The 57,671-nt window shown below is 62.5% G+C and carries 50 protein-coding genes (1 of these 50 running past the window's edge); 19 read left to right on the top strand and 31 right to left on the bottom strand.

Going from position 1 to position 57,671, the window contains the following annotated elements:
• From nagB to JX25_RS13770, 5 genes are all read right to left on the bottom strand, one after another.
• A protein-coding gene (nagB, locus tag JX25_RS13790; RefSeq protein ID WP_128255686.1) for a glucosamine-6-phosphate deaminase crosses the window boundary here: on the bottom strand, positions 1-127 show its beginning. It extends 641 nt beyond the left edge of the window; 127 of the gene's 768 nt are visible here — the first part of the coding sequence; the start codon lies at positions 125-127; its stop codon lies off the left edge, out of view.
• A gap of 176 nt (positions 128-303) precedes the next feature.
• Positions 304-1,041, bottom strand: a complete 738-nt coding sequence (locus tag JX25_RS13785; protein ID WP_206611612.1) for an SDR family NAD(P)-dependent oxidoreductase — start codon at positions 1,039-1,041, stop codon at positions 304-306.
• Positions 1,042-1,366: 325 nt separating this feature from the next.
• Positions 1,367-2,461 carry an iron-containing alcohol dehydrogenase gene (locus JX25_RS13780; protein ID WP_128255684.1) on the bottom strand — a complete coding sequence of 365 codons (1,095 nt, stop codon included), beginning with the start codon at positions 2,459-2,461 and terminating at the stop codon, positions 1,367-1,369.
• The gene (gene pdxA / locus JX25_RS13775) at positions 2,458-3,414 is read right to left on the bottom strand and encodes a 4-hydroxythreonine-4-phosphate dehydrogenase PdxA (protein WP_128255683.1); all 957 of its coding nucleotides are present in this window, start codon (positions 3,412-3,414) and stop codon (positions 2,458-2,460) included. The genes JX25_RS13780 and pdxA overlap by 4 nt, the downstream gene beginning before the upstream one ends.
• Positions 3,411-4,571: a sialidase family protein gene (locus JX25_RS13770; protein ID WP_128255682.1), complete on the bottom strand. Its 1,161-nt coding sequence runs from the start codon at positions 4,569-4,571 to the stop codon at positions 3,411-3,413. Before JX25_RS13770 ends, pdxA begins: the two co-directional genes overlap by 4 nt.
• A gap of 249 nt (positions 4,572-4,820) precedes the next feature.
• Between JX25_RS13770 and JX25_RS13765 the strand changes: the two genes are divergently transcribed.
• From JX25_RS13765 to JX25_RS13750, 4 genes are all read left to right on the top strand, one after another.
• The gene (locus JX25_RS13765; RefSeq protein WP_128255681.1) at positions 4,821-6,317 is read left to right on the top strand and encodes an ABC transporter substrate-binding protein; all 1,497 of its coding nucleotides are present in this window, start codon (positions 4,821-4,823) and stop codon (positions 6,315-6,317) included.
• 64 nt (positions 6,318-6,381) lie between these two features.
• Complete coding sequence (locus JX25_RS13760) at positions 6,382-7,263, top strand: dihydrodipicolinate synthase family protein (RefSeq protein ID WP_128255680.1); 882 nt, start codon at positions 6,382-6,384, stop codon at positions 7,261-7,263.
• A gap of 52 nt (positions 7,264-7,315) precedes the next feature.
• Positions 7,316-8,281, top strand: coding sequence for a four-carbon acid sugar kinase family protein (locus JX25_RS13755; RefSeq protein WP_128255679.1), 966 nt, complete (start codon positions 7,316-7,318; stop codon positions 8,279-8,281).
• Complete coding sequence (locus JX25_RS13750; RefSeq protein WP_128255678.1) at positions 8,278-8,985, top strand: FadR/GntR family transcriptional regulator; 708 nt, start codon at positions 8,278-8,280, stop codon at positions 8,983-8,985. Before JX25_RS13755 ends, JX25_RS13750 begins: the two co-directional genes overlap by 4 nt.
• A 34-nt stretch (positions 8,986-9,019) precedes the next feature.
• On the opposite strand, the gene JX25_RS13745 is transcribed toward JX25_RS13750, so the two are convergent.
• The 3 genes from JX25_RS13745 to JX25_RS13735 all read right to left on the bottom strand — a co-directional run bounded on the left by JX25_RS13745 (position 9,020) and on the right by JX25_RS13735 (position 12,914).
• On the bottom strand, positions 9,020-10,507 hold the full coding sequence (locus JX25_RS13745) for an AMP-binding protein (protein ID WP_128255677.1): 1,488 nt from the start codon (positions 10,505-10,507) through the stop codon (positions 9,020-9,022).
• A 23-nt stretch (positions 10,508-10,530) separates the two neighbouring features.
• Positions 10,531-11,355, bottom strand: a complete 825-nt coding sequence (locus tag JX25_RS13740; RefSeq protein ID WP_128255676.1) for a p-hydroxycinnamoyl CoA hydratase/lyase — start codon at positions 11,353-11,355, stop codon at positions 10,531-10,533.
• A 107-nt stretch (positions 11,356-11,462) separates the two neighbouring features.
• Positions 11,463-12,914 carry an aldehyde dehydrogenase gene (locus JX25_RS13735; RefSeq protein WP_128255675.1) on the bottom strand — a complete coding sequence of 484 codons (1,452 nt, stop codon included), beginning with the start codon at positions 12,912-12,914 and terminating at the stop codon, positions 11,463-11,465.
• 137 nt (positions 12,915-13,051) lie between these two features.
• Here JX25_RS13735 and JX25_RS13730 point away from each other — a divergent pair, with 137 nt between their 5' ends.
• Complete coding sequence (locus tag JX25_RS13730; RefSeq protein ID WP_338323046.1) at positions 13,052-13,483, top strand: MarR family winged helix-turn-helix transcriptional regulator; 432 nt, start codon at positions 13,052-13,054, stop codon at positions 13,481-13,483.
• 9 nt (positions 13,484-13,492) lie between these two features.
• Here JX25_RS13730 and JX25_RS13725 read toward each other — a convergent pair whose 3' ends face one another.
• Both JX25_RS13725 and JX25_RS13720 read right to left on the bottom strand, forming a co-directional pair.
• Positions 13,493-15,157, bottom strand: coding sequence for an alpha-amylase family glycosyl hydrolase (locus JX25_RS13725; protein ID WP_128255673.1), 1,665 nt, complete (start codon positions 15,155-15,157; stop codon positions 13,493-13,495).
• Positions 15,154-16,779 carry an alpha-glucosidase gene (locus JX25_RS13720; protein ID WP_128255672.1) on the bottom strand — a complete coding sequence of 542 codons (1,626 nt, stop codon included), beginning with the start codon at positions 16,777-16,779 and terminating at the stop codon, positions 15,154-15,156. Before JX25_RS13720 ends, JX25_RS13725 begins: the two co-directional genes overlap by 4 nt.
• Positions 16,780-16,936: 157 nt before the next feature.
• Between JX25_RS13720 and JX25_RS13715 the strand changes: the two genes are divergently transcribed.
• Together JX25_RS13715 and JX25_RS13710 are read left to right on the top strand one after the other, a co-directional pair.
• Positions 16,937-17,836, top strand: a complete 900-nt coding sequence (locus JX25_RS13715) for a DUF389 domain-containing protein (protein ID WP_164876164.1) — start codon at positions 16,937-16,939, stop codon at positions 17,834-17,836.
• A gap of 104 nt (positions 17,837-17,940) precedes the next feature.
• Positions 17,941-20,757, top strand: coding sequence for a GAF domain-containing protein (locus tag JX25_RS13710; RefSeq protein ID WP_128255670.1), 2,817 nt, complete (start codon positions 17,941-17,943; stop codon positions 20,755-20,757).
• Between the two features lie 7 nt (positions 20,758-20,764).
• Here the strand turns inward: JX25_RS13710 and JX25_RS13705 are convergent, their stop codons facing one another.
• From JX25_RS13705 to JX25_RS13635, 15 genes are all read right to left on the bottom strand, one after another.
• Positions 20,765-21,181, bottom strand: coding sequence for an ion channel (locus JX25_RS13705; RefSeq protein ID WP_128255669.1), 417 nt, complete (start codon positions 21,179-21,181; stop codon positions 20,765-20,767).
• A complete protein-coding gene (locus tag JX25_RS13700; RefSeq protein ID WP_128255668.1) occupies positions 21,181-21,570 on the bottom strand; it encodes a DUF202 domain-containing protein in 390 nt (129 codons plus the stop codon). The genes JX25_RS13705 and JX25_RS13700 overlap by 1 nt, the downstream gene beginning before the upstream one ends.
• A 39-nt stretch (positions 21,571-21,609) precedes the next feature.
• Positions 21,610-21,840, bottom strand: a complete 231-nt coding sequence (locus JX25_RS13695) for a WGR domain-containing protein (protein WP_128255667.1) — start codon at positions 21,838-21,840, stop codon at positions 21,610-21,612.
• A 59-nt stretch (positions 21,841-21,899) separates the two neighbouring features.
• Complete coding sequence (locus JX25_RS13690; protein WP_128255666.1) at positions 21,900-22,982, bottom strand: ABC transporter ATP-binding protein; 1,083 nt, start codon at positions 22,980-22,982, stop codon at positions 21,900-21,902.
• Between the two features lie 4 nt (positions 22,983-22,986).
• Positions 22,987-24,162 (bottom strand): carbohydrate ABC transporter permease, encoded by a 1,176-nt coding sequence (locus JX25_RS13685; RefSeq protein WP_128255665.1) that lies wholly within the window; start codon positions 24,160-24,162, stop codon positions 22,987-22,989.
• Between the two features lies 1 nt (position 24,163).
• A complete protein-coding gene (locus JX25_RS13680; RefSeq protein WP_128255664.1) occupies positions 24,164-25,150 on the bottom strand; it encodes a carbohydrate ABC transporter permease in 987 nt (328 codons plus the stop codon).
• The gene (locus tag JX25_RS13675) at positions 25,147-26,511 is read right to left on the bottom strand and encodes an ABC transporter substrate-binding protein (protein ID WP_128255765.1); all 1,365 of its coding nucleotides are present in this window, start codon (positions 26,509-26,511) and stop codon (positions 25,147-25,149) included. Before JX25_RS13675 ends, JX25_RS13680 begins: the two co-directional genes overlap by 4 nt.
• A gap of 114 nt (positions 26,512-26,625) precedes the next feature.
• Entirely contained in the window at positions 26,626-27,552 is a 927-nt protein-coding gene (locus JX25_RS13670) for an isoaspartyl peptidase/L-asparaginase family protein (protein WP_128255663.1), read from the bottom strand.
• A gap of 14 nt (positions 27,553-27,566) precedes the next feature.
• Entirely contained in the window at positions 27,567-28,385 is an 819-nt protein-coding gene (locus JX25_RS13665; protein WP_128255662.1) for a M55 family metallopeptidase, read from the bottom strand.
• Positions 28,382-29,263, bottom strand: coding sequence for an ABC transporter permease subunit (locus JX25_RS13660; RefSeq protein ID WP_128255661.1), 882 nt, complete (start codon positions 29,261-29,263; stop codon positions 28,382-28,384). Before JX25_RS13660 ends, JX25_RS13665 begins: the two co-directional genes overlap by 4 nt.
• Complete coding sequence (gene gsiC, locus JX25_RS13655; RefSeq protein WP_128255660.1) at positions 29,260-30,180, bottom strand: glutathione ABC transporter permease GsiC; 921 nt, start codon at positions 30,178-30,180, stop codon at positions 29,260-29,262. Before gsiC ends, JX25_RS13660 begins: the two co-directional genes overlap by 4 nt.
• 53 nt (positions 30,181-30,233) lie before the next feature.
• Positions 30,234-31,763 (bottom strand): glutathione ABC transporter substrate-binding protein, encoded by a 1,530-nt coding sequence (locus JX25_RS13650; RefSeq protein ID WP_128255659.1) that lies wholly within the window; start codon positions 31,761-31,763, stop codon positions 30,234-30,236.
• 26 nt (positions 31,764-31,789) lie between these two features.
• Entirely contained in the window at positions 31,790-33,643 is a 1,854-nt protein-coding gene (locus JX25_RS13645; RefSeq protein WP_128255658.1) for an ABC transporter ATP-binding protein, read from the bottom strand.
• On the bottom strand, positions 33,640-34,653 hold the full coding sequence (locus JX25_RS13640) for a DmpA family aminopeptidase (RefSeq protein WP_128255657.1): 1,014 nt from the start codon (positions 34,651-34,653) through the stop codon (positions 33,640-33,642). Before JX25_RS13640 ends, JX25_RS13645 begins: the two co-directional genes overlap by 4 nt.
• Positions 34,653-35,510: a D-amino-acid transaminase gene (locus tag JX25_RS13635; RefSeq protein ID WP_128255656.1), complete on the bottom strand. Its 858-nt coding sequence runs from the start codon at positions 35,508-35,510 to the stop codon at positions 34,653-34,655. The genes JX25_RS13640 and JX25_RS13635 overlap by 1 nt, the downstream gene beginning before the upstream one ends.
• Positions 35,511-35,654: 144 nt before the next feature.
• Here JX25_RS13635 and JX25_RS13630 point away from each other — a divergent pair, with 144 nt between their 5' ends.
• The 4 genes from JX25_RS13630 to JX25_RS13615 are packed head-to-tail and all read left to right on the top strand — an operon-like array spanning position 35,655 to position 38,562.
• Entirely contained in the window at positions 35,655-36,584 is a 930-nt protein-coding gene (locus JX25_RS13630; protein WP_128255655.1) for a LysR substrate-binding domain-containing protein, read from the top strand.
• A gap of 10 nt (positions 36,585-36,594) precedes the next feature.
• Positions 36,595-37,161, top strand: a complete 567-nt coding sequence (locus tag JX25_RS13625) for an ABC transporter ATP-binding protein (protein WP_128255654.1) — start codon at positions 36,595-36,597, stop codon at positions 37,159-37,161.
• Positions 37,158-37,937 carry an ABC transporter permease gene (locus JX25_RS13620; protein ID WP_128255653.1) on the top strand — a complete coding sequence of 260 codons (780 nt, stop codon included), beginning with the start codon at positions 37,158-37,160 and terminating at the stop codon, positions 37,935-37,937. Before JX25_RS13625 ends, JX25_RS13620 begins: the two co-directional genes overlap by 4 nt.
• A gap of 52 nt (positions 37,938-37,989) precedes the next feature.
• The gene (locus JX25_RS13615) at positions 37,990-38,562 is read left to right on the top strand and encodes a glutathione S-transferase family protein (protein ID WP_128255652.1); all 573 of its coding nucleotides are present in this window, start codon (positions 37,990-37,992) and stop codon (positions 38,560-38,562) included.
• Positions 38,563-38,857: 295 nt separating this feature from the next.
• On the opposite strand, the gene purU is transcribed toward JX25_RS13615, so the two are convergent.
• On the bottom strand, positions 38,858-39,742 hold the full coding sequence (gene purU / locus JX25_RS13610) for a formyltetrahydrofolate deformylase (RefSeq protein WP_128255651.1): 885 nt from the start codon (positions 39,740-39,742) through the stop codon (positions 38,858-38,860).
• Between the two features lie 83 nt (positions 39,743-39,825).
• Complete coding sequence (locus tag JX25_RS13605; protein WP_128255650.1) at positions 39,826-41,238, bottom strand: alanine/glycine:cation symporter family protein; 1,413 nt, start codon at positions 41,236-41,238, stop codon at positions 39,826-39,828.
• A gap of 192 nt (positions 41,239-41,430) precedes the next feature.
• Between JX25_RS13605 and JX25_RS13600 the strand changes: the two genes are divergently transcribed.
• The 4 genes from JX25_RS13600 to JX25_RS13585 all read left to right on the top strand — a co-directional run bounded on the left by JX25_RS13600 (position 41,431) and on the right by JX25_RS13585 (position 47,443).
• A complete protein-coding gene (locus JX25_RS13600; RefSeq protein WP_128255649.1) occupies positions 41,431-42,795 on the top strand; it encodes a PRC-barrel domain-containing protein in 1,365 nt (454 codons plus the stop codon).
• 192 nt (positions 42,796-42,987) lie between these two features.
• The gene (gene mhpT, locus JX25_RS13595; RefSeq protein WP_128255648.1) at positions 42,988-44,175 is read left to right on the top strand and encodes a 3-(3-hydroxy-phenyl)propionate transporter MhpT; all 1,188 of its coding nucleotides are present in this window, start codon (positions 42,988-42,990) and stop codon (positions 44,173-44,175) included.
• A 128-nt stretch (positions 44,176-44,303) separates the two neighbouring features.
• Positions 44,304-45,311, top strand: coding sequence for a TAXI family TRAP transporter solute-binding subunit (locus tag JX25_RS13590; protein ID WP_128255647.1), 1,008 nt, complete (start codon positions 44,304-44,306; stop codon positions 45,309-45,311).
• Positions 45,312-45,379: 68 nt separating this feature from the next.
• The gene (locus JX25_RS13585; RefSeq protein ID WP_128255646.1) at positions 45,380-47,443 is read left to right on the top strand and encodes a TRAP transporter permease; all 2,064 of its coding nucleotides are present in this window, start codon (positions 45,380-45,382) and stop codon (positions 47,441-47,443) included.
• 107 nt (positions 47,444-47,550) lie between these two features.
• On the opposite strand, the gene JX25_RS13580 is transcribed toward JX25_RS13585, so the two are convergent.
• From JX25_RS13580 to JX25_RS13570, 3 genes are read right to left on the bottom strand one after another with little or no spacing between them, the layout of a single operon-like run.
• Positions 47,551-49,083 carry a tripartite tricarboxylate transporter permease gene (locus JX25_RS13580; protein WP_128255645.1) on the bottom strand — a complete coding sequence of 511 codons (1,533 nt, stop codon included), beginning with the start codon at positions 49,081-49,083 and terminating at the stop codon, positions 47,551-47,553.
• A 10-nt stretch (positions 49,084-49,093) separates the two neighbouring features.
• The gene (locus tag JX25_RS13575) at positions 49,094-49,561 is read right to left on the bottom strand and encodes a tripartite tricarboxylate transporter TctB family protein (RefSeq protein ID WP_128255644.1); all 468 of its coding nucleotides are present in this window, start codon (positions 49,559-49,561) and stop codon (positions 49,094-49,096) included.
• A 58-nt stretch (positions 49,562-49,619) separates the two neighbouring features.
• Positions 49,620-50,579: a tripartite tricarboxylate transporter substrate binding protein gene (locus tag JX25_RS13570; RefSeq protein ID WP_128255643.1), complete on the bottom strand. Its 960-nt coding sequence runs from the start codon at positions 50,577-50,579 to the stop codon at positions 49,620-49,622.
• Between the two features lie 189 nt (positions 50,580-50,768).
• On the opposite strand from JX25_RS13570, the gene JX25_RS13565 reads away from it, so the two are divergent.
• The 4 genes from JX25_RS13565 to JX25_RS13550 all read left to right on the top strand — a co-directional run bounded on the left by JX25_RS13565 (position 50,769) and on the right by JX25_RS13550 (position 56,980).
• Positions 50,769-52,643 carry an OmpA family protein gene (locus tag JX25_RS13565; protein ID WP_241557982.1) on the top strand — a complete coding sequence of 625 codons (1,875 nt, stop codon included), beginning with the start codon at positions 50,769-50,771 and terminating at the stop codon, positions 52,641-52,643.
• Between the two features lie 169 nt (positions 52,644-52,812).
• Complete coding sequence (locus JX25_RS13560; protein ID WP_128255642.1) at positions 52,813-54,444, top strand: BCCT family transporter; 1,632 nt, start codon at positions 52,813-52,815, stop codon at positions 54,442-54,444.
• A 98-nt stretch (positions 54,445-54,542) separates the two neighbouring features.
• Positions 54,543-55,273 (top strand): IS5 family transposase gene (locus JX25_RS13555; RefSeq protein WP_128255641.1). Its coding sequence is split into 2 segments (ribosomal slippage): positions 54,543-54,834 and positions 54,834-55,273, totalling 732 coding nucleotides; the frame shifts between segments, so codons are not numbered across the junction.
• Positions 55,274-55,501: 228 nt separating this feature from the next.
• A complete protein-coding gene (locus tag JX25_RS13550; protein ID WP_128255640.1) occupies positions 55,502-56,980 on the top strand; it encodes a DUF2231 domain-containing protein in 1,479 nt (492 codons plus the stop codon).
• Between the two features lie 398 nt (positions 56,981-57,378).
• On the opposite strand, the gene JX25_RS15000 is transcribed toward JX25_RS13550, so the two are convergent.
• Positions 57,379-57,671 (bottom strand): LysR family transcriptional regulator (locus JX25_RS15000; RefSeq protein WP_206611607.1); only part of this gene is annotated, 293 nt, incomplete at its 5' end.

Below are 57,671 nucleotides of genomic sequence, written 5' to 3'. Positions count from 1 at the left end.
GGTCCTCCATCGTACCGCCTGTCGCAAGACCCAGAACCGTGCGGCGATCCCGCGCAAGCCGGGCCGCGATCAGTCCCGCAGCACATTCAGTCGCCGCCCCTGCATCCGGATGTATCAGGATCTTCATGCGGCGTTCCGCAACGGCATCAGGGGCTGCACTTGGAGCGGTCCCGCATTTCCACCCGTATTATCCGCGGACTGCCTGTTGCGTGTCGTGTCGGCATTGGAAAGACGGCGCAGAACTGGCATGATTGTCCTTTCAGGCTGAAGAGTGATTGGGGCCTCAGCGATCAGGCAGAAGCATCAGACATGCTGGCCGCCGTTGATGTGGATTTCCGCACCGTTAATATAGGATGATGCGTCAGTGCACAGGAAGTGGATCGTTCGCGCAACCTCCTCGGTGGTGCCGAGGCGTTGCAACGGCACCTCGCGCTGTACCAGCCCGTCCGTTCCCGGCGACAGGATGGACGTGGCGATCTCTCCCGGCGAAATCGCGTTGGACCGGATGCCGAGCGGGCCGAACTCATGCGCCAGTTCACGCGTCAGCGCTGCCAGACCCGCCTTGGAGGCCGCATAGGCGACACCCGCGAACGGATGCACCCGCGAACCGGCAATCGATGTCACGTTGACGATGGATGCTCGGGCCTTCGTCAGCTCGGGTAGCAGTTCGCGCACCAGAAGCGCGATGGACACAAGGTTGACGTTCAGCACCTGCGCCCAGGTCTCCGGTTCGGTGCCTGCCACGCCAAGACGGCCTCCATCCTCTGCCTTGGGCGAGATGCCGGCATTATTCACAAGCGCCGCAAGCTCTCCCTCCGCCAGTCGCGACCGGACATCTGCAGCAAGGGCCGGAATGGCGGCAAGGTCCGACAAGTCCGCCTGAATATGGCTTTCCCGCGCCCCGGGCCACCGGCATTCATCCGAGAAAGGCTGACGCGAAACTGTCAGAACCCGCCATCCTTCCTTTTGAAGCACCTTCACGGTGGCGTGGCCGATCCCGCGGCTTGCGCCGGTCAGAAGGCAATATTTCGTCACGTGCAATCTCCTGTCACGCACCGGCGTTTCCAGCCGGATTGCCAACAAGATATGACCACCCCAGCCTGCCGCAACGCAAATCTTCAAAAGCGGGGACGGATGGACCCTCGGGGATGGCGCGTCACAAGACGCCTCATGCGGGGACCTGCTGCTCGAAGAACCTGGGGAAGGTGGCAACGCGTGGCGGAAGCGCCTGATCGGGCGGATAATAAAGCGTCAGCGCTTTGCAGTCAGCGCGCTGCCCGCAGGGGCGGACTTGCTGAACCTACCTCCGCCAGCCACCCACGTAACCGTCAGCCAGGCAAAGCCGCGTACCCGCGTTGCACCCGTGTCAGAATGCTGCCCGATATATCTCCGTGATCTGCTCCACGTTCATGTCGCGGGGGTTGTTGTCCATCAGGCGGCGGATTGCATGCGCGTCCCTCGCGAAACCGGGCAGTTGATCCTCCGTCGCGCCATGGGCGGACAGACGCATCTCCAGCCCCAGGTCACAGCAAAAGCCATGTGCCGCGGGCAGCAGTGATCCTGAAAGACCAAGCGCCCGCGCCACTTCAGCGGTTTTTTCCGGCACGGCAGGTTCGTTGAAGGCAAGAACGTGCGGAAAGATGATGGCATTGGCCAAGCCATGCGGCAGATGCAGCAGCGTTCCAAGCGGATAGGCAAGTGCATGCCCCGCTGCCGTATTCACCGGCCCAAGGCAGATGCCGCCATAGAACGAGGCAAGCATCATTCCCTCCCTCGCCTCCGTGTCGGTCCCGTCGGCCACGGCACGGGCCAGATACCTTCCCACCAGATCGATTCCCATCCGCGCAAAGCCGTCAATGACCGGGTGCGCGTGGCGATTGGTGAACGCCTCCACGCAATGGGCCATAGCATCGACGCCTGTTGCTGCGGTAATGGCAGCGGGCACGCTGAAGGTCAGCTCTGGATCCAGCACCGCAAGGTCTGCAATCAGGTGCGGGCTTTCGACTGCGATCTTGGCCCCGGCACCCGGATCGGTGATCAGCGCGCGGATGCCGGCCTCGGACCCGGTGCCGGCAGTCGTGGCCACCTGCACCAGCGGTGTGCGCCGCTTTTGAACCTTGTTCGGCCCTGCCACATCGGCCAGCGTCTGGCTGCCATCCCACAAGGCGGCAACCAGTTTTGCCACATCCATCACGGACCCGCCCCCCAATCCGATCACCAGATCGGGTGCAGCCTGACGCGCGGCGGCAAGGGCTGTGGCAAAGCACGCCGTGTCCGGCTCTCCGGGGATGTCACTGAAGACAGTGACGGCACCTTTCAGGCCAAGCCGATCAACAAAGGCCGCGGTGTGAGGGGTCGCGAGAACGAAGGGCCGCGCCGCATCGAACAGGGCACCGGCTTTCGCCGCTGCGCCTGCCCCGATCTCCAGCCGCTTGGGAAGGTGGATCGTGATGTTCCTCATGCTGCAACCCTTTTGCCTGCCACCAGTTTGCGTGCATAGGCGATGGCTTCGTTCATGTTCCCGTGGTTCGCGATGCCCTTGCCCGCGATATCGAAGGCGGTACCATGGTCAACCGAGGTGCGGTCGATCGGCAATTCGACCGAGACATTGACGGCCGTGTCGAACGCCACCAGCTTGATCGGGATGTGACCCTGATCGTGATATTGAGCGACCACCAGATCGAAGGCACCGGAATAGGCGCGGTGAAACACGGTGTCTGCCGAGATCGGCCCATGGGCGTCGATACCTTCGGCGCGGGCAGCTTTGACGGCCGGGGCGATCTGGTCGTCGTCCTCGGTGCCGAACAGCCCGTTCTCTCCGCAATGGGGGTTGATGCCTGCCACTGCGATGCGCGGTGCAGCAATGCCGATGCGCTTCAGATGCGCGTGACCAGCGCGGATGGTGGCCAGAACCCGTTCGATCGTGGCGCGCCGGATCGCCTCGTTCAGCGAAACATGAGTAGAAACATGGATGACCTTCAGCCGGTCGGAGGCCAACAGCATATAGGCCGCCTGCGCCCCCGTCAGCGACCGCAACATGCCGGTGTGCCCGTCATAGTGGTGGCCGGCAAGGTTCAACGCCTCCTTGTTGATGGGGGCGGTGACGATGCAGCCGATCTTTCCTTCCTCTGCGTCACGGACCGCACGCTCGATGAAGCGAAAGGCAGCATCGCCTGCAACGGGCGAAAGCCGGCCCCAAGGCAAGGGCGCACCCTCCACCGGAAGATCGACGACGCGGCCATCGAAATCCACATCGCAACCGACGGCCTGCCGCGCCGCATTCAGCGTGGCGCGGTTGCCATAGATCAGCGTACGGTCACGGTCGGCGGGGGACATTTCCTGCAATGCCTTCACGCAAATCTCGGGGCCGACGCCAGCAGGGTCGCCCATCGTGATGCCGATGATATCGCTCATGCTTGCCTCGTTGTGCTGGCCGCCCAGCCCGGCGCAAGCCGGACATGTTTGATCGCGCGGCGATGATAGGTATAGGCGATGTGCAGCGTCCCGTCCGGCGCCTCCACCAGCCACGGATAGGACATTTCCTTGTTCCGCCCATCTGTGGAATCGTTCGAAAGGCAGGTGCCTGGACCGTCCTCGATCACGATGCGGGTCGGGAAGGTGCGCCCTTCATCTTCGGACAGGCACACTGCAACCGGCGCGCGCGGCACGCCCCAGACAGGCACGCAGCCTCCGGCCGGATCGGCGTCAGGGCGGCCATCCTCCTCCCCCAACTCGTCGTAAAGCGAAGCGCGGCGGTCGTCGCTGCTGGCGGCGGAGGAAAGGTTGCAGATCAGGGCGATGCGCCCATCCGCAAGCCGCGTCGCCGCGATGGAAGAATTGTTGTTGGGAAGGTCCGTCGGTTGTGGGGCCGTCCAGCCGGCATCCGCATATTCGCTTCGGGCGACATGATCCGCCTGACGCCGCCTGAAGAACGCGACATCACCCACGGGACTCATATGCACGTTGCCGGTGGATTGGGGCAGAACCTCCAACCGCCAGGTTCTTCCTTGGTCGGTGGAGATTGCGATGGCTGCGTCGTCATGGCTGCCCGTCCACTTCTGTCCCGGACGCTGGACGCAACGGAAGATCGGCAGTTCCCAGGCACCGTCGCGGATCTGCATGTTACCGCGCACGAAACACCCGCGCGGCAGGTCAAGAAAGCGCCCCTGCCCCGCCGCCACCCCGTCTGCGTCCCGCGTCAGAGGGGTCATCCGGATCCGGCATTCGTCCTGATTGCCGGAGGGTTGAGAGGTGTGAAACAGCCAAAGGTCGCCTTCCGGCGCATGGAATATGACGGGGTTCTGTTCCGAATGATCGGGATCATGGGACAGCTTGCGAACCGGACCCCACTGGTCGGCACCTGCGGGCAGGACACTGGCATGGATCGAGATGTCGGACTTGCCCTCCAGCGTTCCGCCGAACCATGCACAAAGCAAAGCGCCATCCGGCAGAAACGTCAGGAAAGCGGCGTGGTTCTGGATCATCGGAGAGGGCAGGAACCCTTCCGCCCGCGCCGCTGAAACCGGCCTGATCCGACCGTCCATAGCGGCTTCTATCTGCTGTGGTGTCATCGAATCCTCCGTTCCGGCAACAGCCTGACGTTCGGTTCATGACGTATAGTTGTCAAGTTCGTTATGTTATTTATTCTATGATAACCGAAGCCTTTAAACGCTTTTATCATGCCATAACGGTTGCTTAGCTATCCTTATTTCTTGGGTACCGACCCTGAGTCACGATGATGTTGACAACTGATGCCGGATTTCCCATCGTGATCCCAGGCCGGGGAGGGCCGCTTTCATCAGTTGCTGGGAGGGAATGAGATGAAAAAGACATTGACGGCGGCTGCCCTATTGCTGGCCAGCAGTCTTACACCGGTTCACGCCGCCGAAACGGACATCCGGATCGTGCTGAGCGAGGAGCTTGACCTTATCGAGCCGTGCATGGCGACCCGCTCCAATATCGGGCGGGTGATCCTTCAGAACATCAGCGAAACCCTGACCGAGTACGACACCCGCGACGGCAAAGGCATCACCCCTCGCCTTGCCACCAGCTGGGAGCAGACCGATAACGGATGGCGCTTCCACCTGCGCGAAGATGTCAACTTCTCGGACGGATCGACATTCGATGCCCGCGATGTGAAACATTCCTTCGATCGCGCCATGAGCAGCGAGATCAGCTGCGAAACGCCGCGCTATTTCGGCGGCATGACTGTCGAAGCGACGGTAGTCGATGATCACACCATCGATTTCACGGCGGATCCGGTGCAGCCGATCCTTCCTCTGCTGCTTTCGCTTGTCACGATCGTGCCCGAGGAAACACCTGTCGAATTCACCCGAAATCCTGTCGGCACCGGCCCGTACGAGTTGACGGAATGGAAGCCGGGGCAGCAGATCGTGCTGACGCGCCGCGACGGATACTGGGGCGAAACACCCGCTGTCACATCTGCAACCTACCTGTTCCGCAGCGATCCTTCGGTTCGCGCCGCCATGGTCGCGACCGGAGAGGCCGATCTTGCGCCGTCCATTTCACAAAATGATGCCAACGACCCGGAAACGGATTTCAGCTACCTGAACTCGGAAACCGTCTACCTTCGGCTTGATCACTCGGTTCCGCCGATGAACGATGTCCGCGTGCGCAAGGCGCTGAAGATGGGCATCGACCGCGAGGCCTTCATCGGCACGGTTCTGGCAGATGGCACCGAACTTGCCACCGCGCTTGTGCCGCCAACGACCACCGGCTGGAACCCTGATGTGGTGCCCACCGCCTATGATCCCGAAGGTGCCGCAGCCTTGCTTGAGGAAGCGAAGGCAGACGGGGTTCCCGTTGATGTTCCGATCAAGATGATCCTGCGCAACGGAAACTTCCCCGGCGTGACCGAGGTGGGCGAAGCCATCGCGCAGATGCTGACGGGCGTCGGTTTCAATATCGACCTGCAATTCGTGGAAGTAGCCTCGCATGAGGAGTACTATTCCAAGCCATTCCCCACGGATGCAGGCCCATACATGCTGATGGCGATGCATGACAACGACAAGGGTGACCCCGTTTTCACCATGTTCTTCAAATATGACTCCGAAGGACGTCAATCCGGCACCGCCGACCCGAAGGTGGACGAGATGATCGCCGCCGCCCAAGCCGCCGTGGGCGAAGAGCGTGCGCGCCTGTGGTCCGAGCTTATCGCCTATCTGTACGATGATATCGCCGCAGATGTGCCGCTGTTCCACACCGTCGGGTTTACCCGTGTCGGAAAGCGGCTGGATTTCGAACCGACCATCGCCACCAACTCGCAGCTTCAGCTGTCGCAGATCGGCTTCAAATAAGCCGCATAGCGGCGTGCAGGTCCGGCCATCCACCGGCCCTGCCCCCTTTTCCGAAGGAACCCTGATGAAGAAAGAAGCCTTCGTTGCCCTCGTTACTTGCTTCAATGAGGACGAAACCATCAACTTCGACGCCACCCGCGCGCAGGTGCGCCGCCAGGTTCAGGCGGGCAACAACATCATGTGCGCAGGAACGAACGGTGACTTCACCGCCCTCACCTTCGACGAGAAGGTAGCCTTGACTGAGGCAGTCGCCGAGGAGGTGGATGGCCGGGTCAAGATCATCGTCAATGCGGGCATGCCTGCCACGTTCGAGACGGTGAAGCTGGCGCGCGCGTTCGACCGGATCGGCGTGGACGGGATTGCGGTTATCACGCCCTTCTTCATCGCCTGTACGCAGGATGGACTGGTGCGCCACTTCACAGCCGTTGCAGATGCCGTGCCGACGCCGATCTTCCTTTACGACATTCCGGCCCGCACCCAGAACCACATCGAACCTGCAACGGCAAAGGCGCTGGCCGATCACGGCAACATCGCAGGCATCAAGGATTCCGGCGGCACACAGGAAACGCTAGAGGCTTATCTGGCCATTGGGCAGGAAAAGCTCGGCTTCGCGGTCTATTCGGGACCGGACAATCTGGTTCACTGGTCGCTGGCAAACGGTGCGGCGGGATGCATCTCGGGCCTTGGCAACGTGATGCCGCATGTGCTGGCACGGCTTGTCGCAGCCTTCAACGATGGCAACGAGGCAGAGGCAACCCACCAGCAAAAGATCTACAGCAACTTCCGCAAGGACCTCTATGGCCTTGGCTATCCCCCGGCGCTGGTAAAGCGCGCGCTTTACCTGATGGACCGTTCGGTCGGGGCCAGCCGGCAGCCCGCCCTTTTGCCCGACCCTGAACAGGATGTCCGCATCACCCAGATCCTGAACAAATACGACCTTCTTTGATCCGGGAACGTCGAACCTTCCGGTGCCGAAAACCTTGGGATATGAACCGGACATGCTTCGCTTTGCCATCATAGCTGACGACCTGACGGGTGCCCTTGATGCCGCTGCCCCCTTCGCCGGGCGGGGCCTGCAGACGCGGGTGGCCCTTTCCCCGCACAATGTTCCGCTTGATGCGGAAGTTGTCGCGATCAGCACGAACTCGCGCGAGGTGGGACCGAAGGCGGCGCATGATGCGGTGAAAAGGGCGCTGGAAAGCCTGCCGCCGGATGTCGGCCTGATGAAAAAGATCGACTCGCGCATGAAGGGCAACATAGCGGCGGAAGTCTCTGCCTTCGGCCGCCCGCTCGCGCTTCTTGCCCCCGCGATTCCCGATTTCGGGCGCATCACGCGCCATGGGCATCTGGTCGGTTTCGGCGTGGATCACCCGATCCCCCTTGAGATTGCAGGGATCAAGTGCCTGACGCCCGATATCGCCACGACCGAAGATATGCGTGCTGCCGTCGCAACCCTGGGCAACGCCCTTCCCGTGGGCGCCCGAGGGCTTGCGGAAGCACTGGCACTACAGATGACAGGACGGAACAATGCACCTGCGCCCCTGAACGGGCCGAGAGGCGTGTTCGTCATCGGATCGCGCGATCCGATCACCCTGGCCCAGGTGGCGGCGCTTGACTGGCCCGTAGTGGCCGCCCCCAACGGGGTCGTCCCGTCTGCGGTTCACGCGCCGGCCGTGGTTCAGGCAACCACAGGCAGCCGATCGGTCGCACCGGAACAGGTGGCCGCCAATCTTGCCCATGGGCTGCGTGATATCGACACGGACACCTTGTTCATCACGGGCGGTGCCACGGCTGGCGCTGTGCTGCACGCCCTTGGCATGGAAGTTCTGGACCTGCTGGGTGAATGCATGCCCGGCCTGCCAGTGTCCCGGGCAAACGGAATGACCATCGTTACGAAATCGGGTGGCTTTGGTGACAGCAAAACACTTGCCACGCTGGCCCGCATGATTACGGATGCCGCATGACAGGACGCAAGAACCTTCCCGAGATCGTGTTCGAGCGTATGCAGCGGGCCATCAAGTCCGGCTCCTACCAAGCGGACGAACGCCTTCCAACGGAACATGAACTTTCGCTGGAATTCGAGGTGTCCCGCCCGATCGTGCGCGAAGCACTTCGGCGTTTGCGCGAACAGGGGCTGATATATTCCCGCCGCGGAGCGGGCAGTTTCGTGCGCAACATCGGGTTGAAGGAGCCCGTCGGGTTTGGGCAACTGGAAAATGTGGCCGACCTTTTGAACTGCTATGATTTCCGAAGCACAATCGAACCCCAAGCCGCCGCATTCGCGGCAGAGCGGCATGACGATGCATCATTGGCGGCGATCACCGCGGCTTTGGACCTGATGCGCGACGCAACGAACAGGCAGTCGCACCGCGAGGATGCGGATTTCCAGTTCCACTACGCCATCGCGATCGCGTCCGAGAACCCTTATTTCGCCACCTCGATGGAGGCACTGAAAGATCATATCGCATCCGGCATGCGGTTCCACGGCGCTTCCGTCAAGCGTGATGAAAGCGGGCTTTCCCGCGTCTTTGCCGAACACAGCGCAATCCATCAGGCCATCATGAAGCGTGATGCGCAAATGGCCCGTGACCTGATGCACCAGCACCTGCGTACCTCGCAGGGGCGTGTGTTCGAGCGGCGTCGCCCCCTGCCCGCAACAGCAGGCTGATGTCTGCGCATGGCCTGAACCATGCGCAGCAGCGTCAGCACGCCTGTTGCAATGCGCGGGCGGCGTCGGCCTTCAGGATATGCTTCATCAGCTTGCCCGAAGCGGTACGGGGAAGCGTATCCACAACAACAAAGTTTTTGGGGATCTTGTAGCGGGCAAGGTGTGTCGCACAATGGGCGGCAAGGTCCTCATCGGTCACGCTCGCACCTGGAGCAAGCACGATGAAGGCGTGGCCGACTTCGCCCCAACGCGGATCCGGAAGACCAATGACCGCAACCTCGCGGATGGCGGGGTGGTGGATCATGGCAGATTCGATTTCCACCGGATAAACGTTTTCACCGCCCGAGATGAACATGTCCTTTCGCCGGTCCACGATGGTGATATAGCCGTCGGCATCGGCGCGGCCGATATCACCGGTGCGCATCCAGCCGTCCTCTGTCAGCGCATCGCTTTCCCGGTTCCAATATCCGGAGATGACGTTCGGCCCGTGAACCAGAACCTCCCCCTCCGTGCCCGCAGGAACATCGGCACCGGCATCATCCACCAGCCGCACCTGCGTCAGCGGGCCGGGCAAGCCCACCGCGCCGGCCTTGGCACGCACGATCCGGTCCGAGGCAGGCATGCCAAGAATGGTCCCGCATTCGGTCATGCCATATCCGTCCACCATCAGCACACCGCGGTCCAGCCACCAGTGGATATGCGCTGCCGGATTGGGCGCGCCGCCGGTAAACAGCGCCTTCAGTTTCGTCCAGTGTTCCGGCGCGAAGTTGGACGCGTGGCGCAGCCCTTCTGCCATCTGCGGAACGCAGAAGTAATGCGTGATGCCAAGATCGGCATCGCCCAGCCGATCATTCGTCTTTTCCGGGTCAAATCCGTTGGAGATGATGACGGCCCCGCCCCGAAGCAATGCAGGCCAAACCTGCGTAACCACCCCGATCACATGGAACATCGGGGTGTCGCACAAGAAGGCGCAGTCGGTATCCACCTCGCCAAGAATGCTGAAGTTTACCGCTGTGGCCAGCAGGAACGTCGAACTGATCTTGGCACCCTTCGGCGTACCGGAGGTACCGGAGGTATAGAGGATCATGTTCGTCGTATCCTGCGGGCAAGGCAAGCAGCGCGGCCCGGGCGCTGCGGCATCGACCGCAGCGCTGAAATCCTTGACCGCCCGCCCGTCCGCCAGTTCCGGTTTGTCCGTGAACAAAAGAACCGGGGTACAGTCGGCTAGAAGAACCTCCACCTCTGCGCGGGACAGGCGCCAGTTCAGCGGAACGAAGATACCGCCCATGCGGATCAGCGCCTGATGGAGGATCACCGTCCAGGCCGAATTCCGTGCCAGCAGGGCAACCCGGTCCCCCGCCCGCACCCCGTCAGCCCTCAGCGCGCTGACGGCTTTTTCAACATCCGCGTCAAGCTGCGCATACGTCCAGCGCCGCCCCGTTGCCAGGTCCAGACAGGCAAGCGCCTCCGGCCGGAGGCGCGCATGAAGCGCCACCGGATCGGGATTTGCGAATTCCCGCATGTTCGTCTCCTCCCTCGGCTGTATCAGCCTGCCTTGCGGTCGTATGCGCCCAGACCGGGCTTATAGCTTTTCTCGTCGATGAACTGGCGGATCCCCTCTTTCGGCCCCTCACCGTCGAACGAATTTGCCGCTTCCTGCGCGCGAACAAGGTAATCCTCCGCCTCGTCATAGGGCATGAGAGCGACGCGGCGAACAGCGTCCTTTGTCGCCTTCAGCGCGACGGGGTTCTTTTCCAGCAGGATCTTGGCAACTTCCGTCACGCGTGCGCGAAGCTGCGCCAGCGGCACGCTTTCGTTCACAAGGCCCCATTCGGCAGCAGTCTTGCCGTCGATCGGCTCTCCCAACATCGCGTGATACATCGCCTTGCGGAACGGCATCAGCTCCACTGCGACCTTGGTTGCTCCACCTCCCGGCAGGATGCCCCAGTTGATCTCGGACAGGCCGAATTTCGCTTCATCCGCCGCGAAGGCCAGATCGCAGGCGAAAAGCGGGCCATATCCGCCACCAAAGCACCAGCCGTTGACCATCGCGATGGTCGGCTTCTGGTACCAGCGCAGGCGGCGCCACCAGCCATAGCTTTCGCGTTGCGACCGACGAATGCCTTTCAGGCCTTCGGCCTGGGTTTCTCGGAAATATTCTTTCAGGTCCATCCCGGCAGTCCAGGCAGAACCTTCGCCAGTCAGCACCAGAACGCCCACATCATCGCGGTATTCAAGCTCGTCCAGCGCTTCCATCATTGCACGGTTCAGCGTGGGCGACATGGCGTTGCGCTTGTCAGGCCGGTTGAACCGCAGCCATGCAATGCCATCCGCGACATCATAGGCGACGGTATCGGTATCATTTGCCATGGGAACTTCTCCTTGCTTTCGCCGGAACGTCAGGGCGTGATCCGGCATGAAGATGCAGCGCAGTCGGACAGAGTCCGCTGCATCCAATCGTCATTTTCGTGCGATCATCAGATCGGGAAGTGGCCCGGCTGGGTTTCCACGGTGATCCAACGCAGCTCTGTGAATTCCGCGATGCCAGCTTTCCCGCCGAAGCGGCCATAGCCGGAAGCACCCACGCCGCCGAACGGCATCTGCGCCTCGTCATGCACGGTTGGGCCATTGACGTGGCAAATGCCCGAACGGATCTGCCGCGCCACGGAAATGCCCCGTCCGATATCGCGGGTGAAGACGGCGGCAGAAAGGCCGTATTCCGTGTCATTTGCCAGCCGAACGGCATCCGCCTCGTCCTTGGCGCGGATGATCGCGACAACCGGGCCGAAGCTTTCCTCGGAATAGATGCGCATGTCCGCGGTCACGCGGTCCACCACCTGCGCGGGCATCAGCACACCCTCGGCCGCGCCGGCACTGGTCACGCTTGCGCCCTTTGCCTGCGCATCCTCGATCAGGGACTGCACCTTGGTGACGGTTTGAACGTCGACCACGGCGCCCAGCGGTGCCTTTCCCTGCGCGGGATCGCCAGCCTTCAACTCCGCGGCACGTGCATTGAAGCGGCGCACGAACTCCTCGGCCACGTCCTCCACCACGATGATGCGTTCGGTGGACATGCAGATCTGTCCCTGGTTGAAGAAGGCACCGAAGATGGCAGCCTTCACCGCCTCATCAAGATCGGCGTCTTTCAGGACCAGCAGCGGTGCCTTGCCTCCCAGCTCCAGCAGGACGGGCTTCAGCTGCCGCCCCGCCCTTTCCGCGATGATGCGGCCCACATGGGTGGAGCCGGTGAAGTTGATGCGGCGAATGGCGGGATGGTCGATCAGCGCGCCGACGATCTCTCCCGCATCCTCGGGGGCATTGGTAACAAGGCTGACAAGGCCGGGCGGAAGGCCAGCCTCTTCCAGCGCCTCCACGATCAGGGCATGGGTGCGGGGGCAAACCTCGGACGCCTTGAAAACCACGGCGTTGCCGCAAGCCAGCGGCGTGGCCAGCGCGCGTACACCAAGGATCACCGGCGCATTCCAGGGAGCGATGCCAAGGCAGACACCCGCAGGCTCCCGGATGCCCATCGACAGGCAGCCCGGCTTGTCCGAAGGGATTACTTCGCCTGAAACCTGCGTGGTCAGCGACGCCGCCTCGCGCAGCATTGAGGAGGCGAGCATGACATTGAATCGCGCCCACCCTTCCGTGGCACCGATCTCAGAGGCCATGGCCGCAACGAAGGCATCGCCTTTGGCGGCGACCGTTTCCGCGGCCTTCAGCAGGATCGCTCGGCGGGCGTTCGGGCCAAGGGCCGCCCAGGCGGGGAACGCAGCTGCTGCGGCATCTGCGGCGGCGCGTGCATCCGCCACGCTTGCAGCGGCGGCTTCGCTGGCCAGCTCACCAGTAACTGGGTTCATGCGGCGGAATGTGCGCTGCGTGTCCGAAGCACGTTCCGCACCCGCGATGCGCAGGTTAATCAGGGTCATGGCAGTCCTCCCAAACCGCTGCCCGAGTCGGGCACAACGCTTGGGATAACTCTAGGCAAAGAATGGCTATGATGTATAGCATTATTTGAAGGCAGGAACATGATGTGGAAAAGGCCGTACTGGTGGAAGATCGAGGAATGAACGCAGCGCTTGGAAACATGGTGGGCTATCATCTGCGCAGGGCCTCGGTGCAGGACATGGCAGGCGCTGTGGCCGTTTTGCGTCCAGCCGGCGCGCGCCCTATAACAGTGAGCGTCCTTTTGTGCATTGTGGAAACGCCGGGCATCACGTCTGCGCAAATCTGCAGGGTCCTCGGGATGCAACGGGCGAACATCGTGCAGTTTCTTGCCGATCTGGAAGCCCGCAACTTGTTCATCCGCGAGGCAGACCCGCAGGATCAGCGGGTGCATAGGCTGTTTGCCACCAAGGAAGGCGAGGAGGCGGCACGTGACTGGCTTGATCGGCTGCGGCTGCATGAAGATCGCATGCTGCGCAACCTGTCTGCAGACGAACGCGCCGAGCTTCGCCGCCTGCTTGAACTGGTCTGGTCGGAGGATGACGAAGACTGACGGGGCCCGCTACCGCTCCTCCGCGATGGCAAAGCCAAGCGGACCCAACCCGACGCCATGATCGCTTCGCTGGGTTGCACAGCCCGGGGCATCCACAAGCTGCCATTCCGGATCAAGGGGCATAAAAGCCATGTCGGTACTGAAATTGACGATGATGCGCAGGGTCCGGTCCCCCCAGACACGACGCCACGTGATGATCGGCGCCCGTTCCGCGCGGGACATGATCTCTGCCCCCAACAGCAGGACAGCCTGATCCTTGCGCCATCTGGTGAACGCACGGACGAACGACATGACGGAGTGGGGATCATCCCCTTGTGCCTTTGCATTCAGCGGCAGGTGCACATCCGGCATAGGCAGCCACGGATCCGCGTCGCTGAAGCCGCCAATTTTCCCGTCCGTCCATGGAAAGGGGGTTCGCGCGCCGTCCCGTCCCTCGAATGTCGGCCAGAATGCCTTGGCCCAGGGGTCCACGATCTGCTCGAACTCCAGCTTGGGGTGTGGCAGCCCAAGCTCCTCCCCCTGATAGATCACGCAGCCACCCTTCAGCGTCATTTGCATGAACAACAGCATCTTCGCTGCTTCCACCCGATATTCGTCCACCGCGAAATAGGTCAGGTTGCTGACGGCGCGCGTGCTGTCGTGATTGGTGAAAACGTTGTAGATCCAGCCGTTTCCAAGCAGTTCCTCGCGCCGGGTCAACTGCGCGGTGATGCTGTCCACGTCCGGATGGCAGTTGATCAGGCCGAAGTCGTAAACGGCGTGGAGCTTGCGGCCCTCCTCGGTGAATTCAGGCGCGGCAGCGGCGGAATCGATATCCGAGATTTCGCCCACGAAGATGCAGTCGGTATCATCTGCGAACCGGCGGAAGTGGCGCAGGACACGGTCGATCCCCTCTGCCTTGCGGTCGAAAATGTGACTTTGCGCAGCAAAGGGGTTGGTCGGGCCGCCACCAATGAAGGCGTTCGGGTCCCCCCGCCCGAACGGGGGGTTCGATCGCAGGTCGCGGTCCCATGTCAGGCATTGGGCGGCGTCAACCCGGAAACCGTCCACACCCGCATCCGTCCAGAACCGCATTTCCGAAAGCAGATGGTCCAGCACCTCGTCGTTATGCAGGTTCAGGGCTGGCTGCTGGACCAGGAACGGGTGGTAGTAATACTGCGCGCGGCGCGGGTCCCATTCCCATGCCGTTCCGCCGAACGAAGACAGCCAGTTGTTCGGGGCAGTTCCGTCAACCGACCGGTCGGCCCAGACATACCAGTCGGCTTTCGGATTGTCACGGCTTTGCCGGCTTTCCCGAAACCATGGATGCTGGTCCGAGGTGTGGCAGGGAATGAAATCCATCAGCAGCTTCAGCCCCCTCTGATGGGTCGCATCAAGCAGCGTCAGAAAGTCCTCCATCGTGCCGAAGATGGGGTCGATCAGGCGGTAATCGGTTATATCGTAGCCAAAATCCACCTGCGGCGATTTGTAGATCGGGGAAAGCCAGATCGCATCCACCCCAAGCGAGGCGATGTGGTCCAGCCCCTCGATCACGCCGCACAAATCGCCGATCCCGTCGCCGTTGGTATCGCGGAAGCTGCGAACATATACCTGATAGATCGCGGCACCGCGCCACCAGTCTTCGGCGGGATCGCGGGCCAGTGGGCGATAACGGTGGGGGCGCTGCATCGTCATGAGGGTTGTCCCGCAAAGAACGCCCCGAACGCGGGCAGATGGATCGTATCCCCTTGGCGGATGGCCCCGAAGCCGTGCCCTTCCAGCGCAGGTCCGGTTTCAGCCTCGGGCAGAAGGAACGTTTCGTCGGCGCCGCCGAAGTTGAAAATGCAGGTAACGGTTTCGCTTTCGGTCGTGCGGCGAAAGGCGAGGATGTTTTCGGTCGTCTCGAGGAAGCTCATCCCGCCTTCGCGCAGCGCATCGACGTTGCGCCGCCAGTTCAGGAATTGCCTCATGCGGTTCAGGGTCGAACCGGGAAGGCCCTGCTGCACGTCGACCGCCCGCTCGCGATGCGATGACAGGACCGGCAGCCACGGCTCGGCAGGCGTGAAGCCGGCATGGGGTTTCGCCGCCTCCCACGGCATCGGCGTGCGCGATCCGTCGCGCCCTTTGTAAGCCGGCCAGAATTCGCGGCCATAGGGGTCGATGATGCTTTCGCGCGGAAGATCGGCCTGCGGCAGACCCAGCTCGCTTCCCTGGTAAAGGCAGGTAGCCCCTCGCAGGCAGGTCAGCGCCGCAAGGATGACGGTTACCGCGTCGGGACGATCCTCGGCCCCCAGCCGCGTGATGGCGCGGGCGAAGTCGTGGTTGTCCAGCGCCCAGCATGGCCAGCCGCTGTCGTCCTCATGCCCCAGATCGCGGGCAACATCGCGCAGCATCCCTGGCGAGATCTCGTGCGCGCCAAGAAGGGAGTAGCCATAGGCAAGTTGCAGCCGCTTCACCGTGGTGTATTCGCGGTGTATCCGGACGGCATCATTCTCGTGCAACTCCCCCAGCAGGGCGCGGTCGCCGTAGCTGTCGGTCAATGCGCGAAGCCGCTCAAGAAACGCGATTGTTTCGGGCTGGCCAATATCATGCACATGCAATTGCTGCGAATAAGGATTGAAGCGGAATGCCTCGCCCGTCGGGATGTTCGGGTTGGGCGGATTGTCCCGCAGCTTCGGATCGTGCGCGTAAAAGGTGCAGACATCCAGCCTGAACCCATCGACGCCCAGATCAAGCCAGAAACGGCACGTTTCCAGCACCGCCTCCTGCACCTCGGGGCAGTGATAATTCAGATCGGGCATCTGGCGCAGGAAGTTGTGCATGTAATATTGTCCGCGCCGCGGTTCCCACTGCCACGAGGATCCGCCGAAAACCGAAAGCCAGTTGTTTGGCGGGCTGCCATCGGGGCGCGCGTCCACCCAGATGTACCAGTCGGACTTCGGGTTATCGCGCCCTTCGCGGCTTTCCAGAAACCATGCATGCTGATCAGAGGTGTGCGACAGCACCTGGTCCATGATGACCCGCAGGCCCAGCGAATGGGCCTTGTCCAGAAGCGTCCGGAAATCCTCGAGGGTGCCGAACAGCGGATCGATCGCCTGATAATCGGAAACGTCATACCCGAAATCGAGCATGGGTGATCGCACGAAGGGCGAAATCCAAACCGCATCGGCGCCAAGCGCCGCAATATGATCCAGCCGTTGGGTGATCCCCTTCAGGTCACCGACACCATTGCCGGTCGTGTCCTGAAAGCTGCGGGGATAGATTTGATAGATTACCGCGCCCTTCCACCAGTCGGACGTCGAGGTTGCATCAAACATGAAGCCTCTTTCCTGCTGTGTTTGATTTCAACGGGACGGGCTGGGCAAGGTTCCGATGCAAAACAGCACGGCACGGGACTGCGCTACAAGCAGCAGGTGGAACAGCATCATCTTCTGGCCGTTGGGCCCGACGCTGCTTTCAGTGCCAGGAGGTTTGATGTCACGCCAGATCGAGTTCACCGGCTCCCCTGCCGATTGCGCACTTCTGCTGGAGCGCCTGCAGAAGCAGGAAGGCATTGCCCGCATCCTGCTGCAACGCGGCGCAGGCCAGCAGCCAGAGGGCGATGTGGTGGTAATCGAGGCCGCCAATCAGGCCAGCGAGGAAATTCTCAACATGCTCAGCGATCTTGGGCTCCTGCATGCGGGCGCGGTATCGATCACCGAGCCCAATGCCACGATCCGTGCCCAGGCCGCCGCCACGATCAACGAAGAAGGCAACGACGCGATCTGGGAAGAGATCGGCACCATGATGCGGCAGGATACGAACCCGTCGTTCAACTTCATTGCCCTTATGGCGCTGGCAGGGGCGGTGGCGGCATTCGGTATCGCGTCCGATACCATCCATGTCGTGGTGGGCGCCATGCTGATCGCCCCGGGGTTCGAGCCGCTGTTGCGCATCGTCTTCGGCATTGCCGGCGACCGCCACAGCACCCGGGCCGGCCTGCGAAGCACCGCATTGGGATATGCAGCCCTGGCCATTGCCGCAGCGGCTGCAACGCCGGTCGCACTTGCCGCAACCGGCACGAGTGCCGAAGATCTGGCGCAAGCATATTGGGCAAATTACTGGTCCAGCATCAAGGCCGACGGGCTGGCAACCTCAGTCCTTGCGGGGGTGGCCGGTGGCATCATCGTGTCGTCACGCCTCAAGGTCCTTGCAACGGGGGTCATGGTGGCGCTTGCCCTTATTCCCAGCATGGCGCTGGTCGGAATGGGCCTTGCCACCGGAAACACCGAGATGATGCTGAATGCTGCGGGACGCTGGGCTGTCGAGGCCGCCTGCGTGATCTTTGCGGGTGGCGCGGTGATCATGGCCAAGCGGCGGCGGCACCGGCGGTAATCGCCCGACGCGGGGAAGCGCATCCCGCCTTGCCCCTGTCCGGCAGAGATGGGAAAAGGGCAAACCTGTTGAGCCGAGCCCCGATGCCTTCTTCAAGTCCTGACATGCCTGCGTTTCTGCCCGACGAGCTTGCCCGTTCTTCTGCCCTGCATCGTCTGGGCATTCTGGACACCCCGCCGGAGGAAGAGTTCGACGACATCGCCGCCATCGCGGCCGAGGTGTGCAAGACACCCATGGCCGTGGTCAACTTCGTTGATACCGGACGGCAGTTCTTCAAGGCCGAAGTGGGTCTGGGCGTGCGGGAAACCCCGCTCGATACCTCGTTCTGCGGCAAGGCGATCTTCTCCGAAGACATGATGGTCGTCTCGGACGCCCTGGAAGATCCCCGGTTCGAGAACAACCCGCTGGTGACGCAGGCAGGGGGGCTGCGCTTTTACGCCGGTGCCGTTCTGCGAACACGGGACGGTTATCCCATCGGCACGGTCTGTGTTCTGGATACCCAGCCGCGCACGCTGGATGATCACCAGATCCGTACCCTTCGCCTGCTGGCGCGGCAGGCCATGACGCAAGTGGAACTTCGCGCGGCCCTTGCCACCACCCAGCGGCTGGAAGCGCATCACAGGCAGGTCTTCGACAGCTCGCTCGAATACGCGATCATCTCGCTTGATCTGGCGGGACGGGTCACCGGCTGGAACAGGGGTGCGGAAAACGTCCTCGGCTGGACCGAGGAGGAGATGCATGGCGAGACTGCCGAAGTGATCTTCAACGCCGTTGATCGCGCTGTCGGCATTCCGGAACTGGAGATGAAGGCCGCCCGCGAGGCCGGGCGTGGGGCCGATGAACGCTGGCACGTCCGCAAGGACGGATCGCGCTTCTTCGCCTCGGGTGAAATGATGCCCCTGAAGGATGATGCGGGCCAGCACGTCGGATATGTGAAGATCCTGCGCGACCGGACGCGTGCAAGGCGGCAGGCACAACGTCTGGCGATCCTGTCGCAAACCTCCAGCGCACTGCTGGCCGCCGAAGATCCTGCCGCCACGCTGCGCCCGATCCTTGAAGGCGGGGCCGACACCATCGGTTTCAACCAATGCTATCTTTACGATGTGTGCAAGGACGGAAAGCATCTTGCGCTGCGCCAGTCGGTCGGCGTCAGCGAGGAAACGCAGATGGCACTGCGGCACGTTCCTTTCGACGTTCCGCTTTGCGGGATCGTTGTTGAACATGCCGAACCGTTGGTCTTGTCGGATCTGCACCTCACGAACGAGCCGCGCTACCAGATCGCGAAATCCACGGGCCTGCGCGCCTATGCTGGGTTTCCGATCTGCGTGCGCCGCAATGTCGTCGGCGTTATCTCTTTCGGCAGCGACGAGGTTACCTCTTTCGATGAAGAGGCCCTGTCGTTTTTCCAGACGATCGCCAGCTTCCTGTCCGTTGCTCGTGAACGCGCCGACGACGCGAGGGCGCTGCGTGATGCCGAACAACGGTCGCGTCTTGCGCAGGCGGCAGGAGGCATCGGCACGTTCGAGCTTGATGTAGAAACGGGGATGATCATGGGCTCGTCCGAGTTTTGCCGGATTTTCGGCATTCCGGACGACGTCGAGATTCCCGCCCAAGCCTTCGAGGATCTTGTGGTCGAAGAGGACCGCGCCCTCCGCTCGGACGATAGGCGGCGGCGGGACGGGACGGCCCCGACGGATGTCGAATACCGTATCCGCCGTGCCAGCGACGGCAAGCTTCGCTGGTTGTCGCGGCGCGCCGAATATATCAGCGACCCCCAGGGCAACGTGCGTTCCATGTTCGGCACCATCCAGGACATCACCGAAAAAAAGATCGCTGCGCTGCGGCAAGAGGCGTTGCTGGCACTGGGCAACGGGGTGCGTGGCGCTTCCACGCAAGAGGAGATGATCGAGATTGCCTGCCATCTTGTGCTGGAGACACTTGGCGCCTCGCGGGCCGGTTATGCCGCCGTGGATCGACGGGCGGGACAATACATCATCTCGGGCGAGTGCATCGGCAGGGATGTACCCAGCCTGCATGGCAGCTACGAATTGGCCGCCTTCGCCGAGACGACAGAGCGGCTTGAAACCGGCGAGCCGCTTGTGCTTCGCAACGCCGAAACGGAACCCACGCTTGACGGGGATCTGGAAAGCTATCGCGCCATTTCGGTTGCAGCGCAGATCAGCGTGCCGCAAATCCACAAGGGCGAGCTGACGGGGGCACTTTTCGTGCATCATGCCGATCCGCGGGAGTGGACCGCGGGCGAGATAGATTTCATGCGGCGCGTGGCCGACCGGCTTTATGCAGCCTTGGCCACCGCCCGCGCCGAAGCCGAACAGGCCGTGCTGAACCATGAACTTTCGCATCGGTTGAAGAACAGCCTGTCGATGGTGCAGGCTATCGCGGGGCAGACGCTGCGGTCGGCCACCGACAAGACGGCGCTTCAGGATTTCCTTCGCCGCGTTCAGGCCTTGTCTACCGCCCATGACGTGCTTTTGCACCGTCACTGGGAAGCAGGATCAATCCGCGAGACAATCAGCTCCACTCTCGGCACCCTTGCAGAGCCGGAGCGGATCCGGATCAGCGGCCCCGAGGTTGATCTTGGTCCGCGCAGCACCCTGACCCTGTCCATGCTGCTGCACGAATTGGCCACCAATGCCGTCAAATATGGCTCGCTTTCATCGGATGCGGGGGTGGTCGTGGTTTCGTGGCGCCTTGACGATGTGGCGCAAGGAGATCGTGATCTGGTAATCCGCTGGCAGGAAACCGGCGGCCCAAAGGTTCTGGCGCCTGCACGCAGGGGCTTTGGTTCGCGGCTTATCCAGCTTGGCTTGGCGGGATCTGGCGGCGTTGACCTGCGGTTCGATCCAGAGGGGGTGGTTGCCGATATCAGAGCCCCCCTGATCGAGGTGCAGCAGTCCTAAGAGGCCCTTACAGCCCCTCCAACGCCTTTTTCCAGACGCTGTAGATAAACGTCGCGGACCATGTCAGCACCATGAACCCGCCCAGCGACTGCATCATGTTCACCATCCGGATCGGTCCGGTCGCCTCGATCTGCGTATATCCAAGCGTCGCGAAGTTGATCCCCGAGAAGTAGATAAGCCCGTCCCAGCTGTGGTCGAACCCGGTCAGGCTGCCCATCCAGTCCCAGTCCAGAAGAAAGCTATAGGCGCCGGCAAAGAACAATATCTCCAGCAGGTGGACCACCAGAAGGCCGACGAAAACCGAGATGATCGCGCGGTGGGGGCGCCTGCCCGCATCCGCCGTCGCCTTGTGCAGGCCGACCAGCGCGAAATGATGGGCCGCGCCCATCAGCGCCACAAGCAGGAAACCGATCAGAATAGCCATCAGATCATCCAAAGCACGAGGCCGACGGCGAATGTGCCGAAGGACAGGGTAATGGCCAGCAACCACATCCACATCCGCCACAGGGGCTGGACGGCGCTGGTATGGGTTGTCGTGCGCCGCCGGGTTTTCCCCGCACGATGCGCCGCCGAAAGAAAGATGAAAATCGCAGAGGCGAGGAACAGGCTGGCCGTGCCGCGGGCAAGCCACCTTTGCGGCAACTCGCCAAACACGGCGTGCAATCCGATCGCGATTGCCACCGTCACAAGGCCGGTCCGGATCCAGCTTCCGAATGTCCGCTCATTGGCAAGGATCGTCCGGTCTTCTGCCCAGTCGGTTCGTTCTTCCGCAGCTTCCAGTTTCGGTTGGCCGTCCTGCCTGCTATCGCTCATCCTCGATAACATAGGGTGCGTCAGGGCTCAGCCAACCGGTCAGGCAGGCTGTACATATCCACGCCTTTCACGGATCGCGACTATCCTGTCGCGCAGTTGCTGGCAGCTTGCAAGCGGGCCAGAGCCCTTGATCATGCTGCGCCCCCGCCCACCGATCCGCCCCCATTGCGCAACAAGCAGGTGCTCTGCGAACAGGTCCTTCTCGATGCGAAGGGAATAGAACCGGCAACAATTGTGCCGTGCGTCGATTTTCTCGAGGTAAACATCCATGCCCGGCCCCATCACGACAGGAACTGCGCTTATGATAGCAGGCCAAACGCTCCGCGTCTTCAGGGCCGCATCGACTGGCCATTGGCAAACAGGTGAACACGCGCCGGATCGGCAGTCAGCCCAACCGTCTTGCGGCGACGCTCACGGTGGATACCCGGCAGTTTCGCGATCACGCCGGGCCGCTCCCCCTCGGCCACGAAGTAAAGCAGCGTCACCTCGCCCAAGGCTTCAACATAATCCACATGGCCGCTATAGATCGCTGGCCCGTCCGTCGGCGTGAAATCTTCGGGACGGATGCCGATGTTCACTTCGCGGCCCATGTCGCTGTGCTGGGTCGGAATGGTGGAAATCGCCACCCCGCCCCCATGCAGCGCCACCTCCGTCCGCTCTCCCGTTGCGGTGATCTTGCCCGGAAGCAGGTTCATAGAGGGGGAGCCGATAAATTGCGCCACAAACTCGTTCTTGGGTGCCTCGTAAAGCTCCAGCGGGGTGCCAACCTGGCTGATGCCCTTGTCGGCCAGCACCACGATGCGGCTGGCCAGCGTCATCGCTTCCACCTGATCGTGGGTGACATAGACCATCGTGGCGTCGGGCATACGCTCTTTCAGCTGCGCGATCTCGATCCGGGTTGCCACGCGCAGGGCGGCATCAAGGTTGGAAAGCGGTTCGTCGAACAGATAGACCTTGGGATCGCGCACGATCGCCCGCCCAATGGCGACGCGCTGGCGCTGCCCGCCCGAAAGCGCCTTCGGCAGCCGATCCAGATAGGGGGTGAGTTGCAGCATCTCAGCTGCCGCCTCGACCTTTGCCCGCGCCTCGGCCTTGGGCACCTTGGCGATTTCCAGCGCGAAGGCCATGTTCTCTCGCACGGTCATGTGCGGATAAAGCGCATAGGATTGGAACACCATCGCGATGCCGCGCTGCGCAGGGGGTGTGTCATTGACCACCTGCCCGTCGATCTCCAGCGTGCCGCCCGTGATCTTTTCCAGCCCGGCGATCATCCGCAGCAGGGTGGATTTGCCGCAACCCGACGGCCCCACGAAGACGACCAGTTCCCCCTGCTGGATATCAAGGTCGATATTCTTCAGCACGTTCGTTGCGCCATAGGATTTCGAAACATCGGTCAGTTTCAGATTGCTCATGACCTCACCCCCCCTTGACCGAGCCGGCGAGAAGGCCGCGCACGAAGTATTTTTGCAGTAAAAAGAAAACGATCAGCGGCACGATCATCGAGATAAAGGCCGCAGCCGTCAGAAGTTCCCAGTTGGTGCCCCGGCTGCCCAGCAATTCAACGATCCGGCCCGTCATCACCATCTGCGTATCGGATGTCCCAAGGAATACCTTCGCCACCAGCAGGTCGTTCCACGTCCACAGGAACTGGAAGATGCCAAAGGCAGCCAGGGCGGGAAGCGACAGCGGAAGGATGATCTTGCGGAAAATCTCGAAATCCGTCGCGCCATCGACACGGGCGCTTTCGATCACCTCTCGTGGCAGGCCCACCATGTAGTTGCGCAGCAGATAGATCGCCAGCGGCAGGCCAAAGCCGGTATGCGCCAGCCACGCCCCGATATAGCCGCGGCCCAGGCCGATATTGTTATGCAGCTGCAGCAGCGGGATCAGGGAAAGTTGCAGCGGAACAACCAGCAAGCCCACGACCGCCGAAACCAGAAGCGCGCGGCCTGGAAAGCTCATCCATGCAAGCGCATAAGCGGCATAGGCGGCCACCAGAATCGGGATGACTGTCGCGGGAATCGAGACTGTCAGCGTGTTCAGGAAGGACTGGCCCATCCCATCCGCCGTCAGCACCGTTCCATAGTTGCCGGTCGTGAAATCCGGCGGCTCGGTAGACGTGACGAAGATGCGCAGCCCGCGCGGCTCTGCACCGCCCGCAGTATCCCCCACAACCACGTCCGGCGTGGCGAACGGCTCGGGTGAGGTGAGGCGATAGCTGCCATCGGCCGCAACCGTCAGGGTGCCGCCATCGGGATGATCGGCGGTCTCGCCCGCCGCGAAGGCTTCTGGCTGCATGGGGGTGACGCCAAAGGCTACCACCTCGCCCGCGTCGTCGCCGAAGACGTTACCTTCCAGCACATACGCCCCGCCATCCTGCGCGGCGCTGCCGGGCGTTGCGGTGCGGGCCGCCCAGCTTTCCTTTTGCGGGGTCAGGGATGTCCACCAACCCGAAGTCTGGATCTGCTGCGCATCCCGGAACGAGGAAACGAGAAGCCCGATCGTCGGGATCGTCCACAACAGGACCAGAAGGAAGACGGCGATGTTCAGCACCCATGTCAGCCGTCCGCGCTTGCCTGCGATGTTGTCCATCTCAGTCCCTTTCCCTGCTGGCATTGCGGATGTTCCAGATCATGATGGGCAGAACCGCAATCATGATGACGATGGCGATGGCGGCACCGCGGTTGAAGTCGCCCGCGCGGAAGGACCAGTCATACATCATGTTGGCCAGCACCTGCGTGCCCCATTGCCCGTTCGTGATGGCAAAGACGATGTCGAAGATCTTGAGCACCATGATCGTGATCGTCGTCCAGACAACGGCGATAGTCCCCCAAATCTGCGGTACCTGCACCCGCCAGAACACCTGCCAAGGGGAAGCGCCGTCCAGGATCGCGGCTTCGATCGTTTCGTCCGGGATGCCGCGCAGTGCGGCCGACAGCAGCACCATGGCAAAACCTGCCTGCATCCAGACCATGATGATCATAAGGAAGAAGGTGTTCCAGACCGGCAGGGTCAGCCACGCCCGCGGCTCGAACCCAAGCGAGGTGACGAACGCATTCAGCAGGCCGATCTGGGCCAACCCTTCGGCGCGGAATTCATAGATGAACTTCCAGATGACGGCCGCGCCGACAAAGCTGATCGCCATGGGCATGAAGATCAGGGATTTGGCGATCGCGCCCCACTTGATGCTGTCAGTCAACTGCGCGGCGATCAGGCCGATCAGCGTGGCCATGGTGGGAACGAAGATCAGCCAAAGCAGGTTGTTCAGCAGGCTTTCCCGGAACTTGGGATCGTTCACCATCCAGATGAAATTATCCATCCCGATGAAGTCGCCCCCGCGCGAAACCGCAAGCCAAAGCGATCCGAACACAGGATACACAAGGTAGACCCCAAGGAAGAAGATCGCGGGCGCAAGAAAGAGCCACGGCCTGATCCGCCCCGAAACGCGCAGATTATGTGCCGCATTGCTGCCCCGCGGCGGGAACATCCGGTCCAGCAGCATGTTCGAAAGCCAGAAATAGGCAAGGCAACCGACAACGCCGATGACGATGGTGATGGCGGCAAGAAGGATCTGGTTCATTCTTCGGCCCCTTCCACGGGTTCGGTCCCGCCGGTGCGGGCAAGGCTGGTCCATGTCTGTTCGATCATGGTCGCAGCTTCCTCGGCGGTGTCGCCTGCCACGAAGTCGATCATGCCGGTCCAGAAGGCGGCAGCCCCGATGGCCCCCGGCATCAGATCGGAGGCATCGAAGCGGAATGTGTCGGCGTTCACAAGAATCTCGCCCATGCCGCGCAGTGTCGGATCGCCATAAGCATCAAGGTTGGCGCTGGTCAGGGGCGTCAGAAAACCGGTCTGCGCCATCCAGATTTCATGCGCCAGCGGGGTGCGCAGGAATTGCAGGAATGCCTGCGCCACCGGCGTGTCGCGCGTGATGGCGAAAGTCGTGCCTGCACCCAGAACGGGCCGCCCAAGCTCCGGGTGACTTTCATAGGGCGGCATGTAGAAGAAATCGACATCGCGCCCAAACTCGGTTTGCGGCGGGAAGAAGGAACCGATGAAGGAAGCCTGATGCATCATGAAACAGCGCGGCGGTATGGAAAAAAGGCCGGTCGGGCTGTCGCGGTGATCAATCCAGCCGGCACCGCCCGCGCCGCCATCGACATAGGCATCCGTCTTGACAAACCAGCCGAACTCCTCGATCGCGGCAACGACGCGGGGATCGTTGAACGGGATTTCATGCGCGACCCACTGGTCGTAAACCTCGGGGGCATTCACGCGCAGCATCAGGTCTTCGACCCAATCGGTGGCGGGCCATCCGGTGGCTGATCCTGCACCAAGGCCGATACACCACGCCACACCGCCATCATCGGCGATGCGCTGCGTCAGGGCCTTCAACTCCTCCATCGTGTGCGGGATCTCGTATCCCATCGCAGCGAAGTTCTCGGGGGAATAGAAAACCAGCGACTTGACGTCGATCTTGTAAGGGAAGCCGTAAACGTGGCTTTGCCCGCCCGGCCCCTCGAATGTCACAAGATCCACCCAGCTTTCGCCAGCGGCATAGTTTTCGCGCAGCCAATCGGCTGTGTCCTCCGGCAGCGGCGTCAACAATCCTTGCCCGGCCAGTTGCCGTGCAAGCCCCGGCTGCGGAAACACCGCGATATCAGGTGGAGAGCCCGAGGAGGTGTCGATCACGATCTGCTGCTCGAAGCTGTCGGATCCGGCAAAGACAACGGTCGCACCCGTTGCCGCCTCGAAATATTCGAAGACCCGGCGGAACGTTACCTCATCCTCGGCCGTCCATGGCCCCGCGATTGCGACGCTTTGGCCTGTCAGGTCATTATTGGCCGCAAATTCCTCGTAGGATTGCCAGCTGAAGCGGTCGTCCTCGCCGGGTGGAAACAGAAGGTCCTGTGCGTTCGCTGTTCCAGAGCCAAGGATCATGGCTGCACATAGCAGCGTCAGATTTCGCACGGCGGGCCTCCTTTCCCTTTGTTCTTCCCCGGAAACCTAGACCTGCACACCGACAGATCAAATCACCGCGAGGAAGAACGGCGGTCAGTCGGCGAAGATGGACGTCCGGATCTGCCCGTCACGGCCGCACCAGGCACGGTACATCCCCGGCGAGTTGAAGGGCAGGCAGATGTTGCCCAGCCGGTCCACGGCCACCAGTCCGCCCGACCCTCCGATGCGGCCAAGCTCCTCCACCACACCACCGGCGGCGGTTTGAAGATCCTGCCCTGCCCACCGCATCCGGGCATCGATCTCGTGCCCCACAGCCCAGCGGATGAAGTATTCGCCGTGCCCGGTGGCGGAGATGGCCACCGTTTCGTCATCGGCCCAGGTGCCCGCCCCGATGATCGGGCTGTCGCCCACGCGGCCCGGCATCTTGGCAGTCATGCCACCGGTTGAGGTTGCCGCCGCCAGATGCCCCTGCGCATCCAGTGCAACCGCGCCCACCGTTCCATGCTTGCGGGCCGGATCGCCGTCATCGGCCTCGCCGCGCTCGCGACGCTCCATTTCGGCGCGCAGCGCTTTGCGCCGCGCCTCGGTCCCGAACCAGTCTGCGGGCATCATCTCCAGCCCCGCACCTTTGACGAAGTGGCGCGCGCCTTCGCCCGAAAGCAGGACATGCTCCGTCCGCTCCATGACCGCGCGGGCGGCAAGAACCGGATGCCGTGGCCCGCAGATGCCAGAGATCGCGCCGGCCCGACGGCTGGCACCTTCCATCACGGCGGCATCCATTTCGTGCGTCGCATCGGTGGTGAACACGGCGCCACGGCCCGCGTTGAACAGCGGATCATCCTCCAGTGCCATCACGGAGGCCGTCACCGCATCCAGCGCCGACCCGTTGGCGCGCAGGACGTCAAGCCCCGCCTGAAGGCAGGCCCGAAGCGCGGCGTGGTATTCGCCTTCCAGTTCCGGCGTCATCTTGTGGCGCAGGATCGTGCCGGCACCGCCATGCAGTGCAATCACGGGGGTCATGGTCTGTTCCTTTCTTATCGCAGCGCGAAGCTCATCGCGGAGAGGCCGGTCATCCAGCCGATCACCTCTGCCATGGAGGTGCAGTCAAAGGCTACGCTCGTGGCATCAACCCGATGAGCGGGCGGCAGCACCGCCATCTGGTCGGCAAGCGCCGCGCTGTTCATCGCGAATTCCGCCACGAACGGGCCATTCCAGCGAACGGGTTTCATCTGGCCAGCGCGGGCAAGGGCGCGGGCCGCACCCTCGCGCAGCAGGTCACGTGCGCAGGCAACGGAAACCTGCCGAGCCGCCCGCTGGCCATAGCTGCGTTTGAGGGTCACAAACTCTGCCTGTGGGAAGATCGCCGCGTTCTCCTCGCGCATCTTGTCATCGCCTGAAAGCAAGCCGACGGGCACCCCAAGCTCCCCCGCATAAAGGCCGTAGATCATCGGCTCGCCGCAGGGGATGCCGTTCACGCGAACCTGCCGGAACGCAAAGCCGTTGGTGGTATGCGCCAGAACCCCGCCCTGCCCGGCCATCGAATGATGCCCCACCATGAAGAACAGGTCGAACCCTTCATCCAGCCCGCATGCCATGTTCATGGGCTTGGGCTTGCCGAGGATGAGGTCAGCCGCGGGATGCAGCCGGTCCGCCAGAAGATTGGTCATCGGCCCGTGAGAGTCGTTGACCACAACCTCTTTCGCGCCCGCGCCGATAAGGCCTTCGACTGCGGCGTTGACCTCCTCGGTCATCAGGATGCGGGCCTTTTCGTATTCGGGATGGCCGGCCTGCCCCTGTGCGGGTGACACCACGCCCGCAACCCCTTCGATATCGGCCGAAATATAGACCTTCATGATGACCGCAGCTTCGGGTCCAGGGCGTCGCGAAGGCCATCGCCGAACAGGTTGAAGCCCAGAACCGTCAGAAAGATCGCAAGGCCGGGGAAAAGTGTCAGGTGGTCGGCTACGCCCATATAGGTGCGCCCGTCGGCCAGCATCGCGCCCCATTCAGGGCTTGGCGGCTGCGCGCCAAGGCCGATGAACGACAGCGCCGCCGCCGTCAGGATCGACGTTCCGATCCGCATGGAGAAATAGACGATCACGTTTGGCAGCGTGCCGGGCAGGATGTGCCGCAGCATGATCGTGGTGTTCGACACGCCGATGGCCCTTGCGGCATCCACATAAACCGTCCGCTTCAGTTGCAGCGTCGTGCCCCGGGCCAGCCGCGCGAAAACGGGGATGGAGAATATGGCAACGGCGTAGATCACGTTGGTGATCCCCGGCCCCAGCACTGCGATCACGGCAATCGCCAGAAGGATGCCTGGAAAAGCCAGCAACAGATCGCACAGCCGCATCACCGCGCTGTCCACCAGACCACCGTAATATCCGGCGATGATGCCCAGAGACACACCCCCAAGGGCGCCCAGTGTCACCGAAAGAAACCCCACGGCAAGCGAGATGCGGGCACCCCAGATGATGCGGCTGAAGATGTCGCGGCCATAGGTGTCGGTTCCGGCCCAATGTGCCGCACTCGGCCCCTGAAGGACGGCGTTGTAATCGGGCGCGGCCGGATCATATGGCGCAACCCATGGCGCAAGGGCTGCCACCCCCACCAGCAGCACCAGAAAGGCCAGCGCCACCAGCGCCACCTTTTGCCGGCGGAAACGGCGCCAGAATTCGGCCAATGGCTTGCGCATCTGTTCGGCGGGTTCGACAAGCACGGTGGTTGTCATTTGTAGCGGATCTCCGGGTTGGCGAAGACATACAGCACGTCAACCAGCAGGTTGATGAAGATGAACTGCAGCGAAAACAGCAGGATCAGCGCCTGGATTACGGGGTAATCGCGATAGTTGACGGAATCGACCAGTAGCCGCCCCACGCCGGGCCATGAGAAGACGCTTTCCACCACGATCGAGCCGCCAAGCAGGAAGCCGAATTGCAGGCCGACCATCGTGATGATCGGGATCAGCGCATTGCGCAGCGAATGTTTCCAGATCACGCGCCGCTCGGGCACGCCCTTGGCGCGGGCGGTGCGAACGTAATCCTCGCGCGCGATCTCGATGAAGGCGGATCGGGTGAAGCGCGCCATCACCGCGGCCACGCCTACGCCCAGCGTGAACGAGGGCATGACGAAATGCTGCCACGTCCCGTAGCCCCCCGTCGGCAGCCAGCCCAGATGGACCGAGAACAGGCTGATCAGCAGCAGCCCCAGCCAGAACGGCGGGAACGAGATGCCCGACACGGCAACGATCATGCCGGTATAGTCCTGCCACCTGCCCCGCTTCACCGCCGAGATGACGCCGATCAGAAGCCCGATCACCGTAGCCCAAAGCATCGCGAACACCGTCAGCCAGACGGTGGGCATCAGCCGTGCGCCGATCTCCTCGGCGACGGTTCGGCGGGTTTTCAGCGACATGCCGAAATCGCCCTGCGCCACGCGACTGACGTAATGCACGAACTGTTCGGGCAGCGGCCGGTCAAGGCCAAGCGAGCGGCGGACGGCATCCACATCCTCGGACGTGGCCTCCGGCCCCGCAACAAGGCGGGCGGGATCGCCCGGCAACATGTGCACGAACGCGAAAACGCAGACCATGACCATCAGAACGACCGGGATCGTCGTGATCAGCCGCTTTATCAGGTAGCCAAACATGAAGTCACTTCTTTCAAGGCCGGTCCCGGCAAATGCCGGGACCGGGATTGCGCTTATTCAGCGAACTCGGCGTTCTCCAGCAGGAACCCGCGATCGGGAAGCATGTGCACGCCCGACAGGTCATTGCTTTTGCCGGCGATGTTCTGCGGCACGCCAAGGAAGATCCACGGCGCCATTTCCCACGCGTTCTTCTGAACCTCGGCATAGATGCCGGCGCGCTGTTCGGGATCGGCGGTGGCGATGGCGTCCTGGATGCCCTGATCCACGGCCTCGTCCTTGAAATAGGCGACGTTGAACATCGCCGGCGGGAAGCTTTCGCTGGACAGAAGCGGGCGGATGCCCCAGTCGGCATCCCCGGTGGAGGCCGACCAACCGCCGTAATACATTTGCACCGTCGCATCGGCCGGGCTTTCGATGGACCAGATCCGTTCCGCGGCGACGCCCGCTTCCAGCGGCACCACGTTCACCTTCACGTTGATCTGCGCAAGCTGCTGCTGGATGAATTGAACAGCCCGCAAGGATTCGGTGTTGGAGTTTGCCCAGATCTCGGTTTCGAACCCGTCGGCATAACCCGCCTCGGCCATCAGCTCGCGCGCGCGGTCCAGATCGAAGGTATAGTCACCCGCCGGAACGTGGAACGAAAGCAGTTCGGGGATGATCGAATCTGCCGGCTTGCACAGCCCGTTGAACACGATCTTGCAATATGCATCCTTGTCGACCGCATAGTTCAGCGCCTGACGCACGCGCACGTCGCCGAAGGGTTCCTTCATGTTGTTCATCGCGACATAGTATTCGACGATGGAATCCGTCGCTTCGATCGTCAGGTTCTGGTTGCGGCTTGCCACTTCCATCAGTTCAGGCGGAAAGCCGGGAACGTATTGCACCTCGCCCGTTTGCAGCATGGCAAAGCGTGCGCCGGATTCCGGAACGGACCGGATGGTCACACCCTCCACCTTCGGCAGGCCATCCTTCCAGTAATCTTCGTTCGCCGTCACTTCCAGCGTGTCAGCCGACCAGTTGACGAACTTGAAGGGGCCGGTGCCAACCGGGTGGCGGCCGATCTCGCGGCCATGCTCTTCCAGCGCGGCCGGAGAGATCATCATTGCGCCTGGATGCGCAAGCGAAGAAATCATTGCGCCGAAGGGTTTCTCCAGAACCAGCTTCACCGTCATGGGATCGACAACCTGCACCTCGTCCACCATGGATACGAGGCTGCGGCGCGACAGGTTGTTGGCCGGATCGCGCAGCCGGTCGATGTTCGTCTTCACCGCATCAGCGTTGAACTCGGTCCCGTCGTGGAACTTCACCCCGTCGCGCAGATGGATCGTGAACTCCGTCGCATCGTCGTTGACGTCATAGCTTTCGGCCAGAACCGGGATCAGGCCCATGTTTTCGTCAAAGCCGAACAGCCCCTGATAAACCAGCCGAAGCGAGGTTTGCGACAGCGTGTCGTTCACGTTGGTCGGGTCCAGCCCCGTCAGGTTGTTCGCGATCGCCACGGTGAGCGGCTTTGCCACGCCTGCCACCGGCAGCAGCGTCAACGCGGCAATGGCCGACGACATCAGGATTTTCTTGAGAGCCATGGTTTTCCTCCGTCAGACTTGTTTTTTTATGAAAAGTCGCCGATCGGATGGCGCGCCACATGATGGCCCGCCTCCACTTCCACCAGCGGGGCGACAAGCGGCGGGTCGTTGGGGGCCCGCACCGGGCTTGCGATCTCCCCCTCGATCAGGGGGCGGTTCCGGTTCCGCCCTTCGGGCGAGGCGATGGGAACCGCCGAAAGCAGGCGGCGGGTATAAGGGTGCTGCGGGTTTTCGAACACCTGCCGACGGCTGCCGATCTCCACGATCTGGCCCAGATACATGACCGCCACGCGGTGCGAGACCCGCTCTACCACGGCCATGTCGTGGCTGATGAAGATGAAGGACAGGCCGCGCTGTTCCTGCAGTTCCATCATCAGGTTGACCACCTGGGCCTGGATCGACACATCAAGTGCGGCCACGGCTTCGTCCGTGATCAGGATGTCCGGATCGCCCGCCAGGGCCCGCGCGATGCAGATGCGCTGGCGCTGACCGCCCGAGAACTGGTGCGGATAGCGCCGCGCATGTTCGGGCTGCAGCCCCACGTCGCGCAGAAGCTGCACGACGCGGTCCTGCACCTCGGACGGTTTCACCAGCTTGTGCGTCAGCAGCGGTTCGGCAATGGAGAAGCCGACCGTCAGGCGCGGATCAAGCGAGGCGTAGGGATCCTGGAACACGTACTGGATCTTCCGACGCATCTCCTGCCGCTCGGCCCCGCGCAGGGAAAGGATGTCCTTTCCCTTGTAAAGAACCTGCCCGCCATTGGGCTCCTGCAACATCATCAGCGTGCGGCCGGTGGTGGACTTGCCGCAGCCGGATTCCCCCACCAGCGCCAGCGTTTCCCCGCGGCGCAGGTCGAAGTTGACATGTTCAACGGCATGCACGCGGCCCGTCACACGCGACAGAAGGCCCTTGCGGATATCGAAGCGCGTCACAAGATCGCGAACCTGCAGGATCGGCGCATCACCCGTCACCGTATCCTGCGGTGGATGGTGGTCATAGCCCGAAGCGTCGCGGTGATCGCCATCCGCCTTCAGCAGCGGGAAGCGGCGGGGAAGATCCTGCCCCTGCAAAGCCCCAAGCCGTGGAACGGCAGCCAGAAGCGCCTTGGTATAGGGGTGCTGTGGCGCATCGAAGATCTCCTCGACCGTGCCTTCTTCCACCTTCTCGCCATGACGCATGACAAGGACGCGATCGGCAACCTCGGCCACCACGCCCATGTCATGGGTGATGAACAGGACGGCCATGCCCATTTCTTCCTGAAGCAGGCGGATCAGTTTCAGGATCTGGGCCTGGATGGTCACATCCAGCGCCGTTGTCGGTTCATCCGCGATCAGAAGGCGCGGCTTGCACGACAGCGCCATCGCGATCATCACCCGCTGGCGCATCCCCCCCGAAAGCTGGTGCGGGTGCCGGTCAAGGATACGGCGGGCATCGGGAATGCGGACCTTTTCCAGCATCCGCAACGCCTCGGCCCGCGCTTCCGCATCCGAACAGTTCTGGTGCAGGCGAACGGCCTCGGCGATCTGCTGGCCAACGGTGAAGACGGGGTTGAGCGACGTCATCGGCTCCTGGAAGATCATCGCGATGTCGTTGCCGCGCACCGCCTCCATCTGCCGCATGGATTGATCGGACAGAACGCGGCTGCCGCTCTGGCCGTTGAACGTGATCTTCCCGTCCACGATGCGGCCGCCGCCAAATTCGATCAGGCGCATGATCGCCAGCGAGGTGACGGATTTCCCCGAGCCGGATTCCCCCACCACGGCCAGCGTCTCGCCCGGTGCGATGGCGAAGGACAGGTTCCGGACGGCGCGGAAGGTATCCTCCTCGCCGCGGAACTCCACGCTGATATTGCGGACGTCGATGATGTTCGTGGAAGTCATTCCGTCTTTTCCTTCAGCCAGTCCGACAGCAAGGGGCGGGTTTCGCCACCGAAGCCGTCAACGGGTGTCGCCGTGCACAGCGCGTTCAGGATCGCCTCCTCGGTTGCCTCGCAAGCGGCGCGGAACGCCTCGTCGATGCGGGCATCGTTCAGGCGGTGGATGGCGATGGTATCGCCACTGTCGCGCGGGATGCGGTTGGCGGTGGTGAAGCCAAGCACGATATCGCCGCTGCCATGCCCCCAGAAGGCGCCAAGCCGCGCGATGCCAGCCCCTGCCCGTCGGCAGATGCGCTGCAACTGGCGCTGATCCACGGGCACGTCCATCGCCAGAACGACGATGATCGAGCCTTTTTCAGGCGCGGGGGGCAGGCGCGGATCGGGGCGGCGGCCATCTGGCAGCACCAGATCACCCGCCCGCCCGAAGTTCGACAGGACCAGCGCGCCGACCGTGCCGCCACAGGCCTGCCGCGACGCCGTGCCGATCCCGCCCTTGAACCCGAACGAGATCATCCCCGTTCCCGCTCCGACCGATCCTTCAGCAACCTCGGCTTTGGCATCCGCCAGTGCGGCAAGGGCGTCTTCCTCGCGCACGGCCATGCGCTGGATGTCCGACAGAACCCCGTCATTACATTCACACGCAACCGCGTTCACGGTCGAAGCGCCACGCCCTATTTCAGGGCTTTCGACAATGGCCCGGCGGATCAGCGCGTTCACGCAGGTGCCCACGGCGAAGGTATTGCTCAGCAGGATAGGCGTTTCCAACAGGCCAAGCTCGGCGATCTGCACAAGACCCGCACTTTTTCCGAAACCGTTGATCACCTCGACCGCCGCCGTCAGCGGCTTGCGGAACAGGTTGCCCGGTTGCGGTATGATGGCGGTCACGCCGGTGTTCAGCCCGTCCCCCTGAAGCGTGCGATGCCCGACCGTCACACCCGGCACATCGGTGATGGCGTTGCGGGGACCGGCAGGAAGCGTTCCGGGTGGGCTGGCGAACTCCCTGTATCGCGCCATCACAAAACCCTCTCGATCGAAGAGCGCGCCATCTCGATGTAAAGCTGCTGAAGGTGGCGGGTCACCGGGCCGGGCGTGCCATCGCCGATAACGGCATCACCCACGCGAACCACCGGCGTGACGAAGCTGGAGGCGCTGGTCAGGAATGCCTCGTCCGCGCCCTGCGCTTCTTCGATGGTGAAGGCGCGGGCTTCGAAGGAAAGGCCCCGCGCCTCGGCCAGACGCAGGACAGCCTTGCTGGTGCATCCCGGCAGCGTCACGCGCGAAGCGGGCCGCGTCACAATCGTGTCCGCCGTCAGGATGAACGCGGTGGAGGACGCACCTTCCGTCACATACCCGTCCTGATGCAGCCAGACATCACCGAAGCCGCCCGCCTGCGCGGCTTCCTTTGCCAGAACCTGCCCCAGCAGCATGGTGGTCTTGATGTCGCGCCGGCTCCATCGCGGATCCGGCATCAGTGCAACGGAGATCCCTTCATGCTGCGCAGCCGTGCCATGCAGCACCTTCGGCTGGGTGAACATGATGATGTTCGGCGTCAGCCCGCCGCCATGCAGGAAGTTCCGTTCCGCCGTGCCGCGTGTGATCTGGATATACACGGTGCCGTCGCGCATGCCATTGCGCCGCACCAGTTCGTGCTGGACGCCCCGGATCTCTTCCAACGGCATGGGAAGCGGGATCCCGATCTCCCCCAGTGAACGTTCCAGCCGCGCAAGGTGCAGATCGTTGTCAACCAGCCCCCCGTCCAGCATCGCCGTCACCTCATAGATCGCATCGCCGAAAAGAAGGCCGCGATCCATCACCGGAAGAACAGCCTCCTTCTCGGGGAGGAAGCTGCCATTCACGTAGATCTGCCGCATGTCGGTATTCCCAGTCGTCATGCATCCCGTCTGCGGAAAATTCGGGCAACATGGCCAATGCTTTTTTCAGCACAGGCTAGACCTTCCGCGCATAGGACTTTATCTTCAACAACTTGTCATATTTGTCCGGCAGGCGGGGACGCAATGGAACTTAAGTGGCTGGAAGATTTTGTCACTTTAGCAGGCACTGCGAGCTTTTCGCGGGCAGCGCGCGAACGCAACGTGACCCAATCGGCCTTCAGCCGCCGCATCAAGCAACTGGAGGCGTGGCTGGGGACGACCCTGATCAACCGCGCCAGCCTGCCCGCGGAACTGACATCCGAAGGCAAAGCCCTGCTGCCCATCGCCCATGAAACCATCCGCACATTCTATGGCCTGCGCGAAAGGCTGAACCCGGATGACTGCAACGGCAGGCTGACCTTTGCCGCGCTGCACACGCTGGCCGTCACCCTGCTGCCAGCATGGCTGCAACAGGTGCAGACCGCGCTGCCTGATCTGGAAACCGCCGTCATTCCCGACCGTGGCGGCATTGAGGCCAATCTGGACGCGCTTATCAACGGTGAGGCCGACCTTTTCCTGACCTATCACCATCCCCATGTGCAGCTTCTCCTGGATCCGCAGCAGTATGATTGGCTTGATCTGGGGGCGGAACGCCTGCTGCCTGTTGCTGCGCCGCACCTTTGTGAAAAGCTGGGTCATAACGGACCTGAAGGCCTGATCGAGCGGGCGATCCGCCTGCGTCAGACACTTCCCTATCTTGATTACGGGCAAAGCTCGTTCTTCGGCATGGCGCTGCGGCGAGTTTTCGAAGGCGCGCCCCTGCGGCGCAAGACAGTGCATCAGAACACCATCAGCGCCGGCCTGCGCGAATGCGCGCTGGCCGGTTGGGGCGTCTGCTGGTTGCCCGAACGGCTTGTTCGTCAGGATATGGAGGAAGGCCGCCTGATCCTTGCTACTGCCAGCCCCGAGTGGATCCTCCCGCTGGGCATCCGCCTTTACCGAAGCCAGCAGGAAGATCGCGCTGTGCTGTCGCGCCTGTGGGCGCTTGCGCGTACAAGCGGCCCCATCGGCTGAGGAGGCAGTCTTGGCACGATTGGAGGTCACGCGGGTGGGAAACGGAATCGTTCCCCCCATCTCGTTCACCCTTCAGGGCGGGGAGATCCTGTGCCTGAGCGGGCCCTCCGGTTCAGGAAAGTCACAGCTTCTGCGGATGCTGGCCGATCTGATTCCTCATGATGGCCAGATGACGCTGGACGGTTGTTCCAGCGAGGCGATGCCCCCGCATGACTGGCGGCGGCACGTGGGTTTTCTTTCCGCCGAAACGGCTTGGTGGGCCGATACCGTGCGCGACCACATGCCCCCCGATGCGGAAACACGCTTCGACGATCTGGGCCTGCCGCTGCGGCTTCTGGACAGCGATCCAGCCCTCGCCTCCACCGGAGAGCGTCAGCGGCTGGCGCTGCTGCGCATGGGCCCGCCGCCGATCATGCTGCTGGACGAACCGACCAGTGCACTTGATCCCGGTGCGACGAGGCTGGTCGAAGCCTACCTGCATCGCTTGCGTGATGAAGGGACAGGTATTCTTGTCGTCTCGCACGATGCGGCGCAAAGGGCGCGGCTGGCAACGCGGCAGATGGAATTGGGGGCATGATCCATCCGGTTGATATGGCTCTTGCCGCGGTGATGGTGCTGGTGTGCGGCGGCCTGTCGGTCTGGCTGTCGCTGCGGCTGCACGGGGCACTGGCCGTGGCCGCCCTTCGGATGATCGTCCAGCTGGTGCTTGTAGGCCTGATCCTGCGCTTCTTGATGGGCGAAGAAGCGGGTTGGCTGACACTGCCCGTCATGCTGGTGATGCTGGCTGCCGCCACTCGTGAGGTGGGGGCGCGGCAATCGCGGCGGCTGCGGGGCATCTGGCATATCGGGATCGCTTTTCTTTCCATCGGTGCCTCGGCCCTTCCGGTGGCATTGGCGGGGCTGTTCGTGGTGACGCGTGGGCTGGATCTGACGGATGCGCGGCATGTGGTGCCACTGCTGGGCATCATTCTGGGCAGCACCATGAACACCGCCAGCATCGCGCTGAACCACTTGTGCGGTGCAGTGTATCGCGACCGGCTGGTAATCGAAACACGGCTTGCCCTTGGGCAGACGCGCCGGCAGGCACTGGCCGACCTTCAGCGGCAGGCGGTCCATGCAGGGATGATCCCCGTGCTGAACCAGATGGCAGGCGCGGGCCTGATCACCCTTCCCGGCATCATGAGCGGTCAGGTTCTTGCCGGCATGGACCCGCTGCATGCGGCCGGCTACCAGATCCTGCTGATGTTGCTTCTGGCAACGGCGGGCGTGGCAGGGGCCGTGCTGGCCGTTCGCCTGACGCTGGGGCGCCTGATGGATGCGCGCGACAGGCTGCAGATCGACAGGCTGCACTGACGCTGGACATCGGCGGAGGCGCATTATCTGCCAACGCGGTGGAGGTTCACTCATGGACGATTTGACGCTTTGGCACGTACCTCAGTCCCGATCGCTTCGCGTCTTGTGGCTGCTGGAGGAGATCGGCTGCCCATACACCCTTGTGGCGCTTGATCACCGGGGGCTGCACGATGCGCTGCACCCAGACCGCGTGCCAGCCTTGCGCGACGGGAAGACGACCATTCACGAAACCGGCGCCATGACCGAATGGCTTTGCGAAACACGGGCGCCGCATCTGTGGCGCGCACCCGGCGACGCGGGACGCATGGCGTGGCTTGATTGGCTGCATTTCGGTGAAACACTGGGCCAGCATGTCGCCGCGCTGGATCAGTCGCGTGCATCGCAGGCGCTTTCGGTCGAACGGCTGGAAGCGGATCGGCTGACCCAAACGCTGGCCCTGCTGGAGGATTGGCTGCACCAGTCGGACTGGCTGCTGAGCGAATTTTCCGGCGTGGATTGCCAGGTCGGGTATTCTGTCTGGGCAGCGGCGCATCTCCTGGGGCTCGAAGGTCGGCCCGCGCTTGCCGCCTATCGCGACCGCTGCACCGCACGGCCGGCCTTTCGCCGGGCGCTGGCAACGGGCTGACATCAGTCTGGTTGATCCGCCACTGGTCATAGGCTGCAATCTCGACCGGGCGGAAGATCACCATTGTCACCGACGACGATGCCGCCCATCGAGGTTATATCTCACTGGTCGTGCGCGTCTGGGGCATGAACCGCTGGAAGCCGCCGATTGCGTGGAAGCGCTGCGCTTGATCACCGAACATGATGCCCAGACTGGTTCTATTGGGACAGCGGGCTGGAAGATGCGCTGCTGTTTCTTGGCAACCAGATGCGCCGCACGCCGTGAAGGTGCGCGGCTTGCACCGCACACGCCGGTGTCAGCCCATACGCTCGGACGCGAAGGATCCGGGAGAGGCCGGGAAAACCACCGTCTTGTTGCCGTTCACGAACACGCGGCGATGGATGTGGGCGTGGATCGCCCGCGCCAGAACCGAGGCTTCGACATCACGCCCGAGGCTCACGTAATCCTCGGGGGATTGGGCATGGGTAATGCGGACGATGTCCTGTTCAATGATGGGGCCTTCATCCAGATCGGCCGTGACATAGTGCGAGGTTGCCCCGATAAGCTTCACGCCACGCTCATACGCCTGCTTGTAGGGATTGGCCCCTTTGAACGACGGCAGGAAGGAATGGTGGATGTTGATGATCCGGCCCGACATTTCCTGGCACATCTCGTCCGACAGCACCTGCATGTAGCGGGCAAGCACGATCAGCTCGGCCCCCGTCTCGCGGACGATGCGCATCTGCTGCGCCTCCGCCTCGGGTTTGTTTTCCTTCGTCACCTTGATGCAGTGGAAGGGAATGTCGTGGTTCACGACAAGCTTCTGGTAATCCATGTGGTTGGAAATCACCGCAACGATGTCGATCGGCAGTGCACCGATACGCCAGCGATAAAGAAGGTCGTTCAGGCAATGCCCGAAGCGGCTGACCATCAGCACGACCTTCATCTTCTGGTCTTCCGGATGGATCGCCCAATCCATGCCGAAAGCCGCGGCAACGGTCCCGAAGCCTTCTTTCAGCGCCTCCAGATCCCTGCCCTCCTCGCTGGCGAAGCTGACACGCATGAAGAAGCGTTGGGTCAGCATGTCATCGAACTGGCTGGAATCCCTGATGTTGCAGCCCGCTTCGGCAAGATAGCCGGAAATGGCGGCGACAATGCCGCGGGCGGCCGCGCAGGTGACCGTCAGGACGTAGTTGGGCATCTTCTCTCTCGATTGAAAAATGCGGCGCAGGTGCCGGATGCGCAGGCCTTCGGGCCTGCGCGGGTTTCGTCTGTTGTCCGGCCCTAACGCCAGATCGTCGGATCAACGCCCTTGGCCAGACCCGGATGCTTCGAGGCTTCGAAGGTGGGAAGCTGGCCCACCTTGCGCTGCGCAAGATAATCGCGCGTCAGCTTCACCACGGTGCCAGAAAGCGCGACGATGGCCACAAGGTTGATTGTCGCCATCAGGCCCATGGAGGCGTCGGCGAGGTTGAACACCGTGGCCACGCTTTGCACCGCGCCCCACAGCACCATTGCCGCCGCTGCAAGCCGCAGGACCAGCAGGCCGCTCTTGCCACCGAAGCCGAGGTAGGAGATCGCGTTTTCGGCATAAGCATAGTTACCGATGATCGAGGTGAAGGCGAAGAAGAAGATCGCCACCGCAACGAAGATGCCGCCAGCCGCACCGAAATGCTCCACAAGGGCGCTTTGCGTCAGGACCGTGCCCGTTACGCCATTGCCATGTTCAAGCACGCCAGAAAGCAAGATCATCACGGCCGTCGCCGTGCATACCAGGATCGTGTCGATGAACACGCCAAGCGCCTGCACAAAGCCCTGGCTGGCAGGGTGGTGCGGATCTGGCGTCGCCACCGCGGCGATATTGGGGGCAGACCCCATCCCCGCTTCGTTCGAGAAGAGACCGCGCTTGATGCCGTTCATTGCCGCTGCCGTCACCGATCCCGCAACGCCGCCGGCAGCTTCGGTCAGGCCGAACGCGCCGCCCACGATCTGCCACAAGACACCGGGAACCTCGGTCAGGTTCATCACGATGACGATCATCGCCGCCAGCAGGTAGGCGCCAGCCATGAAGGGCACGATGACCTGTGCGACTTTTGCGATCTGGGGAATGCCGCCGAAGATGATGATCATGGTCAGTGCAGCCACTGCGATGCCCACTGCCCATTTCGGCAGGCCGAAGGCACCGTTCATCGCCTCGGCGATGGAGTTTGACTGGACGGAGTTGAACACGAGGCCGAAGGCGATGATCAGGCAGATGGCAAAGATCGCGCCCAGCCACGGAAGCCCCAATCCCTTGGAGATGTAAAAGGCCGGTCCCCCGCGATACATTCCGCCTGGGCCGCGCGTCTTGTAAAGCTGCGCCAGCGCGCTTTCGGAATAAGCTGTCGCCATGCCAACCAAAGCGACCAGCCACATCCAGAACACAGCGCCTGCGCCGCCAAGATAGATCGCGACAGCCACACCAGCGATATTGCCCGTTCCGACCCGCGACGCGAGACTTACCGTCAGCGCCTGAAGCGGCGTGATGCCGTTGCGGTTCACCTCACCCGAACTGGTAACGCAGCGGAAGAATTCCTTGAAATGACGGAACTGCAGGAAGCCGAGACGCAGCGTGAAGAAGACGCCCACCGCCAGCAGGCCGTAGATCAGGATATAGTTCCATAAGATCAGGTTCAGAAGATCGATCACGGCGTCCATGCATGTCCCCTTTAAAAGGCTCTCTTAAGGATGACGTGGACAGGAATGCAAGGCAACCAGCGGAGTTTGCCAACCTGCAGCTTGTTCCCCGCAAGAAGATGAAGCCGCCGAAGAGGAAAAAGTTCAGGTCAGGAACAATCATGGCCTGCACCCGTTGCCAAGGCGCCACGCACCAACCAGGAGGACTATACGTTGACACATGCAAAGCACTATCGTGCCGGCCTGCTCACGACGGCCCTCACCTGCGTCATCGCCGTGCCCGGCGTCGCACAGGCGCAGGCCCTGCTGACCGAACAGCAGCTTACCGACCTGAACGAGGAATGCCGCGTCGTCGCCCGCGATTACGAACAGCCCGGCAACGACCGGATTGTAGAACGCGCCGAGATGCAGCGCATCCTGACTGAAAACGATGCCGCGCGCTGCACCGAGGTGCGCCAGCAGTTCACCAGCACCGAAGCCCAGACTGAAACCAGCGGCGTTGCCACGGAAGAGGTGCAGCTGGAAGAGCAGGCGGTGATCGAAGGCCAGGCGCAGGTTCGCGTGCCCGAGCCGCAGGTGGACGTGCAGGAGCAGCCCGCCCAGGTGCGCGTGCAAACATCTCAGCCGCAAGTACAGGTGACCGAGCAGCCCTCGAACATTCAGGTTCGTCAGGAACAGCCGCGCGTGTCGATCGACGTGCCGGAAATCTCTGTCCGCATAGAGATTCCCGCCCCGTCGATCTATGTGCAACGTGCCGAGCCTGACGTGCAGATCTCGACCGCTGATCCGCAGGTCGAGGTGATGCAGGAACCGCCGCAGGTTACTGTGCGTCAGGGCGAACCGCAGCTGGCGGTCGACCTTGATGTCGATCAGGGCGCGGAAACAGATGATGCCGCGAACACCGGAAACGACACTGCGACGAACATCGCCCAAGGCACAGGCGGGGACGCCGCGACAACGACCGAAGGCAATGTGCGCCTGACGCAGGCGGAACCTCAGGTTGAGATCATCCAGCCCGAAGCCACCGAACAGCAGTTCACCTATCAGGAAGCTGCACCGCAGATCACTTACGAGCAGGCAGAGCCCGAGGTGATCTTCAACATGCCTGACCAGCCGAACGTCGAGTTCATGAACGTCGGAGAACCGAACGTCGTGTTCGAAACGCAGGCCGAACGCGAAGCGCGCCACCAGCAGGCCCAGGCCCAAGCCCAGCAGGCCCAGCAAGGCGAACAGCCCGCAGAACAGCCTGAAGGTCAGGCTGCGGCCAATGCCCCGCAGACCGCCACTGTTCAACAGCTGATGGAAATGCGGATCGTCGGTGCAGACGGTGAGGACGTGGGCACGCCCCATGCCTTCGTCGAAGTGAACGGCGAGATCCTGATGGTGCTGCGCGATGGCGGTTTTCTGGGCCTTGGCCAGAAAGAGGTCGCCGTACCGATGACGCGGGTTATCGCCACCGATAACGAACTGCGCGTCAACAACATGACGGCGGATGAACTCGATAACGCGAACGAGTTCGAGTATGACGAAAATAACCGCCTGTCGGACGACCAGCAGGTTCCCGTCATGATGAACTGATCTGCCCCCTATTGATTGCGACCATGCCGGAAGCAGTATCGCTGCTTCCGGTTTTTTCATGCCTGCCGACCATTCGCTATCCATCATAGCTATTTTTCTTGACAGCCCTGCCGCCAACACCAACAGTGGCCAAGACCGGATCCTGAGGAGGAGCATCCGGTTTCCCGCACACAAGTTGATTTGGGAGGATCAATGGGCCGTGTCTCAACCGCTTCCGGCGGAAGCCGGGCTATCGCCATCTGTTTTGTTGCCGCGCTGATCGAAGGCTTTGACATCCAGGTCGCTGGCATTGCCGCGCCGCGGCTGGGGCCGGATCTGGGGCTGTCACCTTCGCAGATGGGCATGTTCTTTTCCGCTGCCACATTCGGGCTGATGTTCGGCGCCCTTGCAGGCGGGTGGCTGTCTGACCGGCACGGTCGCCGCATGGCGCTGGCCCTGTCGCTGGCAGTCTTCGGGGTCTTTTCGATCGCGACGGCCCTTGCCAGCAGTTACGAGATGCTGATCGCACTGCGTTTCCTGACCGGCGTTGGTCTGGGTGGGGCATTGCCCAACCTCGTGGCCATTGCCGCCGAGTCGGCCGAGCCGGAGAAACGTGGGCGCGCCGTGGCGCTGATGTATGCTGGCATTCCACTGGGCGGCGCCATTGTCAGCCTCATCTCCATCGCCGGCCTTGGCGACGGATGGCGGATGTTGTTCGTTATCGGGGGCGTGCTGCCGCTGCTTATTATTCCGCTGGTTCTGCAACTTCCGCCGCTGCGCGTAACGGCCGCCCATGGAAGCGGCGGGATCGCCGCGGTTCTGGGGCACGGGCGCGCGGTGCCGACCGTGCTGCTTTGGGCGGGGTTCTTCTTCTCGCTTCTGGTGCTGTATCTTCTGCTGAACTGGCTTCCGGCGCTGATGGTGTCGCGCGGCTTTGATCGGTCCGAGGCAGGCTTCGTGCAGTTGGTCTTCAACCTCGGCGGCGCTGCCGGCAGCCTGGTCGGCGGCGTGGCACTGGATGCCCGGAACCGGCCACTCTGGATCGCAGCCTCATTCGGCGGGCTGGTGGCGGCACTGGCCCTTCTGGCTGCCGCGCCTGCTAATATCTTGGTCACGCTTGTCGTGGGAACGGTTCTGGGCGTTGCCGTGATTGCGGTGCAAGCCATCCTTTATGGCATCGCGCCGCAATGCTATCCTGCCGAGGCGCGTGGCAAGGGCGTCGGGCTGGCCGTGGCCGTGGGTCGGTTTGGATCGGTCGCAGGGCCGTTGCTTGCGGGGGTGCTGGTTGCTTCGGGGCAGGATGCAACGGGGGTGCTGGTCAACATCCTGCCCGTCGCAATCCTTGGCGGTGCTGCCACCTGGCTTCTTGCGCGCCGCCGCCGCACGGCACAAACCGCCTGAAAAAGCGATGCGCCCGGCGGCTGGTGGCGCCGCCGGGTTCCCATCCTTTCCCCACCCGCAGAAACACGGTTGTGTGAGATCGGATATCCGGCCTACATTCTTTCCAAGTTCAAAAACAGGGGAGAGCCATGTCCATTCAGTCCCGTATCTTTCTCGGTCTTGCACTTGGTGCAGGCCTTCTGACCTCGGTCGCGTCCGCACAGGACATGTCCTTCTTCCGCATCGGCACCGGCGGCACGGCGGGAACCTATTATCCCGTCGGCGGCCTGATAGCCAACGCCATCTCCAGCCCGCCCGGATCGCGCGCCTGCGAAGATGGCGGCTCCTGCGGGGTGCCCGGCCTGATCGCGACGGCTGTCGCCTCCAACGGTTCCGTCGGCAACATCAACGCCATCAACTCCGGCTCTCTGGAAAGCGGCTTCACCCAGTCCGACGTCGCCACCTGGGCGCAAACCGGCACCGGTCTTTGGGAAGATCAGCCCGCGGTTGAGAACCTGCGCATGATCGCCAACCTTTACCCCGAAAGCATCCACCTCGTTGCCCGCGCCGATGCAGGCATCGACAGCGTGGCCGATCTTGCGGGCAAGCGTGTTTCGCTGGACGAGCCGGGCTCGGGCACGCTGGTAGATGCGCGCATCATTCTTGAAGCCTATGGCCTGTCGGAAGACGATGTGCAGGCCGAGTTCCTGAAGCCCGACCAGGCTGCGGACCGCATGCGCGACGGGGCGATGGATGCCTTCTTCTTCGTCGGCGGCTATCCGGCTGGTGCCATTGCCGAACTGGCCAGCCAGCATGACGTGGAGCTGATCGCCATTTCGGGCGAGGAAGCCGATGCCATCCGCGAGCAATACAGCTTCTTCGCCGCCGACACCTTCCCTGCCGGAACCTATGAAGGGCAGGATGCCGATGTGACGACGCTTTCCGTGGGCGCGCAATGGGTGACCAACGCGAACCAACCTGAAGAGCTGATCTATAACATCACCAAGGCGCTGTGGAATGACAACACGCGCAAGATGTTTGACGCAGGCCATGCCAAGGGCAAGCTGATCGTTCTGGACAATGCGACCAACGGCGTTGGCATTCCCTTCCATCCGGGTGCCGAACGCTTCTACCGCGAAGCTGGCGTTCTGCAGTAAGAAGACGAAAATCGGGATGACGGGGCGGCTGGCAGCCGCCCCTTTGGCATTTGGAAAAGAGATGAAGAATGACAAAAGATGACAGCGCTTCCCCGGCGCTGACCGCAGATGAACTGAAGGCGCTGGAGGAGAAGTTCGATCCCGAACTGCGCTTCCGCAAGCTGGGGCAGGCGCTGGCCATCTTGTCCGGCGTCCTGCTGTTCCTGCTGTCATGCTATCACTTTTATACCGCCGGTTTCGGCATTCCGCGAGCCACGACGCATCGCGGGTTACACATGGCGGTCACGCTGTTCCTGCTGTTCGTCAGCTTTTCCGCCTTCGGGCGGCGTGATGCCCGGCCGGGCCTGATGGCCCCGCTGGGGCTGCCGCTTCTGGATTGGGTGCTGGCGATCGGCGCGGCTGTATCTTCGCTGTACGTCCCGTGGATCTATGAACAACTGGCCTTCCGCGTCGGAAACCCGACAACGATGGACGTGGCGATGGGCACCATCCTGATCGTCACACTGCTGGAAGGTGTGCGCCGATCCATGGGATGGCCGCTGCCGATCATTGCCTGCCTGTTCATGGCCTATGCCTATTTCGGCCAGTCGGTACCGGGCGTGTTCGTACATCCCGGCGCAAGCTGGGCCGATATCGTCAACCACCTGTACCTCACCTCGCAGGGAATCTATGGCACCGCGCTTGGCGTGATCGCCACCTACGTGTTCCACTTCGTGCTGTTCGGCGTGATGGCCACGCGCATCGGGCTGGGACAGTTGTTCATCGACGTGGCTTCGGCGTTGACAGGACGGTTTGCGGGCGGCCCTGCCAAGGTTTCGGTTATCTCCTCGGCGATGCTCGGCTCCATCTCCGGCTCTTCCATCGCCAACACGGTGACAACGGGCGCACTGACCATTCCGGCCATGATCCGTGTCGGATATCAGCGCCACTTCGCCGCCGCGGTTGAGGCGGCTTCGTCGACCGGCGGACAGATCACGCCGCCGGTGATGGGCGCCGTCGCATTCCTGATGATCGAATATCTTGGCGTTCCCCTGACGACGATCCTTCTGGCGGCCATTGTTCCGGCTTTCATGCACTTCTTCGGCGTGCTGCTTCAGGTCCACCTTGAAGCCCGCCGCCTTGGCCTGCGCGGCTTGACCAAGGAAGAACTGCCGAACGCCTGGAAGGTCATCCGCGAGGGGTGGCTGTCCATCATCCCCCTGCTGCTGCTGATCTTCATGCTGATGAGCGGCCGGACCCCCTTCCTTTCGGCCTTCTGGGCCATCGTTGCGTGTATCGCTGTGCTGGTGGTTCAGTCCGTGCAGAAACACGGCGTGGCTGCGGGCCTGCGTGATGCCGTGGTTGGCGTGTGGCATGGGTTCATCCTTGGCGCGCGCCAGTCGCTTTCCGTCACCGCCGCTGCCGCACTGGTGGGCATCATCATCGGCGTGGTCACGCTGACCGGCGTAGGCTTCAAGATCGCCTATATGCTGACCGGTCTGGCAAGCGGTTGGGCCACCGATGTGTCGGCCTTCCTGTCCTTCCTGCCGTTCGAGATCATGAGCGTGCAAAGCCTGACGCTGCTGTTCACCCTCCTGATGACGGCCCTGGTCTGCATTCTGATGGGCTGCGGCATTCCGACCACTGCCAACTATATCATCATGGTGGCTGTTGCCGCGCCGATCCTTGGCCTGCTGGGGGTACAGCCACTCGTGGCGCACTTCTTCGTGTTCTACTATGGCGTTCTGGCAGACGTGACGCCACCAGTGGCGCTTGCGGCCTATGCCGCGTCGGGCATCGCTGGTGCCAACGCGTTCAAGGCAGGGAATACCGCGTTCCGGCTGTCGATGGGCAAGGCGCTGGTACCTTTCGTCTTCGTCTTTTCGCCCGCGCTGCTGATTGTAACGCCCGAGTTCACGATCCCCGCCTTTGTCCTTGCGGCAGGCGGGGCAATGCTGGGCATTTTCGCGCTGTCGGCTGCCATCTCCAACTGGATGCTGGCCCCGCTATATGGCATCGAACGTGCGCTGCTTGTCGTTGCAGCCCTGCTGCTGATCGCACCCGCGCTGGTCCCCACGCTGATCGGTTGCGTGCTTCTGGTGATCCCGTTCCTGCGGCAGGTGATTGCCCGCCGACGGGCGGTTCAGGTCTGAGAGCTCCTGCTGGCGGGCCAAGCCTGCCAGCAGAGAGACCATAAAAAATAACCCGTCATGCCGCATGGCATGACGGGTTATTTTCATCTGGCAGACCTTGGGATGCCCTATCCCTCGCTCCCAGCCCTAAGCAGGCTGTCGCTGGGGCGTCGGCTGCTGTGCCATTCGCTCCACAATTGGAAGCCGATGGAAAGAACAGCAAGCCCGAGGAAGGTGCCGGAGATGGGGTTCGTCAGGAAGCCCATGAAATCTCCACGTGACAGTTGCAAGCCACGGCGGAAGCTCGTTTCAGCCATCGGGCCAAGGATGAAGCCGATGATGAAAGGGGCTGTGGGCATGCCCGCTTTCACAAAGCCGTAGCCAAGAACCCCAAAAGCGAGGATCGTCCAGATATCGAACACGCGGCTGGCAAGGCCGAAGGCTCCGATGGCGCACAGAATGAAGATGATCGGCAACAGGATGTGCTTCGGGATCGCCAGGAGCCGGATGAAGATCCGTAGGCCCCAGAACTCCAGCACCAGCATCATCACCGCAGCAACGATCAACGCCGCGAAGATGGTATAAACCAGCGGGCCTTGGGTCAGGAACAGCATCGGCCCGGGTTGGATGCCATGGATCATCAACCCGCCCAGAAGGATGGCTGTGACCGCATCGCCCGGAATGCCCAGCGTCAGCAGCGGGATCATCGCCCCGCCGATACCGGCATTGTTTGCGGATTCACTGGCAACGACACCTTCCAACGTTCCCTTGCCAAAGCGTTCGGGCGTCTTGGAGCGCTTCTTTGCAACGATATAGGAGATGATGTTGGACGTGCCTGCCCCGATGCCCGGCAGAATCCCGACGGCCACGCCAATGGCCGAGGAGCGGAAAGCGTTCGGCAACTGCTCCACGAATTCGGCACGCGAGAAGCCGAAGCCCTTGATGCGAACATCGGGCGCCGCAGTCGAACTGGCGGCAGCACTGCTGCGCGCGGTTTCAGCGACCTTTATGACCTCGGCGATGGCGAACATGCCGACCAGGACCGTCAGGATGTTGAAGCCTGCGTTCAACTCGACCATGCCGAAAGTGAAGCGCGGAATGGCATCCACCGGCGCAATGCCCACGGTCGAAACCGCAAAGCCCAGAACGCCTGCAAACACGCCCTTCACCATGGAGCCGGAGGAGAGCGTCGCGATCAGCGTCAGCGAGAACACGGCGATGGCGAAGTATTCATGTGGCCCGAATGCCAGTGCCACCTGTGCCAGTGATGGTGCGATGAACACCAGCGCCACGATGGAGATGATGGTCCCGACGAACGAAAAGACGATGCCGGCCCCAAGCGCCTTGCCCCCTTCGCCCTTTTCCATCATGGGCGCGCCGTCGAAGGTCGTCGCGATGGAAGAAGGCGTACCCGGGATTTTCAGCAGGATCGCAGAGATAAGGCCGCCCGAAGTTGCCCCTACGAACAGCGCGATCAGAAGCGACAGGCCGGCAGAAGGGCCAAGGCCATAGGTCATGGGAAGGCACAGCGCGATGGCCATGACTGCGGTCAGGCCAGGCACAGCCCCGAAAACAATTCCGACGGCCACACCCCCTGCAATCAGCAGCAGTATTTGCGGCGAAATGACAGTCAGAAAGCCCTGAAGAAAAAGGTCGAGCATCTGGAAGCCCTCAGTTCAGCCAGGCGTTCAACGGCCCGGCAGGCAGCAGAAGATCAAAGCCATAGCGGAAGATCAGGAAGATCAATGCCGAGGCGATCACGGAAAGCGGGGCGTAGAACGCCAGCGACGGGCGTCGGTCGCTGGGCGTCAGAACGATGAACTGCAGGAAAAGAAAAAGGGTCGAGGCGATGGGAAATCCAAGCGGGCGCATCGCGACGATGAAACCGGCGATCAGCGCCAACGTTATGCCAACAGTTACCATGCCGCTGCCCGATATTCCCTGAACCTGGGCCGAAGCCGCAGGCCGAACGGCACGAACGAACTCGATCCCGCCAAGCGCGATCATCATCCAGGCCAGCGCGACCGGCACGCTGCCGGCATCGATGCCGTCCCGGTCCGGAAGCCCCATCGCCATGGACAGGTATCCGGCACCTGCGCCCAGCATGACCAACGCAATGACGATATCCTTGATACGCATCCAGCCCCTCCCCCAGCGGCAGATTGGATCGGGGCGCGTTGTCCGCGCCCCGAAGTGATCAGCGGGCCTGAAGCGCCTCGCGGTATGGCATGTAGGCTTCGCGGATCTCGTTCAGGCGTTCGACCGCTTCTTCATGCGGCAGGAACGACACCGGCTGGCGGAAGCCCTGTTCCAGCGCCTCGGCATATTCCGGCATCTCGGTGATTTGCTGCATCACCTCTTCCATGCGATCAAGGATCGCCTCATCCGTACCTTTGGGGAACGCGATGATGTAGGGGTTCTCCATCACGAAGTCGATGTCCTGCTCGGCGAAGGTCGGGATGTCGCCCAGCAGCGGGTTGCGTTCTTCGTTCGGCTGACCCAGCACCACCATCTGGCCCGCCTCGTGATAATCCTGGATCGCGCCATAGGCGATGCCAGCCACATCAATGCGCCCGCCCAGAAGCGCAGCGATCTTCTCGGCAGCCGATCCGGTGTCGACAATCGTCATGTCAGCGCCCGAACCGTTCTGGAAGATCAGGCCCTGAAGGTGCGAATAGCCGCCGAATTCCGTTCCGAAGGTCACGCTGCCCGGTTCTGCCTTGGTGCGTTCCACCACGTCCTCAACCGAGGTCAGGTCAGAACGGGCGCTGGCGACCAGAACCGCGCCTTTATCGATGGCGGGGATGCAGCAGATTTCGAAGTCGTCGATCCCGTAATCGGCAAGACCGGAGACTTCCGTAACGATCAGGTGGCCGGTATGCCCGAACAGCATGGTATAGCCGTCCGGATCAGCATCGCGCACGGCCGTGGTCGCGATCGTCGCGCCACCGCCAGGCATGTTCGTGATGATCATGCTGGTGCCCGTAACCTCTTCGAAGAAGCGGGCCATGGTGCGGGCGTTGAAATCGGTATCGCCGCCGGGGCTGGCGCCGATGATAACGTTCACCGTCCGCTGCGGCCAAGCATCCTGTGCCATCGCGCCCGTGGCGCAGAGCATCGTACCGGCAGCCAACGCTGCCAGAGTGCGCAGTTTCATTCTGTCTCCTCCCAAAGATAGAACACCGTCCTCGGATCTAGAACTAATATATTAGCGCATGAGGTGCAATACCGATCGTCCGCCACCCATGATGTGCAAACTCTAGATGACTGCTGCGGAACAGGTACGCCTGCTGCGTGTTCATTTCCTGACCTTTTGGTAACCGGATCGGCAAGAAAGGAACGAACCATGTCCATATCACGGACCTGTAATACGCTTCTGACCACGACGACTGCACTTTCAATGGCTTTGGCATCCTTGGCACCGCTTCCTGCGCTGGCACAGGATGCCTCACCACCGCCGATCCCACCGGCAGAGGGAACAGCCGAAACCCCGGCCAACGGAACGCCTTCGGGTGACGATGCTTCGGCCACGGAACCGGCGGCTGCGGAGGAAGCGCCCTCTCCTACCGAAGAGATACCCCCGGAGGATGTCCCTGCTGCCGCCCCGGATGAAGCCGAGCAGCAAGAGCCGGTCGCCGAGGAAGCGCCGGAACCCCCAGCCCCTGGGGAGGCGCCCGCGGCAACTGCCGAGGAACCTGCCCCGAGCGAGCAGCCGACAGAGGCTGCGCCTGAGCCGACCGATGCCCCTGCAACCGAAGAAGTGACGCCTGAGGTCGCAGCGGAGCCAGAAGCTGCGCAGCAGCAGAACGACAGTGCACCTGCAGACGAGGCGGCTGCACCGGAAGAAGCAGCTGATCCTGCACCTTCAGACGAACCTGCCACAGCGGAAGGAACGCCCACCGCCGCGCCCACCGCCGCGCCCGCGGACGAACCCGCCGCGACGGATGATGCGACGAATGATGCAACTGATCCTGCGCCTGCAGCGCCCACTGCTGAGGGTCAGCCTGCTTCCGAAGAACAGCCCACCCCGGAGGAACAGCCTGCCGAGGAAGCCGATGCGACTGACACCGAGGCTGCGACCCCTGATGCCGAGGAAGGCGCCACCGCCAACGACACGGAAGGGCAGCCCGAGCCTGAGAAAGAGGCTGTCGACACCCTGAACGAGTTGCTGAACGAAGATGCAAGCGCCGGCGCGGTTGCTGCAGCTTCGGACGGCGAGGTCACGAGTGAAACAAGCACCCAGATCACGGAAGAGGATGCCCGCTCCAGCACCGAAGATTTCGAGACCACTGCGTCGGGTGAACGTCGCAATGACGATGACGATGACAGTGGCCTGAGCAATCTGGAGAAAGCCGGCTTGGTGGCCCTTGGCGGACTTGTGGTCGGCGCGCTGATGAACAACGGCAATGAAGTTGTTGCCAACACCGGCGATCGGGTGGTCGTGCGTCAGGATGACGGGCAGTATGTCGTGTTGAAGGATGACGACGCTCTGCTGCGCCAGCCGGGCAGCACTGTGCGCACCGAAACCTACTCTGACGGCTCCACCCGTTCCACGGTCGAATATTCGGACGGCTCGCGCGTCGTAACCTTGCGCGATGCGACGGGGCGTGTTCTGCAACGCATCCGTGTTGATGCAAGCGGCAGCGAAACCCGGATCATCGACGACACCGGACAGGTTGCCCCTGTCGATCTGTCGCTTCTGCCACGCACCCGCGAGGATGTCCGCGTGGCCGCCGGCGACAGGGACGCCCTGCGTGAGGCCCTGACCCGTATCGAGAACCGCGAAAACGCCCGCGGCTATTCCTTGTCGCAGATCCGCAATTATCCGCAGGTGCGATCCATTGCGCCGGTGGTGGATGTGGAGAATATCACCTTCCGCACAGGGTCTGCCGCGATTGATCCGGCGCAAGCGGAGCAGCTTTCGGAACTGGGCAACCAGCTGAAGGATCTGCTTGCAGATCGCCCGACGGAGGTGTTCCTGATCGAGGGTCATACCGATGCCGTCGGCTCTGACGTCTCCAACCTTGCGCTTTCGGATCGGCGTGCTGAGTCGGTCGCATTGGCACTGGCGGAGTATTACGACATTCCGCCGGAAAACATGGTCGTCCAAGGCTATGGCGAAAGCGATCTCCGCATCGACACGGAAGGGGATGAACCGCGCAACCGCCGCGTCGCGGTGCGGATCATCACCCCGATCCTGCAAACCGCGCAGGCAAGGTAACATGATAGGGCCGGAGCGAAAGCTCCGGCCCGTTTCTTTCCCGCGACGCGCTGGACCCGCCAATTGATCCGCCAATTCGAGGCGCTTCGGGAACAAAAAATGCCGAATATCGGAACGATAGGTGCTGCAGCAGGCTTATTCCTGCAACCAGAATAACGAGGACAGACGTATGAAAGCTTTGGCCGACAAACTTGGCCTGCGGGTTGATCCCACCATTTTCTTTGTATCCGCCGGTTTGACGCTGCTTTTCGTCGTGCTTCTGGTCGTTGCTCCCGGACCCATTGGTAACGCGTTCTCCGTTGGTCGGGCGTGGATCGTTACCAACCTTGGCTGGTTCTTCATTCTTGGCGTGAACGTCTGGCTTGGGTTCCTGATTTATGCCGCGATGTCGCGCCACGGTCATATCCGGCTTGGGCCGCGCACATCGCGCCCGGAATATTCCAACCTGTCATGGTTCACGATGCTGTTCGCGGGCGGCATTGGCACTGTCCTGATGTTCTGGGGTGTTGCTGAACCGATCAGCCACTACCAGTCCCCTCCCCTGCCGGGGGTAGAGCCGTTCACGCTGACGGCGGCGCAGGATGCCGTTTCCATCGCACTTTACCATCTTGCACTGCACACGTGGACGATCTTCGCGCTGCCGGGGCTTGCCTTTGCTTATTTCATCAACCGTTATGACCTGCCGGTGCGGGTCAGTTCGGTGTTTTATCCGCTTCTGCGCGAACGGATCCATGGACCCGCAGGCAAGGCCATCGACGTCATTTCCATCCTTGGTACACTGTTCGGGGTGGCCGTTTCGTTGGGTTTGGGATCTTCGCAGGTGGCGGCAGGGCTTTCGGGGCTGCTTGGATGGGATGCCGGCACGGCGACGCGTCTGGCCATTCTTGGCACCCTCTCAATCGTGGCAACGCTGTCCATCGTTGCCGGGCTGGACAAGGGCATCAAAGTCTTGTCCAACATCAATATCGGGCTTGCCGTCGGACTGATGATCTTCGTGCTGGTCACAGGCTCCACGCTGTTCCTGCTGCGCGGGGTGGTTGAAACCTTTGGCCTTTACCTGTCGAACCTGCCGCGCCTCGCCTTCTGGAACGACATGCTGCATGGCGGCGGGATGGGTACGGGCGACTGGGGCTGGCAGGCCAACTGGACGGTATTTTACTGGGCGTGGACGGTCACGTGGTCGCCTTTCATCGGGCTGTTCGTTGCCCGCATCTCACGTGGGCGAACGGTGCGGGAATTTGTTTTCGGTGTGCTGCTGGCCCCGTCGCTGTTCACCATAATCTGGTTCGCCATTTTTGGCTGGCAGGCAATGGCGCTGGATGGCCTGGGCGAAGCCGCGCGTGAGGCGATGGGACCGGCCGCAGGCTCCATCAGCCGTGCAGTGGCGGAGTCGGTTCCGCTGGCCATGTTTGCCTTTTTCGCAGAACTGCCTTTGGCGCCGCTGATCCAGGGCATCGCGGTAATTGTGGTCGCGATCTTCTTTGCGACCTCGTCGGATTCAGCCTCGCTTGTGGTGGACATGCTCTGTTCCGGCAAGCCCGAGGCGGGGCCCGTTCACCAGCGGGTTTTCTGGGGCCTTGCGGTGGGTGCCATCGCCGCCACCCTGATCCTTTTGGCCGGAGAAGCGGGCCTGACCGCCCTGCAGGAGGTGATCACAGTCGTGGGCCTGCCGATCTTCGTGCTGGTATGCATGATGATCCCTTCGTTAATACGAGGTTTCGGGGTGGAGGATATCGACCACATCACCATCGGCAAGCGCCCGGCACTGAGCGAGTTCGAGCCGGAAAATACGGGCGACTGACCTTAGGGTCAGGATGCATTGCTTTCCGTAGTGCTGCGTGATTCACGGCTTCGAAAACGGAGCGGTGACAGGATCTTTTCTGGCTGAACGACGTGCAGATGGCACGTCTGGAGCCCTTCTTTCCGAAGCCGCACGGCGAACCCCGGGTTGATGACAAGCGTGTGCTGAGCGGGATTATCTTCGTCAACCGCAACGGGTTGCGCTGGCGAGACGCCCCGAAAGCCTATGGGCCGCACAAGACGCTCTACAGCCGTTGGAAGCGATGGAGCGAGAAAGGCGTCTCCGCACGGATGATGAGGGGCCTGGCCGCAGAGCACCGAGAGAGGAAGACCGTGATGATCGATGCGAGCTATCTGAAGGCACACCGCACCGCGACCAGCATGGCCGCGAAAAAGGGGGGCGTGGCCGCCTGATCGGTCGAACCAAGGGTGGGATGAACACCAAACTGCATGCCATCTGCGACAGCCAAGGGCGGCCGATCGACCTGTTCGTAACCGCCGGCCAGGTGAGCGACTACACCGGCGCACGGGCGCTCCTCGGCAGCCTGCCAAAGGTCGATTGGCTGCTCGGGGATCTCGGCTACGACGCCGATTGGTTCCGGGAAGCAGTGCAGAACGAAGGGATACGCGCCCGTATCCCTGGTAGAAGGCAACGCAAGACACCCGTCAGATACGACAAGCGTCGATACAAACGCCGCAACCGCATCGGGATCATGTTCGGCAGGCTCAAGGACTGGAGGCGCGTGGCAACCCGCTATGACCGCTGTCCAAAGGTCTTCCTCTCAGCCATCCCGCTCGCCGCAACCGTCATTACTGGTTATGAATCCTGACCCTAATGCTGGATAATCCCGCGGCCCGGGCGGTGATGCTCGTCGTGCAGACTGGCAGTTTCGATGCCGCGGCCAGCCCGTCGCCATGACCACGCCGGAAAACTCCAGCATCCGGCGGTCCAAGGTTGGGGAGCAGCGCAATGTCGCCAGCACTCCGTTCGATAGGATTGTCCCGACAAGCTTGGAGCGCTACCCTTTTCAAATCGCTCAACCGGAACGAGGCCGTCCATGGTATCTGAGACCGAACGTTTCACAGGAAGGGTTGAGCAGGCGGAGCAACTGGATGCTCCCGCCTACGCGGTCGCGAACGCGCTTTCCACAACGCTGGAGGTGACCGGCACCGCGTCGCAGCCGATCCAGAATACTTTGCATGGCACTTGGCTGGGTCACCCGCTCCATCCCGCGCTGGCGACCCTGCCGATCGGCACCTGGACGTTCGCGCTCGTCCTCGACACCTACGACACGTTCGGCCTCGCGCCCCATCGCCGCGCAGGCAACGCCGCCGATCTTGCACTCAAAGTCGGTGCGGCAGGTGCGATCGCGGCGGCGGCGGCAGGCGCGGCTGACTGGCGTCAGGTTCACGGCCGCGATCGACGCACCGGCCTTGTTCACGCGGCGCTGAACACCGCCGCACTTGCTCTGACCCTTGGATCGCTCGCCCTGCGCCGCCGTGGCCGCCGCGGCGCAGGGAGGACGCTTAGCGCCGCGGGCTGGCTCACCATGGCCGCCGGTGCCTATCTCGGCGGCCACATGGTCTATCGGCGCCGCATCGGCGTCGACCAAGCCGACCGCTCACCCGAACCGCGTGGCTTCTTGTCGGTCTTGTCCCTCGCCGAGCTGGAAGAGGACCGCCCCCGCCGCGTGGAGATCTGGGACGAAGCCGCGCGCGCCGCGATCGGAGTCGTGCTGGTGCACCATAGGGGCCGCGTCCATGCAATGGGCTCTCGGTGCTCGCATATGGGCGGGCCGCTGGACGAGGGCTGGGTGCAAGACGGCGGCCTCGTCTGTCCTTGGCACGGGTCGCGATTCTGCCTCGCCACGGGCGACGTGCTCGACGGCCCCTCGACCGCGCCCCAGCCCCGCTACGAGGTCCGGATCAACGACGGCCAAGTAGAACTCCGCCGGATCCCCGAGCCGGGTGACGAGGCGTTGACGCCCGAGGAGATCGAAGCCAGCCGTGCCGCAGTGGCCGAGGCGGCCGACGGGAAGGAGGTTCCGCCGGGCGCGCGCAAAGCCGACGAGGTCCTCTTCGAGCATCACCAGATCCTGCGCCGCCTCTTCGAGAACATCGAGGCGATGGACCCTGAAGACCCCGAGCGGCGCGACATGATGCGCCTCTTGGCGGGGGAGCTCGAGATCCACGAGCACGTGGAGGATGAGATTTTTTATCCCGCCGTCCGCCCGGTGAGCGAGGATGTCCCGGTCGCGCATGCCGAACACCAGCAACTCGCTGACATGCTGGCTGTCACGCTGCGGCTTGGCACATCGACACCGGCCTTCGAAGAGCAGCTCCGCGCCCTGCACGAGGCTGTGGACCACCACGCTTCGGCCGAGGAGCGTTCCATGTTCATGGAGGCGCAGCGTCTGGGCGACAGGCGCCTCCGCCAACTCGGCGCCGAGATCGAGGCGATGGTCGACCACGAGCGCGAGTCCCGCGCCCGCAGCGCCTTTCGCGCGCTCAAGATCCGCCTTCTAGAAGGTTTATAGTCGTGCCGCATTTGCCAACCGCCTGGGATACAGCGCGATCCACGAGCGACGGCGGTGGAGAAGCTGCGGTAAGGCATTGAGCAGCCCTTGAACGACAGCTTTGTGCCGACCTGTCGGGCCTCGGAAGTCTGCGAGTGCGAAGATGCTTTCCAAACATTGGATAGTATGGCTCGAAGCATGCGTAATTGGGCTGGCCCTGAACTGAGGTCGACCTCTCGATAGGATCACAGGATATCTGTGAACATGGGAGATTTCGAATGGACCGGTTTGCCGAGGGCGGTCACGGCCGCCATGACGCGCCCTCGCCGAAGCCATTCCGCAGTATGTTCTTCATCGTCCACGGCGATGTTGAGTAGGACGACGCTGTCCCGTGCGAAGGACGAGACGGCCGGGAGAAATCAGGTTGCCAGACTGTCCGCATTCGTGGCAATGCGTAGGGTGACGGGCACGGCCCTGTTTCGAAGCCGGGCTTGCGGAAAGCGGTCGATCAGCCGATCCTCCAGCATTCCGACATGTTCCATATGGCGGCACAGCCATGCGCCCTCGTCAGTCACGAGGCACGGACTGCCACGTTCGACAAGGATGACGCCGAGGCGGTCTTCCAGGCCCCGAACCCGCTGCGAGACGGCCGAAGGCGTAACACCGAGCACGGTGGCCGCGGCATCGAAACTGCCAGTCTGCACGACGAGCA

It is taken from the genome of Falsirhodobacter deserti, from assembly GCF_004015795.1.
Lineage (GTDB): Bacteria > Pseudomonadota > Alphaproteobacteria > Rhodobacterales > Rhodobacteraceae > Falsirhodobacter > Falsirhodobacter deserti.
Note: the sequence above shows the minus strand (reverse complement) of the source record. Positions and strands in the feature narration are given on the sequence as shown.

Bases quoted from the DNA above. Each gene is read 5' to 3' on its own strand.
- JX25_RS13585 (WP_128255646.1), top strand. From the start codon at position 45,380: ATGACAAAAGATGACAGCGCTTCCCCGGCGCTGACCGCAGATGAACTG.
- JX25_RS13700 (WP_128255668.1), bottom strand. From the start codon at position 21,570: ATGAGCGATAGCAGGCAGGACGGCCAACCGAAACTGGAAGCTGCGGAA.
- JX25_RS13755 (WP_128255679.1), top strand. From the start codon at position 7,316: ATGCTTCGCTTTGCCATCATAGCTGACGACCTGACGGGTGCCCTTGAT.
- pdxA (WP_128255683.1), bottom strand. From the start codon at position 3,414: ATGAGCGATATCATCGGCATCACGATGGGCGACCCTGCTGGCGTCGGC.
- gsiC (WP_128255660.1), bottom strand. From the start codon at position 30,180: ATGTTTGGCTACCTGATAAAGCGGCTGATCACGACGATCCCGGTCGTT.
- JX25_RS13580 (WP_128255645.1), bottom strand. From the start codon at position 49,083: ATGCTCGACCTTTTTCTTCAGGGCTTTCTGACTGTCATTTCGCCGCAA.
- JX25_RS13660 (WP_128255661.1), bottom strand. From the start codon at position 29,263: ATGACAACCACCGTGCTTGTCGAACCCGCCGAACAGATGCGCAAGCCA.
- mhpT (WP_128255648.1), top strand. From the start codon at position 42,988: ATGGGCCGTGTCTCAACCGCTTCCGGCGGAAGCCGGGCTATCGCCATC.
- JX25_RS13670 (WP_128255663.1), bottom strand. From the start codon at position 27,552: ATGACCCCCGTGATTGCACTGCATGGCGGTGCCGGCACGATCCTGCGC.
- purU (WP_128255651.1), bottom strand. From the start codon at position 39,742: ATGCCCAACTACGTCCTGACGGTCACCTGCGCGGCCGCCCGCGGCATT.
- JX25_RS13735 (WP_128255675.1), bottom strand. From the start codon at position 12,914: ATGACCCTGATTAACCTGCGCATCGCGGGTGCGGAACGTGCTTCGGAC.
- JX25_RS13745 (WP_128255677.1), bottom strand. From the start codon at position 10,507: ATGCGGGAATTCGCAAATCCCGATCCGGTGGCGCTTCATGCGCGCCTC.
- JX25_RS13575 (WP_128255644.1), bottom strand. From the start codon at position 49,561: ATGCGTATCAAGGATATCGTCATTGCGTTGGTCATGCTGGGCGCAGGT.
- JX25_RS13680 (WP_128255664.1), bottom strand. From the start codon at position 25,150: ATGAACCAGATCCTTCTTGCCGCCATCACCATCGTCATCGGCGTTGTC.
- JX25_RS13710 (WP_128255670.1), top strand. From the start codon at position 17,941: ATGCCTGCGTTTCTGCCCGACGAGCTTGCCCGTTCTTCTGCCCTGCAT.
- JX25_RS13565 (WP_241557982.1), top strand. From the start codon at position 50,769: ATGTCCATATCACGGACCTGTAATACGCTTCTGACCACGACGACTGCA.
- JX25_RS13615 (WP_128255652.1), top strand. From the start codon at position 37,990: ATGGACGATTTGACGCTTTGGCACGTACCTCAGTCCCGATCGCTTCGC.
- JX25_RS13645 (WP_128255658.1), bottom strand. From the start codon at position 33,643: ATGACTTCCACGAACATCATCGACGTCCGCAATATCAGCGTGGAGTTC.
- JX25_RS13720 (WP_128255672.1), bottom strand. From the start codon at position 16,779: ATGTTTGATGCAACCTCGACGTCCGACTGGTGGAAGGGCGCGGTAATC.
- JX25_RS13730 (WP_338323046.1), top strand. From the start codon at position 13,052: ATGAACGCAGCGCTTGGAAACATGGTGGGCTATCATCTGCGCAGGGCC.
- JX25_RS13750 (WP_128255678.1), top strand. From the start codon at position 8,278: ATGACAGGACGCAAGAACCTTCCCGAGATCGTGTTCGAGCGTATGCAG.
- JX25_RS13725 (WP_128255673.1), bottom strand. From the start codon at position 15,157: ATGACGATGCAGCGCCCCCACCGTTATCGCCCACTGGCCCGCGATCCC.
- JX25_RS13635 (WP_128255656.1), bottom strand. From the start codon at position 35,510: ATGCGGCAGATCTACGTGAATGGCAGCTTCCTCCCCGAGAAGGAGGCT.
- JX25_RS13640 (WP_128255657.1), bottom strand. From the start codon at position 34,653: ATGGCGCGATACAGGGAGTTCGCCAGCCCACCCGGAACGCTTCCTGCC.
- JX25_RS13705 (WP_128255669.1), bottom strand. From the start codon at position 21,181: ATGGCTATTCTGATCGGTTTCCTGCTTGTGGCGCTGATGGGCGCGGCC.
- JX25_RS13675 (WP_128255765.1), bottom strand. From the start codon at position 26,511: ATGATCCTTGGCTCTGGAACAGCGAACGCACAGGACCTTCTGTTTCCA.
- JX25_RS13780 (WP_128255684.1), bottom strand. From the start codon at position 2,461: ATGAGGAACATCACGATCCACCTTCCCAAGCGGCTGGAGATCGGGGCA.
- JX25_RS13560 (WP_128255642.1), top strand. From the start codon at position 52,813: ATGAAAGCTTTGGCCGACAAACTTGGCCTGCGGGTTGATCCCACCATT.
- JX25_RS13630 (WP_128255655.1), top strand. From the start codon at position 35,655: ATGGAACTTAAGTGGCTGGAAGATTTTGTCACTTTAGCAGGCACTGCG.
- JX25_RS13740 (WP_128255676.1), bottom strand. From the start codon at position 11,355: ATGGCAAATGATACCGATACCGTCGCCTATGATGTCGCGGATGGCATT.
- JX25_RS13690 (WP_128255666.1), bottom strand. From the start codon at position 22,982: ATGAGCAATCTGAAACTGACCGATGTTTCGAAATCCTATGGCGCAACG.
- JX25_RS13765 (WP_128255681.1), top strand. From the start codon at position 4,821: ATGAAAAAGACATTGACGGCGGCTGCCCTATTGCTGGCCAGCAGTCTT.
- JX25_RS13570 (WP_128255643.1), bottom strand. From the start codon at position 50,579: ATGAAACTGCGCACTCTGGCAGCGTTGGCTGCCGGTACGATGCTCTGC.
- JX25_RS13550 (WP_128255640.1), top strand. From the start codon at position 55,502: ATGGTATCTGAGACCGAACGTTTCACAGGAAGGGTTGAGCAGGCGGAG.
- JX25_RS13650 (WP_128255659.1), bottom strand. From the start codon at position 31,763: ATGGCTCTCAAGAAAATCCTGATGTCGTCGGCCATTGCCGCGTTGACG.
- JX25_RS13590 (WP_128255647.1), top strand. From the start codon at position 44,304: ATGTCCATTCAGTCCCGTATCTTTCTCGGTCTTGCACTTGGTGCAGGC.
- JX25_RS13770 (WP_128255682.1), bottom strand. From the start codon at position 4,571: ATGACACCACAGCAGATAGAAGCCGCTATGGACGGTCGGATCAGGCCG.
- JX25_RS13695 (WP_128255667.1), bottom strand. From the start codon at position 21,840: ATGGATGTTTACCTCGAGAAAATCGACGCACGGCACAATTGTTGCCGG.
- JX25_RS13715 (WP_164876164.1), top strand. From the start codon at position 16,937: ATGTCACGCCAGATCGAGTTCACCGGCTCCCCTGCCGATTGCGCACTT.
- JX25_RS13685 (WP_128255665.1), bottom strand. From the start codon at position 24,162: ATGGACAACATCGCAGGCAAGCGCGGACGGCTGACATGGGTGCTGAAC.
- JX25_RS13620 (WP_128255653.1), top strand. From the start codon at position 37,158: ATGATCCATCCGGTTGATATGGCTCTTGCCGCGGTGATGGTGCTGGTG.
- JX25_RS13665 (WP_128255662.1), bottom strand. From the start codon at position 28,385: ATGAAGGTCTATATTTCGGCCGATATCGAAGGGGTTGCGGGCGTGGTG.
- JX25_RS13760 (WP_128255680.1), top strand. From the start codon at position 6,382: ATGAAGAAAGAAGCCTTCGTTGCCCTCGTTACTTGCTTCAATGAGGAC.
- JX25_RS13605 (WP_128255650.1), bottom strand. From the start codon at position 41,238: ATGGACGCCGTGATCGATCTTCTGAACCTGATCTTATGGAACTATATC.